Source organism: Leucobacter aridicollis (assembly GCF_013409595.1).
GTDB lineage: Bacteria > Actinomycetota > Actinomycetes > Actinomycetales > Microbacteriaceae > Leucobacter > Leucobacter aridicollis.
Map to the genome: position 1 here is coordinate 456,720 of NZ_JACCBD010000001.1, position 57,671 is coordinate 514,390.

The following is a 57,671-nucleotide window of genomic DNA, read 5'->3' on the forward strand; positions in this document are numbered from 1 at the left end:
ACCGGCCTGCACGTGAACCTCGCGGTCGGCTACGGCGGCCGCAGCGAGATCGCGGCCGCGGTGCGCAGCGTGATCGAGGCCCACCAGGAAGCGGGCGGCACGCTCGAGAACCTCGCCGAGACGCTCACCCCCGACAAGATCGGCGAGCATCTGTGGACGCGCGGGCAGGCCGATCCTGATCTCGTTATTCGCACGTCCGGCGAGCAGCGCATCTCGGATTTCATGATCTGGCAGTCCGCGCACTCGGAGTTCTACTTTGTTGAGGCGCTCTACCCCGACCTGCGCGAGGTCGACTTTCTCCGCGCGCTGCGCGACTATTCCGCGCGGCAGCGCCGGCTCGGCGGCTAGCCGACTGCCGCGAGTGCGCGGCTCCCGGTAGCCTTGGCGCATGACGACTGAGACAGTGCTCCGCGCCGACTCCATGCTCACGCCAGCTGGGCCGGTTGCCCCCGCCGAGCTCGCGTTCGACGAGACCGGGCGCATCAGCTACGCCGGGCCGCCCCGCGACGGGAGCGTCGTGACCCACGATCTTGCCGGGCACGCGCTCATGCCGGGGCTCACGAACGGCCACACCCACTCGGCGATGACCCTCCAACGCGGGGTCTCCGACGACGAGAGCTTCATGCAGTGGCTCGCGACGGTGCAGGGCATCGAGCAACGCCTCACCCACGACGACCTCGTGGCCGGGCTCGAGCTCGCACTGCTCGAGATGATCGAGACCGGCACTGTCGCGTTTGCCGACATGTATTACTGGGACGAGGCGCTCATCGAGCGGGTGCGCTCCGCGGGGATGCGCGTGTTCGCGGCGCTCGCGTGCAGCGCGACCGACCACGTCGCCTACCCGACGGTCTCGCCGATGACCGGCGGGGAGGTCCTCGACGAGGTCGAGCGACTCGCGGAACACTACCGCGACGACCCGCTCGTCCGGGTCGGCTTCGGGCCGCACGCGCCGTACACATGCACGCCCGAGTTCCTGCGCGAGGTGCGGGAGCGTGCGCTCGCCGGTGGCATCCCGATCCACACCCACGTCTCCGAATCGGCGGCCGAGGTCGCGCAGATCCGCGAACAGTATGGCAAGACGCCGGGTGAGCACCTCGCGTCGCTCGACTTCTTCGACGCCGACGTGCACGCGGCCCACTGCGTGCACCTCACCGCGAGCGAGATCTCGACGTTCGCCGAGACCGGCACGTCAATCAGCCACAACCCGGTCTCAAACCTCAAGCTCGGCAACGGCATCGCGCCGTTCCCCGAGATGATCGGCGCGGGCCTCGAGCTTGCGATCGGCACCGACTCGGTCGCGAGCAACAACTCGCTCGACCTGTTTGAGGAGCTCAAGCACGCCACGATCCTGCACCGCGGAGCCCGCCAGGATGCGGCCGCCGTGCTCGGGCCGCAGGTGCTCGACATCGCGACCCGGGGCGGTGCGGCGGCGATCGGGTTCCCGGAGTCCGGAGCGCTCGACGTTGGCCGGTTCGCAGACATCGTCGCGGTCGACCTGCGCGGCACCGCGGCCGCGCCCCTGCCCTCCGAATCCCTTGTCGCGCACCTCGTCTACGGTGCGACCGGGCGCGACGTGCGGCACGTCTTCATCGGCGGCAGGCACGTGTATGCGGACGGTGAGCACCTCACGCTCGACGCTGACGCCGTGCGTGAGCGGGCCCGGGAGGCGCGGGCCCGACTGGTCGCCTGAGGGCCGGCTGCCCGGCGGCTAGGCGATGACGCTGCGGTCGAACGCGTCGACGCTGATGCCCTGAGCGAGGACCTGCTTCGACCACTCCTTTGCGGAGTGCAGGCTGTGGTCGCGGTAGTTGCCGCAGCTCTCGGCGGTAGTGCCGGGGACATCGTCCCATTCGACTCGCTCCACGAGGTCGGTGAGCGAGGTCTTGATCGCCGCCGCGACCTCCGCGGAGCTCGGTTCGCCCCAGACAATCATGTGGAAGCCCGTGCGGCACCCGAAGGGCGAGATGTCGATGAGGCCATCAAACCGCGTGCGCAGTAGCGCCGCGATGGTGTGCTCGATCGTGTGGAGCCCAGCCGTCGGGATCTCGCCCGCGTTCGGCTGCACCAGACGGATGTCGAAGTTCGAGATTGCGTCGCCCTTCGGGCCGTGCTCGACGCCGATGAGTCTGACGTACGGCGCGAGCACCTTCGTGTGGTCTAGGGCGAAACTCTCGACTGCGGCAAGCTCTACGTCACTCATGCCGCAAGTGTAGCCGCGCGGCCTTGACGGGTCGCCGAATGTGACGCGCAGCTACGCCTGGTCGCGCAGGTCGTGACGAGCGGGGATCAGGCGAACGGGAGCAGCGGCAACAGACACAGAAGAGCCCCGCCGGCCCTGGTGGGCGACGGGGCTCAAGCGTGGCTCAGCCTGTGCGGCCGAGCGGCTCAACGCTACGCGGCGCGGCTCAGCGCGATACGGGCGTTCGGGCCGGCAGCCTCGACGGCGACATCCCAGCCAGCCTTGTCCAGGCGGACAAGGTCGCGGCGGGCATCGGCGAGCGTGTCGGTCTCGACAACGTAGAGGGTGCGGCCTGCGCTGCGGTAGACGGAGCGGTGCTGTGCCCACTCGGGAATCCGCATCGTTGCGCCTTCGCCGAGCGAGTGGTACGGAGTACGCGGTGCCGGGCGAATCGGGGTGATGTTTTGCGTATGCATATGGATAGGTCCTTTCGATGCCACGTCGTCGTCGTGACGTGCGGCGGTAACGAGCACGCTGTGCTGAGTGCAGACACATGCGCATGCTTGGCCTCGGATGAGGCGATGGATCCGTGCGGATCTTGGTGAGCTGCTGCGCACTTCGCTGGAATGAAGACTGGCCCTGCACTGGACGAAATCGCGGTCGCTTGCAAGCTCTGTTGAATATCTTAGAACAAGTCTTCGAAAAACGCCAGTGGAGTTTCGAAATATCTGCTGTGCCCGCGTGATTCCTCGCCTTCGCGGCGCGGTAGCCTTGGTTGCGGCCGACCGCGCACGCGCCGGTGATCATCACTCTGCGCTGCTGCGTTCAGCCGCCATGACCATGAGGAGAATCCATGACAGCCAATCGCACCCTGATCGTGTTTGCCCACGGCGACGAGGCGTCGGCGTTCGCTAATGTGCCGCATCTTGTCACGGGCGTCGGCAAGATCAACGCCGCGGTTTCGCTCGCGCAGGAATTGCGCGGCGGCGACGTGGAGCGGGTGGTGGTGCTTGGCACCGCGGGCGTCGTTGGCGAGGGCGCAGAACGGCTCTCGCTCGACACCGTGTATCAGGTGACCGGGCTCGTGCAGCACGACTTCTCGCTGCCGTCGCAGACGATCGTGCCCGCGGGCGACGTCCTGCTCGCCGAGACCGCCACGATGGCGACGGGGGACCAGTTCGTGAAGGATGACGCGCAGCGCGCCCACATCGCGAGCCTTGGTGCGCAGCTCGTTGACATGGAGGGCTATGCCTACGGGGCCCTCTGCGCCCGCTTCGATGTGCCGCTGCAGGTGTTCAAGGTGCCGTCGGACTTCGCGGACAGCTCGACGACCGACGCGGAGTGGGATGAGATCGTCTTCGCGAAGAGCCGCCAGCTGCGCGCGTTCTGGGAGGATCGCCTGCGCTAGCCGCGAATGCGGCGTCGGCCGCTCGGCCCCGATCGTCTGGGGAGTGAGTGCGGCTCAGCTCCGCGATACGCGGGGTGCGAGCGGGCGCAGTTCGACGCGCCGAGCGCCGCACCGCGCGCACCGCACGTAGCTCACGATGCCCTCGGACGTCGGGTGGCTCGACTCGGCGTGCCACGCGTGCTCGTGCACGCGGCGCGGTGGCGCGGGCGCTGGCGACGTGTGCGCGGTGTTCCCCGGGGCGCCGTCGTGGCCGGATGGGGCGGGGGCCGCCGTCGCGGGACCGGAGCCAATTCGCGCTGCGCGGGAGGGGAGTGAGGTCGGTGCTGTGGTACTCATGAGACAAGCGTGATGTAATGCCCTTATGCATCTCAACCCTTACGGCACCTACGCGGTGCTGCTCGCGGCCTCGCTCGCCAACGACTGGCCGGCGGACCGGGCCGGGATCGAGGAACGCACGCGCGAGTTTGGCATGACCATGCGGTTCGCCGTCGACGCTGGCGACCACGCCGGAGTGCGCACCGTCATCGACGAGTGGCTGAGAGTCGTCGACGCTGACGACCCGGAGCGCCGCGCCGAGATCCTGAACCGGCAGATGGCCGACGCCGCGGCATTCCCGCAGCTCGTCAATCACGACGGCGAGGGCTGGCACCTGCATTACCGCGACGACAGGCAATCCCTCCCCGGGGTGCTGCGCTCGGTGATCCCCGTCGGAACGGCCCTGCACCTGACCACTCGGGGCGTCACCCGGCTTGGGCGCTGTGGTGCCGATCCCTGCACGAACGTCGTCGTCGACGTGACGCGCAACGGCAGGCAGCGGTACTGCTCCGTGCGGTGCGCGAACCGGGCGGCGGTTCGGCGGCATCGCGCGCGGGGGTAGTCGCCGCGCGGGGCGCCAGCGAAGGATCGATGCGGCCGCTGCCCGGCAGCTGCACCGGTCAGCCGGCGCGCGGCCCCGCCGCCTCCGCCGTAACGTTATCGCCGGACAGCCATCGCAGCCAGCCCATTCCCGGATCGCGCTCGAGGATCAGGGCGCGCACCAGGAGCGTCAGGGGGATCGCGAGGATCGCGCCGAGCGGCCCGATGATGAATGTCCAGAACAGTACGGAGACGAAGCTGAGGGTGAGGCTCAGGCTCACCGCATCGCTCACGAACTTCGGCTGGATGAGCACCTGCAGGAGGACATTTGCGACCGCGTAGACCGCTACGACGGCGAGCATCAGCGGCCATCCACCGACGACGAGCGCCAGGATCGCGGGCGGCACGAGCCCGAGCACGAAGCCGATGTTCGGGACGAAGTTCGTGACGAACGAAAGGATCGCCCAGACGAGGGGAGCGGGAATGCCGAGCGCCCAGAGGGCGAGCCCGTCGACGACCGCGACGAGCAGACCGAACGCCGCGTTCACGACGTAGTAGCGCCGCACGTTGCCGTTGAACTGGGCGAAGCGCCGCACCCGGGGCGCCGCCGCCGGGCCGAACTCGCGTGTCGCCCGCGCGAACCGCCCGGCGTCCGCAGCCATGAAGATCGCGTAGGCGAAGATGAAGAACAGCGCGGTGAGGACGCCAAGAATGCTGCTGCCGAGTGACGTCGCGTACTGCACGATCGTTGACGGCGTGAGCACCGATGTGATCGCGTCGGTGAACTGGTCGCTGAGGCCGAGCGACGTGAAGAACTCGAACAGGTTGTCGGCCGTCGCCCGAAGATCCGCGCTATAGGCAATGACGAGCTGCGTAAACTCCGCGGTCGCAAATGCGAGCATGGCGGCGAGGACCAGCAGGATCGCCCACGAGAGCGCGACGACCACTGTGGTCGACACCCAGCTCGGCCAGCCGCGCCGGTCGAGCGGCCGACGGACGGGAGAGCAGATGATGACGATCACCGCGGCGAGTGCGAGCGGGCCGATGACCTCGCGCGCGAACGACACTCCGGCGAGCACAACGACGGCGGCGGCGAGGCCGAGCAGCACGGTGAGTGACGGGGCCATCGCGGCAGGCTGGGCTGTTGACGCAGGACGGTCACGGCTCTCTGGCTGCGGCGCTGAGGCGCCGGGGGAGTGCTGGTTCGCGGCGTCGTTCATGCACTTAGCGTAATGGAAGAGCCGTAGGCGGCGTCAGGTGCGGTGCGCGCGGCTACGACCACTTCGGCAGCGGCGGCTGCCACTCGCTGATTTTCGCGAAGAGTTCGGCGGGCTCCGTTGCGACGATCAGTGCGTCGCGGGCCTCGGGCTTCGAGAAGCCGGCGTCGACCATGGTGTCGATCGCGCGGACGAGCGGCTGCCAGTAGCCGTCGATGTCGTAGAGGGCGACCGGCTTCGTGTGGATCCCGAGCGTGACCCACGTCCAGACCTCGAAGATCTCCTCGAGCGTCCCTGGGCCCCCCGGAAGCGCCACGAATGCGTCGGTGAGTTCGGCCATCCGACGCTTGCGCTCGGGCATCGAGGCGACGACCTCGAGGCGGGTCAGTCCGGTGTGGCCGGTCTCGCCTGCGAGGAGTGCCTCCGTGATGACGCCGAACGCGCGGCCGCCGGCCTCGAGCACCGCGTCAGCGACAGTTCCCATGAGACCCACCTTGCCGCCGCCATACACGAGCTCGATGCCGGCTCGAGCCATCGCTTCGCCGAAGTCGCGGGCGCCAGCGGCAAACGCCGGGGAGTTGCCGAACGCGGACCCGGTGAACACTGCGAGCCGCTGCGGCGGTCGAGCGGTGCGCGCGAGTGCGGGGAACACCTGTTCGGTGTTGAGCGGCGCCATCGCGGCGTTTGCCTCGAGCGGATCGGCCCATTCGAGGTGCTCGATCTCGGCGAGCGGGCGGTCGACGGCAACGTACGGATGCTCGAACACCTGGGCGATGACGTCGCGCTCGGGCTCGTTGGCTGCGGGCGCGCGGAACTCGCCAAGGCCGCGGAGCCGGAGCGGGTCGAGCTCGACCCCCAGCTCCTCCCGGAACTCGCGAATGGCTGTGTCGCGGGGATCCTCACCTGCCTCGGGCTTACCGCCCGGGAGCATGAGTGAGTCGGTGCCACGTTTTCTCACGTTGAGGACCTTGCCCTCGGCGTCGCGTACAACAACCGCGCTGACCCTGATGGGTTCGGCTACGTGGTGGGCCAATCGACGATCTCCTCGTACTCGGGGTGCTTCTTCAGCCACGCCGACACGTAGGGGCAGTACGGGACAATGCGCATTCCCGCGGAGCGCGTGTCAGCCATGGCTTCGGTGACAAGCGTACCGGCCAGCCCGCGGCCGCCGAACTCGGGGTCGACTTCAGTGTGCACGAACGCGCGGGCGTTGCCGCGGGCCGGCACCCGGTACTCGGTGAAGCCGGCAAGGGTTTCGCCGAGATAGATCGCGTACCGCGAGGCGTCGGGTTCGTGCGCGACTCGGACTTGCTCTGCTGCGTCGGACATGGGTGCCTCCTCGGAAGACGGTTGCGGTTCTGAACGGGCAGTGGCGTCGGCTCCCCCCGCGGTCGCGAGGGTCGCGGTCGCCGGGGGCAGCGGGCCGAGCTTGCTCCGCGGCAGCAGCCGCGCGGTCGGAAGCTCAGGCGCTGGCAGCGGCGGCTCAGGCTCGTCGTCGGGAAGCCCGAAGCGATCGGCGTCGTCAAGTGCGTTGGCTTCGTCGGCGCTGATGGTGGCCTGCCACGCGTCGCGGGCGGCGGCGACCTCCTCGTGGGAGCCGCCGATGAAGTTCCACCACATCACGAGTTCGTCCTCGAACGGGGCGCCGCCAATGAGCAGAACATGCGCGCCGTCAGGGCCAGCGGTGAGGGTGAGCTCGGAGCAGCCGGCGGCGGCGAAGCCGAGATCTTCCGCGCGGAGCGATGCGCCCGTTGCGTCGCCGGGTGCGATCGCGACCGAGCCGGTATCCACGAGCACGCCGTGCTCGAAGGCGGGATCAACGTTGAGGGTGAGGCTGGCGCCCTCCGCGAGCGTGAGCTCGGCGCCGACAAGCGGCGTGTGCGTCTCAACGGGGGAGCGCTCGCCGAGCAGCGAGCCGAGGAACACCTGCGCCGTGTAGCCCTCGCCTGACACGAGGGGCGGCACGTAGTGGTCGAAACGCTTCACGATGCCGCGGGCGTGCGCGGGCAGCGCGATCCAGAGCTGGGCGCCGTGCAGCACCGTGGTATCGGGTGTGGACCGTTCCGAGTGGCTGATGCCGGAGCCCGCGGTCATGAGATTCAGCTCGCCCGGCCGCACCATCGCGTGGTTGCCCGCGCTGTCGCGGTGCTCGATGGTGCCCGAGAACAGCCAGCTGGCAGTCTGCAAACCTGTGTGCGGGTGGGCGCGCACCTGCATACCACCGGTCTCGGCGACGTCGTCGGGCCCGTAGTGGTCGAGGAAACACCAGGCGCCGATGAGACTACGACTGCGCTGCGGGAGTGTGCGGCGCACCGGCATCCCGCGGAGCCCGCCGAGCGGCACCTCGCGTGGTTCGAGCACCTCCACCTCGCCTGCCCTGCCCGGGCCGGCAGCGCAGAGAGTTTCTTCGGGCCGTGACTCAAGATTGCTCATTGTGATGCTCCTTTCGGAGATCCTAACCCTTGGGCACGGGGGGACCCAACCACAGGAGCACCAGGAACACGATCACGACGAGGATCGCGATGAGCCCGATCGAGAGGATCGGTCTGCGCAGGATCCAGGCCTGGACATGCTCGACGAAACCGCGTGGCTCATCCCCACCGGGCGCGAGTCGCCACGGGCCTGCGAGGAGCCCGCGCCTATCAACGGCACGCTCGAACGGGTAGGTCGCAAACGGGACGACCGCGAGGAGGAGCCCGGTGATGCCGAGACCCGGCTTCCAGCGTTGGTTGATCCAGACGAACACCGTCGAGACGCAGTACGCGAGGAACACGAAGCCGTGGATGCCACCGGCGATGGAGACGGCGCTGGCCGTCACGCCCGTTGCTCTCAGGATGAGCGCGGTGATGAGGCCGGCCCAGGTGATGACCTCAGCGGTCGCGAACAGGCGGAACAGGTTTCTGGGGCTCATAGTGCCTCTCATCTTGCCCGATCGCGGGTGGGAACTTCCTTGACCCGTAGGTCATAACGATCTTGACACGCCGACCACTTGCGGAGAAACTTCAAAGGCGAGTTCTGCTGGGCGGAACGCATGAACGCCACGTCAATGTTCTGCCGTGCGGAACACGTGTCTGATTCTTGTAAATCCCAGTTCAAAGCAAGGTTCGCCGACTTTCTTGCGGGACGTTGGCCGGGTTAGTTCAACACGTGTTGACGCTGATGTTCGGTGACTGTTTCGCCTGAAGTGCGAATCATCAGACTTGCTTTTGTGAATCTTGACGCTTATCTTCAACGAGTACGCTATGGGTTCCCTGGGGCCCAACGATCAGAGCAGCATCATTGGGGATGGGGATTCGCATGTCACGACGGGGTCAGCAGTTTCGATTGGCGGGAGCGTCTGCCAGAGCACGGAGACGTAGCCTCGGCCGTCTGGTCGCGATGATGCTCGCTGGCGCCGTGATCTACACGGGGTTGCCCACGGCGGCCTACGCGCTCACCTCCCCGCAGGGAGACGAGGCAACGGTTGAGCCGACGGCGCCGGCACCGACCGAGGCGCCAGAGGCTCCCACGGACACGGAGGAATCTGCTTCTCCCGCGACCGAGCCGCAGGCTCCAGTCGGCGACGACGGCGCGCAGGATCCGGCACCGGAGGCTCCGGAAGACGACGCTGTCGTCGGCGACGAGCCCGCACCTGCCGCGCCCGAGGCCGCGTCGCTCGACGCGCCGGCGGCTGCTGACGTTGCCCCCGCCGCGGTCCCGACACTCAACGGCGGGCCCGGTGTTGGAACCTCGCCCGGCGCACAAGAATGGCTGATCCAGATCGCCGCGACCGGTGACCGCAACGGCGTGAGCAGCCGGGCAAACCTTGCCGGCGTTGCGTTCAGCGCGTTCCAGGCCACCAGTCTCACCAACGTCACGAGCCAGACAGCGGTCGCGACGTGTACGACCGACGCGACGGGCCAGTGCTGGATGAAGGTGCCGACGCGTGGCTCGAACTCGGGCGCGCCTGGCTACGTCGTGCGCTCCGTCGAGGCGCCTGCCGGCTGGTCGATCCTCTCGACGATGAACACCTCGTCGAACGGCCTCTCGGTGGGCACCGCGGAGCCGTACAGCTTCTACACCGGCGCCGCCCGCAGCGGGGTCTCCGCAGCCGAGCGCACCTTCAGGCCGCCGACGGGGACGAACCTCCGTGCGAGCTCGGGGACGTGGTCGAGCGTGCGGAACAACCCGTCGATCCCAGCAGAGTGCGGCATCGACGTCGCCCTGCTCGTCGACCTCTCGACCTCGGTCTCTCAGACCAGCGGTGCGCTCCAGCAGATTCGGAACGCCTCGTCCGCCGTCGTTACCGCCCTCACTGGCACGCCGTCGCGCATAGCCCTCCACACGTTCGGCACGGTGGCGCCTTCCCCCGGCGCGAACAACAGCTTCCTTGGCCTGACGAGTGTCGCGACTGCCGCGCAGGCGCAAACGGTGAAGGACAAGGCGAACGGCCTCACCATCGCGGGCTCGACCCAGTACACGAACTGGGACGCTGGCCTGTGGTCGCTGAACACCATGGCGCCGCAGCTGGACGCTGTCATCATGATCACTGACGGCCTCCCCACTGTCTACGGCCAGAACGGCGACGGCGCGCGGGCCACCCGTTTCTTCGAGATGGAGAACGCGATCGCTTCGGCGAATGCGATCAAGGCCCAGAGCGTGAAGATCATGGCCGTCGGCGTCGGCCTCGGCGTCTCCGGGGACTCGCACAACCTCCAGGCCATCTCGGGCCCGACGGCCAACTCCGACTACTACCAGGTGACCAACTGGAACAACCTCGAAGCGCAGCTTAAGGCGCTCGCCTCCGCAAACTGCGACGGCACGGTGAACGTCGTCAAGCAGGTGATTCCTGTCGGCGGAACTGTCGCGGACGCGCAGCCGAAGAACAACTGGGGCTTCATGGCAAACACCGGCGCCGCCGCGGTACGCGTCGACGAGGTCGGAACGACCTTCGCGACGTCGGCGTCCGGCGCGACCGGCGCGACGGGCGTGCTCGGCTTCCGCTCCAACTTCGACGGCACGACGCAGGCGAACAGGCGCATGAGCGTCACCGAGACCCTGGGTCTCGAACACACGCTCGCGCCGCAGAACGGCAAGAACGCCGTCTGCACCCGAACCGATACTGGCGCGAGCGTCCCCGTCACCAACATCGACAGCGCGACCGCGCCAGGATTCGCGGTCGACCCGATCCAGAACGCCACGATCACCTGCACCGTCTACAACCAGGCGCAGGATCGCTCGGCGCAGCTCCGCGTCGACAAGGTGTGGAAGTTCGACTCCGACGGCGACGGCACCTTCGAAGAGGTGACCGACCCGAACGTTGCGCCGACGGCGATCCCGGGCCTGAGCGCTGGGCTGCAGCTCAGCGACAACACTCGCCTGCCGGGCGGCACCGTGAACTTCGGGCAGACAGTCTCGAACCTCGCGCTCGACTCGACGGTCGCCATCGCGGAGACCGTGAACGGGCTGCCGCCGCTGTGTACGAACACTGCGACCTTCGCTCCCGAGCTTCCAGACGGCAAGATCAAGCTCATCCTCGCGAGCGACCAGGGCGTCAACACGGTGACGATCACGAACACGGTCACCTGTGAGACGAAGCTCACCCTCGAGAAGTCAGTCTCGGACGGGAAGACCCCGGCCACCGACTGGACCCTCGACGCGATCGCGCAGGGCGACGCGGCCGATGGCCCGTCGGGGACGTCGGGCTCGAACTCGGCGACCTCGGCGGTGACACCCGGCGTGGTCTACCCGCTCGCGGAGGAAGCCCTCACGCCGGCGGCGAAGAACTACACGCAGCAGTGGCGCCCGACGCTCCAGAACCAGTGGGGTGCGAACCACGGCGCGGGCGCGACGGGTTCCTGGGTGTGCGTCGCGGCGACCTCCGTCGTCGACGGGGAACCGGTGTGGGCGTCGAACCAGAGCGACGGCCGTAACGGCGGCGTGACGGTGCAGCCCGGCGGTTGGATGAAGTGCACCGCCGTCAACGACCCGAAGCCGACGCTGCAGCTCGTGAAGCAGGTGCAGATCGACGACGAGGTCGAGACGGTGCCCGTCGGTGACGATCGCTGGACGCTTGGCGCGAGCTGGACGGCGCCGGTCGCCGTCGGCAACGACGACGCGGCGATCACCCCGTACCCGGGTACCCAGGAGGCGCTCTCGGGGCCAGGTGGCGTCGCAGCGACCGAGGTACTGCCCGGCGAGTACTCGCTGACTGAGTCGGCGGCGAAAGCTGGCTTCGAGAATGGCACCGCCTTCTCGTGCGTCGTGAACGACGAGGAGCCGAAGCTCATCGCGGTCGACTCCGACGAGACGCTGCACCTCGGTGCGGGCGACAACGCTGTGTGCACGATCGTGAACACCGCGCTCCCCTCGCCCCTTACCATCGAGAAGAGCGACGGAGCCGTCGCCCAGCTCGCCGACGGCACGTGGCAGATCGACTACACGATCGCCGTGAAGAACAGCGGCCAGGTCGGCAGTACGTACACGCTCACGGATACCCCGGCGCTCGGCGCAGGGTTCGCCGTCGAGGGCGGATCGTGGCGCGACGCCGCGGATCCCGATACCGAGATTCCCGCACCCGCCGTAGACACCGCGATTGCCGCGGGCGCCGAGCACACCTACATCTACAGGGTCATCGCGAGCTTCGATGACACCGTTGAGAACCCGTCTCTCACCTGTGACCCGGAATCGGGCGGAGCGTTCTTCAACTCCGCCACCGTCGAGTTCCCCGGCGGGAGCGCGACCGACACCGGCTGTGGCGAGCCCGCGAGCCCGACAGTGGTGAAGACCGCGGTCGCCCCGACACAGAACGCTGACGGAACGTGGGGCATCAGCTACGAGCTGAAGGTCACGAACCCATCGAACATCCCGCTCGCATTTACGCTCTCCGATACCCCGAAGGCAGCGCCAGCAGGCACGTCGATCGCCTGGACGTCGATCACGCCGAGCACTGGCACCGTGTCCGGCGATTGGGTGACCGACGGCCAGGGCGTCGTCGCCACGGGGGTGCTCGCCCCGAGCGAGACCCGCACGTACACGATCTCGGGCGTGCTCACCGTAACGGCGACCGCGGACCCGGCGACGCTCATCTGCGACACCGGCGGCGAGGACGGCCTATGGAACACGGCCGTCGTGACCAACGGCGTCGGCACCGACCAGTCGAGCGCGTGCGCCGAGATCCCGTCGGCGACCGCCAAGGTGACGAAGTCGGTGACGAGTAAGACTCAGCTCGCCGACGGCACCTGGCAGATCGTCTACGCGGTGACCGCGACGAACCCGCTCGGCCCGATCGCCGCGATCTACTCGCTCACCGACACGCTGAACTTCGGCGGAGACATCGAGGTCACCTCGGCGCAGTGGACCGGCCCGGCGGCGACGACCGGGACGTTCACCGACGGTACGGCGACCCTTGCGACGAACCGCACCCTTGCGGCGGGCGCCACCGATAACTTCACCGTGACCGCGGTCGCAACGATCGACCCAGCGGCGTGGACCGCCGAGCAGTCAACGCTCGAGTGCGAGGCCGAGGGCGGCGCCGGCGGGTTCCTGAACACGGCGACGATCGCCGTCGCCGGAGCGACCTCCGACGCGAGCGCGTGCGCCGAGCCCGACCTGCCGACGATCACGAAGACCGCGGTCGGCGCGGAACAGGACGCGACGGACCCCGAGTTGTGGCACGTGAGCTACACGCTGACGGTCACCCCGGGCACATCTGACTCGTTCTACTCGCTCACCGATACGCCGGCGTTCGCCGGTGGAGTCACCCTCGGTGATGGAACCGCGCAGCGGACCGACACTGATCCGGTAGGGGCCGAGATCGCGATCACGAGTGGCGCGAAGTTCACCTCAGACCCCGTCGCGATCGGCGACGCCGACGAGCCCCACACCTGGCTCGTGAGCTGGGAGGCGCGCCTCGGCGACGTCGCCGCGGATGACGCGGCGTGTGGCGAACCAGGATCGGGGTTCTTCAACGCGGCGGCCCTCGTGCAGGGCGACGACGTCGTCGGCGAGAGCGACGCCTGCATCCCCGTTCCCCAGCCGGCGCAGCCGACGATCACGAAGACCGTCACCGGCGCGAGCCAGCAGCCCAATGGGGACTGGAACGTGGCCTACGACCTCACGGTGACGCTCCCCGCCAAGGGCGAGCGCAACCCAGACGGCCTCTCGGCGAAGTACGACCTCAGCGACACGCTCGCCTACGGCGCGGGGATCGCCGTGCAGTCGGCGTCGTGGACCGGCCCGGCCGGCGCCTCAGGCGACTTCGACGAGGCGACATGGTCGGCAGACCTCGCCACCGGCGCGACGATCGCCGCGGGCGACACGCTCACCTACCAGGTGACCGCGGTCGCACGGGTGACGGGCGAGGCGATTGAGAACGGCACGACCGAGTGCGCCCCCGAGGGCGAGGCCGGCGGCTTCCTCAACACCGCGAAGCTCGTCTCCGGCGGACAGACCACCCCGGTCGAAGCGTGCGCCGAGCCCGAACTGCCGACGATCACCAAGACCGCGGTCGGGGCGGTGCAGGACGAGGCCGATCCTGATCTCTGGCGCGTGAGCTACCTGCTCACCGTGACCCCGAGCGGCTTTGACACCTCGTACACGCTCACCGATACGCCGGACTTCGCGCAGGGCATTCAGCTCGGCGACGGCACGGCGCAGCGCACCGACACCGATCCGGCGCAGGAAGCGTTCGCGATCTCGTCGGGCCAGCCGTTCACCGGCGGACCCACGGAGATCGGCGCCGACGACCCACCCCACACGTGGCTCGTCACGTGGGAGGCACGCGTCGGAACCGACGTCTCCGGCGAGCTCACCGAGTGCGAAGGCCCCGGCACCGGGTTCTTCAACACCGCGGAGCTGAAGCAGGGCGACACCGTCGTCGGCGACGACAGCGCGTGCGCGCCCGTCGAGGATCGGGTCTACCCGCAGGTCACCAAGACCGTGGCGCAGACCGCGCAGCGGCCCGACGGCAGCTGGACGATCGACTACGACCTCGTCGTGACGCTCGCCGAACAGGGCGAGGCGAACCCACAGGGACTGTCGGCGAAGTACGACCTCGCCGATGCGCTCGCGTTCGGCGGCGGCATCACCGTGCAGTCGGCCTCGTGGACGGGGCCCGCCGGCGCAGAGGGTGACTTCGATTCCACCGGATGGAGCGCGAACATCGCGGCCGGCCAGGGCATCAAGGCCGGCAGCACGCACACCTACAAGGTAAGCGTCACCGCTGAGGTGCCCGTCGGAGCCCTGGACGAGGGCGCGGGCGAGTGCCTCACCGGCGGCGACGCCGGCGGCTTCCTGAATACCGCGGAGCTCGTCTCTGGCGGGGTGACCACCCCGGTCGAAGCGTGCGCCGAGCCAGACCTGCCGACGATCACGAAGACCGCGGTCGGGGCGGAGCAGGACGCGACCGATCCCGAACTGTGGCGCGTGAGCTACACACTCACCGTGACCCCGAGCAGCTACGACTCGTCGTACACGCTGAGCGACACCCCGGAGTTCTCCGGTGGCGTGACGCTCGGTGACGGCACCGCGCAGCGCACCGACACCGACCCCGCCGGGGCCGAGCTCGGTATCGAGGCTGGCACGGCGTTCAGCGAGGAGCCGGTCCAGATCAAGGCCGGGGACACCGCCCACACCTGGCTGGTCACCTGGGAAGCCCGCGTCGGGGAGCCCACCGCGGCTGCCTGCGAGGGCCCCGGATCCGGGTTCTTCAACACCGCCGAGCTCACCCAGGGCGACACCGTTATCGGTGACGACACCGCGTGCCTGCCCGTGCCGGCAGGGGTGAACCCGCTGGTCTCGAAGACCGTGGCCAAGGCGATCCAGAACGCCGACGGCACCTGGAAGATCGACTACGACCTTGTCGTTGCGCTCGCCGCACGGGGCGAGGCCAACCCCGACGGGCTGACCTCGAAGTACGACCTCAGTGACGCGCTCGCGTTCGGCGACGGGATCGACGTGAAGTCGGCCTCGTGGACGGGCCCGGCGGGCGCGACGGGCGACTTCGCCGAGGCGACGTGGAGCGCGGACATCGTGAAGGGCGCCGCTATCGCAGCGGGGGCGACGCACGAGTACCGTGTCTCGGTGATCGCCGACGTGACTGCCTCGGCAGTCGAGGACGGCTCGACGGCCTGCGCGACCGAGGGCGAGGGCGGCGGGTTCTTGAACACCGCTGAGCTCACCTCCGGCGGAGACATCATTCCGGTCGCAGCCTGCGCGGAACCGATCTTCCCGACAATCGAGAAGACCGGTGCCTCCTCCGTCGACAACGGCGACGGGACCTTTGACGTGGCCTACACCGTGTCGGTGAAGTACCCGACCGTCGACGCGGGCTACCCCGTTGGCGTGAGCTTCTCGCTCTTCGACGAGCCGCAGCTTCCCACAGGTGTCGAGACCGTTGGCGGCTGGTCCGCCGAGGCCGCGAACAGCCAAACCCCGGCTCCGCAGCACCCGCGCCGGCCGGCTTCGGGCGAGTGGAAGATCGTTGACGGCGCCCAGTTTGTCAAGGAGAACGGCGAGTCCCAGATTCCCGACTTCGAGTACCTCGTGAAGGCGACCGTGAAGGTCGACCCGACCAAGGCGCCGAAGCCCGCGCTCTGCGAGGACACCGACGCGACGGGAATCGTCGTGCCGAACCTCGGCACCGTCACCTCGGGCGGCTTCGCTGCCGAGGACGGCGGCTGCGTCACCGTGAACTTCGGCGACGTGGGAATCGAGAAGACGGCGGTGCTCGCCGAAGGTGAGACCTCGGTGCAGCCCGGCGACACATTCGAGTACGTGCTCACCGTGACGAACCACGGCACCGGACCCGCGAAGGACGTGAAGGTGACTGACGCCGACATCAACGAGCGGCTGAAGATCACCGGCCTGACGGTCGACCCAGACGTCGCCTGGACCGAGGCCCCCGGCTACGTGGGCAACGAGGTCGAACTGACGATCGGTGAGATCGGCGTCGGCGAATCCGTCGACGTGCGGATCGGCGTGGAGTTCCTCCCCGCCCAGAACCTGCAGGCCGAGCCGATCCTCTCGGGATCCCCGACGCCAGCGGCCCCAGTCGCGCTCGACGAACTCACCAACACGGCGTGCGTCGAGATGGCTGGCGACTCGAACGCCGACAACAACTGCGACGAAGCCGAGGTGCCGGTGCGCGACCTCACGGCAACCGTCTACACGCTCTGCGTGGCGGACGCGCCGATGCTCGGGTGGTCGGTGTCGAAGTCGGCGCTGCTCAAGGACAAGCCGGTGAGCTTCCTGTGGACTCCCGACGAGGGGACCGCGGACACCGTGCCTGCCGAGGTGACGCTCACTGAGCCGGGTGGCTCGACCGCCTGGACGGCAACGCAGACCTGGCCAGGATCGGCGTTCACGCCGTCGGGCATCAGCATCGACTACCCGGGGTGGCGTGCGATCGAGGCGGCCGACATGGCCGCGGGCGGGGGCTACCTGCTCCCGGGCACCTCGACGGTCATGACGCCAGCGCAACAGGCCGAGTTCGTGTTCAACGGGCTCATCCTCGACCCGAGCGAGCTCGACTTCTCGTGGCGCGGCAACACGACGATCCAGTTCTCGGTCAACCCCGAGCTGACGTTCAACGCGAGCTACCCGCCGGCAACCGCTGGCTGTGGCGTCGCACGCCACTCGCAGGTCGAGATCGAGAAGGACGCGAGCGTCACCCGCACGCAGCCAGGCAAGTCGTTCGACTACACCCTCTCGGTGAAGAACCTGAGCGACGACAGCGCCGCAGAGGGCGTCGTCGTCACCGACCAGATCCCCGCCGACCTCAAGGTCGACTCGGTGGCCTGGGCAGGTCAGGGCGACGCGAACACGTTCCCGAACTGGAGCGAGTGCGATGTCACGGGCAAGGACTCGCGTGGGTACGGCGGCACGCTCCGCTGCGAGCTCTTCGGGCCGCTGCAGCCGAAGGGATCGACCGAGGGCGCCTCCGAGGCACCCGAGATCACGCTCGGGGTGACGGTGAGCGCCGGCTCGACCCGGACCGACGTCACGAACACCGCGACCGTCGACTACCACACCTTCGGTGACCCGGACGATTCGGGCCGGGACTCCGACAGCGCCACGGTGCTGCTGTGGGGCCTGCCGGTGACCGGCGCACAGCTCGGCAGCATCGGCGGGGTCGCGGGCGGACTCCTCCTCCTCGGCGGCGCGCTGCTCCTCTGGCGGAAGAAGCGCAACGTGACGACCTAGCCACCCGACCCGCAGCGCGGACGTCGAGGCTTCCCCCAAGAATCCGCTCGACGAATGCCCCATGTATCCCGCTGCGACGCAAGAAGGGCCGGACAGCAGCAGAAGCTGTGTCCGGCCCTTCGGCCTGCCGATCCTGAGCGATCGTGTGCGTGCCCGCTGGTGCTAGCGAATGCCACCCATGAGGCGCAGCACCGGCTTGCGGAGCAGGAACAGGATCGCGCCGACCGCGATCGACGCGCCGCCGAGCGCGAGGAAGTACGGCACCTCGTTCTCGGGGGTGTAGAACCGCGACAGCGAGCCGGAGGCGGCCGAGCCGAGCGAGATCGACAGGAAGAAGAGTGCAACCATCTGCGAGTGGAACGCGCGGGGAGCGAGCTTCGTCGCGAGCGACTGCCCGACGGGCGAGATACTCAGCTCAGCGAGCGTGAGCAGCAGAATGATCACGACGTACGCGAGGAACGGAACGGTGCCGTTCGCGCCGCCAGCAAACGGGATGAAGCACAGGAACGCGACGCCCATGAGCGCGGTGCCGATCGCGAACTTCACCGGCGTGCTCGGCTGCTTGTCGCCAAGCTTCACCCACATGGCCGCGAAGACGCCGGCGAGGATGATGATGAAGATCGGGTTGATCGACTGCACCATGCTCGGGGGCATCTCCCACCCGAGAATGTTGCGGTTGAGTCGCTGGTCGGCGTAGATCGCAAGCACCGTGAACTGCTGCTGCGACAGCGACCAGAACACCGCCGAGGCGAGGAACAGCGGGATGAACGAGAACACCTGGCGGCGCTCCGGCGCCGAGACCTGGTGGCTCGTGAGGATCACGGTGAACAGCACGACGACGGCGATCACGATGAGCACCACGACGACGGTCGACAGGTTCTCGGCGGTGATGATCCCGAACGAGAGCGCGAGCGCGATGAGCGCGATCGCGGCGAGGAACACGACCGACCAGATGCGCTTCTGATTCGTCGATAGCGGGTTCGCGGGCTTGCGGCTCGACTCGCTGACAGTGTGCTTGCGCATCGCGATGTACTGCACCAGGCCGACCGCCATGCCGATCGCGGCGAGGCCGAAGCCCCAGTGGAAGCCCTTCCAGCCCCACAGCGCGCTCGTGAGCAGCGGGCCGGCGAAGCCGCCGATGTTCACGCCCATGTAGTAGATCGAGAACGCGGCGTCGCGGCGCTGATCGCCCTTGTCATAGAGGTCGCCGAGTACCGTCGACGTCGTGGTCTTCAGCGAGCCCGACCCGAGCGCGACCCCGACGAGGCCGATCGCGAGCCCGAGCATTCCCGGTACCAGCGCCAGCGCGAGGTGGCCGGCCATGATGAGGCATGCGGCGGTCAGCAGCGTGCGCTCGGCGCCGAGCACGCGGTCGGCGACCCAGCCGCCGAGCACGGCCGAGAGGTACACGAGGCCGCCGTAGGCGCCGACGATCGACGTCGCGGCCGCCTGCGACATTCCGAGGCCGCCATCGGTGACCGAGTAGTAGATGTAAAAGGCGAGGAGCGCCTGCATGCCGTAGAAGCTGAAGCGCTCCCACATTTCGACGCCCGCGAGGTTCGCGAGCCCCCACGGATGGCCGAAGAAGCCACCCTTGCGTGACTGTGGCTGACTCGCCGGCGCCGTATTATCGGGCTGCGTAGTGGGTGATGACACGGGTTCTCCCCTGGGGTATACCGCGTGCAGTGTTCCCTCGCAGCGCTGGCGAGGGCGCACCGCTGCGGGAAATCAAAAACAACACAAAAGACCCCGCCGGTGCGCTCCGTACGCCGGCTGCCAGTGCCGTCCGTACCGCGCCCCAACGTGCAGGGCCACAGAAAACCGTATCACTGTCTGAGTTTTCGGGCGCGTCGCGGCTGCGGAATGCGGTGGAGAAAGCTGGACCGTTGCGTGTTGGAGATCGTCGCGACCTACGCTACGGAGCGACTCGGTAACCACTTCTGATCGCAACTCGGTTCCATGCGCCCATGACGAGCGCGAGCCAGCTGACCGCGGAAATCTGTTCCGGGGTGAGGGCCCCGGTGTCCCACTCGGTGCGCTGCGGGACCGACAACCGGGTGACCTCCTCGGCAAGGCCGAGCGCCGCCGCCTCGATGGCTGAGAAGTACTGGGACTCCCACCACGCGGGGAGCACCGCGAGGCGGTCGCTGGTCTCACCCAGCTTGACAGCGTCGCGGCTGTGCAGTCGCGTGCAGAAGGCGCAGCCGTTGAGCTGGGAGACGCGGATCTTGATGAGCTCGACGAGTTTCGCGTCGACCCCCGCATCGGCGGCCGCTTCCTCGGCTGCCGCGCTGAACGCCGACAGTTGCTCGTAGACGGCTGGGTGCTGCTTCGTGAGATTCGAGAGTGGCATGCGTTCCTCCTGTGTGGTGTGATGCCGATCGTGGTAGATGACGGGTGCGGGGCCGGCCAGGCCAACCTGGGGCCTACGGACCGTTACTCTCGGGCCCAGCGGCATTGCGGCAGTCGATCCTGCGATTGTGGATTGAGAAACCGAGGATTGCGGCAAGGGCACCAACAAAGAGGAGCACGAAGTTCCACGGACCGACGTCGCGAGAAATGAGGAGCCCACTCGACACCGTGAGGACGAGACCGACGGTGTAGGTCCACTCTGCGTGAGGCGGCATCGGATCGGGCCGCCCGGCGAGCGGGATGTGCTCGTTGGGGCGCGAGCGCAGCACGATCCTCATGGAGACGAAGAACAAGGCCAGTCCTGCAATCGTGACAGCCCATCCGAGGAGAACCATGTCCCTAGTCCACAGCAGGTGCGCGGCGGCGTCAACCAATGCGAGTAGTCGCGTCCGAGTGCGACGTGCGACGTGTGCACGCCGGGTCAGCCGGCGATGAGGTCCTCGAGGTGCGCGGCGCCATACTGTTCCGGGGCGATACGCTGCATGCCCGCGAGCGCGACGCCGAGGAGCACCGTGCGCTCAGCGGCGAGTTCAGAAACCGCAGGGGCTGCGCGGCGGAGGGCCGCGGTCAGCTGGCCGAGCGTCTCGGCGTAGACGGGTCCGAACTCGGGGGAGCGGAGCGCGTAGGCCCAGGCGCTCACCCACAGGCCGACCTCTGCCGCGCGCTCGGGATCGACATGGTTGCCGAAGAACTCGCGGATGGGGTCCTCCCCGTCGGCGACGACAGCCTGGTCATACTCGACGAGACTGTCGGCGACGAACTTCTGCCAGGCGCTCGCGATGAGCTCGGGGACGCTCGCAAAGTGCTGATGAATGAGGCCTGGCGATCCTTCGACTGCCGTCGCGACGGATCGCGCAGAGACGCCCTCGAGACCGTCCGCGAGCATGACGCGGACGGTCGCCTCGATGATCGCCGCGCGGCGCTCTTCCCGGGGCAGATAAGCCATCGATCCTCATTTCTCGCGAACTCCGTGTAGTCTATCCGCGTAATCTGTACGCCTGTACAAATTGAGTGAGATTGCAATTCACGAAGGAGAAATCATGCGCCCCCACGCGCTCACAACCCTGCGCAACGCACTGGGCAATGTCGACGCGTCGACCAGGAAGACCGCCAGAATGCCGCGGGACGGCTTCACCCCTGCAGTTGAGGATCGCGACTACCTCGGCTGGCGCGACCCAAGCGCCCCACAACGCGGCTACCTCTTCATCGAGGGCGAGCACGGCCTGCGGGGTGTGATGCTCACGACCACCCGCACCCGGAACTCGGTGCGGCGGGCCGTGATGTGTGAGTTCTGTCGCATCCCGCGACGGTTCGATCAGGTGGTGCTGTTCACCGCGCCCACGTCGCCCAAGCACAAGGACAGCTCGACGTTCGGGACCTACCTGTGCATCGACCTCGACTGCAATGCGAGGGTGAATGCGCTCAGGCCGATGGGGCCGCTCGACCCGCCGGCCGACGTAATGGTGGCCGCGCATCGGGCCCAGCTCCTGGAGCGCGTGACGGCCTTTGTGGCAGAGGTGTTGGAGCGCGCGGAGCTTCCGGCTACGCGACGGACAGGCTCTGCATCACGGTGATCGCGGTCTGAGCCTCGGGGCCCTCGACCCAGGCTTGCCCCTGCTGCCGGGGGTTCGCCCGGGAGCCGGCACCCTCTGTGGGCCGCCGGATGGCCCGTTTCCTGCAAGAGAGCACCTCTCCCACAGTTTGTAGGGGGCTGTTCTGCCGGGAAGGGGCTGTCTCGTGAGGGGTGTGTCGCGCGAGGGGCGTGAAGGCCCGGGCCCAGACGCAGAAAACCCCCGCGACCAGAATGTTTCCATTCGGTCTAGCGGGGGTTTTCGTTGTGGCGGTGACGGCGGGATTTGAACCCGCGGTAGGGGTTGCCTACACAACATTTCGAGTGTTGCACCTTCGGCCGCTCGGACACGTCACCGCGGAAAAGCTTACGGGAAAGTGTCTGCAGAACCTAATCCGGGTGAAACCGGTGGGCGCGCCGGAGTGTCGGAGGCCGGCGCTAGTCTCGACACATGGCGAAAACGAGTAGCGCATATGCCTGCACCGAGTGCGGTTGGCAGGCCGCGAAGTGGGTGGGCCGCTGCGGCGAATGCCAGCAGTGGGGCACGGTTGAGCTGCGCGGCGCGGCGAAGGCCTCGCTCGCGCGCACTACGAAGGCCACGGCGCCCGAGGCCGGCCGCGAGGCCAGGCCGATCACCGAACTCTCGGGCGCCTCGGTGAAACACAGGCAGACGGGCATCACCGAGCTCGATCGTGTGCTCGGCGGCGGCATCGTGCCGGGCGCCGCGATCCTCTTCTCTGGCGAACCGGGCGTCGGCAAGTCGACGCTGCTGCTCGACGTCGCGTCGCGCATCGCCAGGCACGGCGCCCGCGTGCTCTATGTGAGCGGTGAGGAATCGACGGGCCAAATTCGCATGCGGGCCGAACGAACGGACGCGCTCGTTGACACCCTCTACCTCGCGGCAGAGACCGACCTGAGCTCGGTGCTCGGACACATCGAGATGGTCGATCCCGGGCTCATCATCATCGACTCGGTGCAGACCCTTGCAAGCGACCAGGTTGAGGGCATCGCGGGCGGCCCGTCGCAGGTGCGCGAGGTCGCGGCGGCTCTCATCAGGGTCGCGAAGGATCGCGGGACGCCCGTGATCCTCGTGGGCCACGTCACGAAAGACGGGTCTGTGGCCGGGCCCCGGCTGCTTGAGCACCTCGTCGACGTTGTCTGCCACTTCGAGGGTGACCGCAACACGGCGCTGAGGTTTCTGCGCACGCTGAAGAACCGCTTCGGCCCGACCGACGAGGTTGGCTGCTTCGAGATGACCGGCGGCGGTATCGCCGAGGTGAGCGACCCGAGCGGGCTGTTTCTGAGCCGGGGCACCGTGCCGGTGAGCGGCACGTGCGCGACCATCGCGATGGAAGGGCGGCGGGCGCTTCCCGTCGAGATCCAGGCGCTCGTGGCATCGAGCGCGACGCCGAACCCGCGACGCGTGACGAGCGGCGTCGATCCCTCTCGGGTGGCGATGATTCTCGCGGTGCTTGAGCGTCGCGCGCGCGTGCGGCTGCACGACCAAGACGTCTACGTGTCGACGGTCGGCGGTGTGAAGCTCACGGAACCGGCGGCCGACCTCGCGATCGCCCTAGCCGTGATCTCTGCGGTCGCGGATACACCGCTCGCACTCGAATTCGCGGCCTTCGGTGAAATTTCACTGGCGGGTGAGATCCGCGCGGTTACCTCCGGGCCGCAACGGCTCGCGGAGGCAGAACGCCTCGGATACACGCGAATCGTCGACTCTCGCGCGGAAACCCTCGCCGAGGCGAGGCGCGTGGCGATCGAGTAAACCGGGTTCCCTGAACACGCTTCGACCCGAGCGCCCCGGTAACCGAGGTACACTACAAGATCGTGAGCACAAACACGGTAGATGTCGTACTAATCGGCGGCGGCGTGATGAGCGCAACGCTCGGAACGCTGATCAAGCAGGTTCGCCCGGACTGGACCATTGAGGTCTTCGAGTCCCGCAGCGAAGTCGCCACCGAAAGCAGCAACGGGTGGAACAACGCGGGCACCGGCCACGCCGCGCTCTGCGAGCTGAACTACATGCCCGAGGGCAAGGACGGCAGCCTGTCCGCCGACAAGGCCATCAACATCAACGAGCAGTTCCAGCTCTCGCGCGAGTGGTGGTCCACCCTCGTCGAGCGCGGCATCCTCGCTGAGCCGACGAGCTTCATCAACCCGACGCCACACATGACGTTTGTGCGCGGCGAGGAGAACGTCGACTACCTCCGCCGTCGCTACGAACTGCTGAAGACCGAGCCGCTGTTCTCCGACATGGAATTCAGCGACGATCCCGAGAAGATCGCCGAGTGGGTGCCCCTCGTCATCGACCGCCGCGCAAAGAGCGACGTTGTCGCCGCCACACGCTCGGAGGCGGGCACTGACGTCGACTTCGGCGCGCTCACCCGCCAGCTCTTCAGCTACCTCGAGCGCGAGGGCGCACAGATGCACCTCGAGACCGAGGTGCAGAAGCTCAAGCGCAAGGCAGACGGGACGTGGGACGTGCACGTGCGGAGCCGCAACGGCTACGGCACCTCGATCACGAATGCCAAGTTCGTCTTCGTCGGCGCGGGCGGCGGGGCGCTCCCGCTACTGCAGTCGTCCGGCATTCCCGAGATCAAGGGCTTCGGCGGCTTCCCGATCAGCGGCAAGTTCCTGAAGACCTCGAACCCGGAGATCGTCGAGCAGCACAACGCGAAGGTCTACGGCAAGGCCGCTGTTGGCGCGCCCCCGATGTCGGTCCCGCACCTCGATACGCGCATCATCGACGGCAAGAAGAGCATCCTCTTCGGGCCGTACGCGGGCTTCAGCCCGAACTTCCTGAAGAAGGGCTCGTGGTGGGACCTCCCCGGCTCCATCCGCACCCACAACCTTGGTCCGATGGTCAAGGTTGGCCTCACCGAGTTCTCGCTCGAGAAGTACCTCGTCTCGGAGCTCCTCGCGAGCCGCGAGAAGCAGATGGAAACGCTCCGCCAGTACCTGCCGAGCGCACGCACCGAGGACTGGGAGATGGTCACCGCTGGCCAGCGCGTCCAGGTCATGAAGAAGGACCCGAAGCTCGGCGGCATCCTCCAGTTCGGCACCGAAGTCATTACGGGGGCAGAGGGATCGATCGCAGGCCTGCTCGGAGCTTCGCCCGGCGCCTCGACCGCGGTCCACGCGATGCTCGGTGTGCTGAAGACCTGCTTCCCTGACGAGTACACGTCGGAGTGGGAGAACGTCTTCAAGGAGCAGGTTCCCGCGCTCGGTCAGGGGCTCAACGGTCGCCCTGAAGCCGCGAAGGCCTCGCTCGAGCGCACCACCCGCGTGCTGCAGCTCGGTGTCGAAGCTCCCGCCGAGACCGCGGCGGTCGAAGCCTAGCTTCTCCAGGATTCGAGCCCACACACGCCTGTGGCCCCACCGACCGGTGGGGCCACAGGCGTGTGTGGGCTCTGGGGCGGCGTTCTCCTCTGGGCCGATCGACGGCACAGCAGTTATCCCCGGGATCGGCCGATGATATGCCAAGACCCCGCAGATTCGTGATAGTTACTGCAGATTCCAGACGATAGCGCTGGTGAGTGGGGCTGGCTGGCGTGTGGGCTGGCTGGCTGGTGTGTGGGGACTAGCGGGCTGGCTGGTGGGCTGGCTGGCTGGCCGCGTCGTGGCGCCCGAGCCCCTACGCCTCGAGCAGCTCCTCAATGAAGCGTGCTGTGTCTTCCCACCCAGCGACTGCGTGGCATTTCACACCCATGGCTTTGACCGGGTAGTCGTTGCCGTCGGGATCCAGTCGGTCGCCGACGAAGAGCATGTCGTCGAGCGGGATCCCGGTGTGCTCCTCAAGCTTGCGCATTCCGTACGCCTTGTCGATCCCTCGCCTGGTGATGTCGACAGAGGTCGACCCGCCGCTGCGCACCTCGAGGTCGGGGAGGCGCGCGGCGACTGCCGCGCGAAGGGAGTTCTTCTTCTCGCCGGTCGGGTCCCACGAGTGCTTTGCATCGACGGGGGCGCGCTGGCCGAGGGCTGAGAACGTGACCTGCGACCCGCGATCCTCGAGGATCTCTCCCCACGGCTCGGCCTCCCAGAGCCCGAGGCGCTCGGCCTCCTCGCGAAGCGCGGTGAGCGCCCCGTCACGTTCCGCCTCTGACAGATGCTCGCGGTAGACGGTATGCCACGCGCCGGCCTCGCGCCGCTCGTATCGCGTGCCGCACGTTGGTAGCAGGTGCAGTCGCTCGAGCGCGGCCTCGGACACCGACTCCCGGCCGTCGAGCTGCGAGACGAGCTGCGATTCGAACTGCTCGAAATTGCCGCCGGAGATGACCGCGACAGTGGTCTGATCGAGCAGGCGAGCGAAGACGTCGAGCATGCGCTGCGGAACCGGGGACTTCGATGGGGCGAGCGTATCGTCGAGATCGAATGCGACAAGGCGGGGGACAGACATGGCCCCGATTCTCCCACAGGCCAGCGTGGCGCTGCCGCAGGCGCTCAAGCGGCCGTTCTGCGGCGTGGTGACGGGCGAGTAAGCTGGGCGGGTGACTAGGCATTTCCTGAGAGACGACGACCTGAGCCCATCCGAGCAGCGCGAGGTGCTCGACCTCGCCGCGCGAATGAAGCAGGACCGATTCTCGGAGCGATCCCTCGAGGGCCCGCAGTCTGCCGCGATCTTCTTCGACAAGACCTCGACGCGCACCCGGTTTAGCTTTGCCGCGGGCGTCGCCGACCTCGGTGGCAACCCGATCATTGTGAACCCCGGCGAGGCCCAGCTGGGCTCGAAAGAGTCGATCTCTGACACCGCGAAGGTCCTCTCCCGGATGGTGTCGCTCATCGTGTGGCGCACGCACGCGCACGCCGGGCTTGAGGAGATGGCCGAGAACGCGACGGTCCCCGTCATTAACTCGTTGTCTGACGACTTCCACCCGTGTCAGATCCTGGCTGACCTGCAGACGATCCGCGAGCAGAAGGGCGAGCTGCGGGGCCTCACGGCGACCTACCTCGGTGACGCCGCGAACAACATGGGGCACTCGTACCTGCTCGGCTTCGCGACCGCTGGAATGCACATTCGGGTTGCTGGGCCCGCGGGCTTCCACCCCCGTGCCGACATCATCGCGGACGCCGAGAGGATCGCGGCGGAGACCGGCGGCAGCGTCACCGTGCTGACCGATCCCGCAGCGGCCGTGGCCGGCGCCGACGCTGTGATCACGGATACCTGGGTCTCGATGGGACAGGAAGCCGAGAAGGCCGAGCGCATCGCAACCTTCGGGGCCTACCGAGTGACTCCCGAGCTCATGGCCGAGGCGAAGGACGACGCGATCTTCCTGCACTGCCTCCCCGCATACCGTGAGTACGAGGTCGCGCCCGAGGTCATCGATGGCCCGCAGAGCGTCGTCTGGGACGAGGCGGAAAACAGATTGCACGCGCAGAAGGCGCTGATGGCATGGCTGCTGAAGGAGAGCAAGTGACTGAGGAAACGCGCAACGGCGCCGAAAACAGCAACCGCGCGGCGGAAGACGGCGCCCTCTGGGGCGGACGGTTCGCGAGCGGACCCTCGCCCGAGCTCCTGAAGCTCAGCAAGTCGACCCAGTTCGACTGGGTGCTCGCGCAGTACGACATCCGGGGGTCGAAGGCGCACGCGAGCGCGCTCGCCGCAGCCGGCTATCTGTCGGAGACGGAGCTCGCCGACATGCGTGCCGCCCTCGACGAGCTCTCGGCCCGCGTCGCGGACGGCCGCTTCGTCGCCGCCGAGGCAGACGAGGACGTGCACTCAGCGCTTGAGCGCGGTCTCATCGAGATCACGGGCGTGCAGCTCGGCGGCAAGCTTCGCGCGGGCCGCAGCCGCAACGACCAGATCGCGACCCTGGTGCGCATGTATCTGCTCGACCACGCCACCGTTATCGGCGAGATGCTCGTCGAGCTGGCGGGCGCCATTCACGCGCAGGCCGCGGCGCACGAGGGCGCGATCCTGCCCGGCCGCACGCACCTGCAGCACGCGCAGCCGGTGCTGCTCGCGCACCAGCTCGCCGCGCACGCGTGGCCGATCGTGCGCGATCTCGAGCGGCTGCGCGACTGGGCGCGGCGCGCGAGCGCATCGCCCTACGGTGGCGGAGCACTCGCGGGCTCCTCGCTCGGTCTGGATCCGCGCCTCGTCGCCACCGAACTCGGCCTCGGCGACCCGCTCGAGAACTCGATCGATGGCACCGCCGCGCGCGACGTCGTCGCCGAGTTCGCGTTCATCACGGCGCAGATCGGGATCGATCTGTCGCGGCTCAGCGAAGAGATTATCCTTTGGAACACCAAGGAGTTCGGGTTCGTTCGCTTGCATGACGGCTACTCGACCGGGTCGAGCATCATGCCGCAGAAGAAGAACCCCGACATCGCCGAGCTCGCGCGCGGCAAGTCTGGCCGACTCATCGGAAACCTCACCGGTCTGCTCGCGACGCTGAAGGCGATGCCACTCGCCTACAACCGCGACCTGCAGGAGGATAAGGAGCCCGTCTTCGACTCGGTCGAGCAGCTCGAGGTGCTGCTGCCGGCCTTCACCGGCATGGTCGCGACGATGCGTTTCGACACCGACCGCATGGCGGAGCTGGCGCCGCAGGGCTTCTCGCTCGCGACTGACGTCGCCGAGTGGCTCGTGAAGCAGGGCGTGATCTTCCGCGACGCGCACGAGATCTCAGGTGAACTCGTTCGGTACTGCGAGGAGCGGGGACTCGAGCTGCACGAGCCGAGCGACGAGGAGCTGCTGAGCGTGTCCGAGCACCTGTTGCCGGGCGTGCGCGACGTTCTCACTATCGAAGGGTCCGTGAACTCGCGCGTCGGCGTTGGCGGGACCGCGCAGGTGCGCGTGACCGAGCAGCTCGCAAAACTTGCCGAGCGACTGCGGGAGTTCGGCGCCGAGCCGACGGCGTAGTCCCCCAGCGGGAACGTGAAGGCCGGCCTGTGCAGCTTCGCTCACAGGCCGGCCTTCACGTTCTCGGGGAGCGGTTGTCCACAGTTTTCCCCGTTTTCCTCAACTTCGGTGCATGTCGACGTAGCGTGGAGGCACTTGCGCAACGACTGATGCCTACCGGGGAGGTGGTGTATGGGACTCATTGAGCTCCTCGTGGTGCTCGCAAGTGTCGCAGCAATTATCTCCGTTGGGCTGTGGAGCACACGGGACGTGAAGGTGACGCTCGGCCGACGAATGGACGGTATGGATCGTCGGTTCGACCGGATGGATGAGCGGTTCGACCGCGCAGACGCCCGGTTCGAAGCGGCCCAAATTCGCATTGATGACCGCTTCGACAAGGTGGACGCTCGGTTCGACAAGGTGGACGCTCGGTTCGATAAGGTGGATGCTCGGTTCGCGCTGATGCAATCGAGTATCGATGCCAGGTTCGACGGGATCGATCGCCGGTTCGACGGCGTGGACGCCCGGTTTGATCGGATGGAGCGCCGATCTGACAGTGTTGACGCCCGGTTTGATGGTGTGAACTCTCGTATCGATGGTGTGGACTCACGTATCGACGGCGTGGACTCTCGGAGTGAAGACCGGTTCGACAGCTCGACCATGCTCATCGGCGAGCTGCAGCACAGCCTCGATCGGTTACGTGGCGAAGCCCTCACCCGACCCGATGAGCGCAACAACTCGAGCGACCAGGGTTAGCGTGTCTGGCGGTGAACGCCGGAGCAGGGGCAGTTCAGTCGGCGCGAGGCTCGCGCGTCTCACGGGGTGAGACGCGCGAGCCGAGCTCAGGCGTTGCGGCCTGCGTGAGCGTTCCTGTCGCTAACGCCGTTCCCGCATGGGCGACCGAGGGCCCGAACGCGTCAGCCTGACACAGTCTCGACGCGCGAGGCCTCTCGCAGTAGCGGCCTCGTACCGAAGAGCGTCCCGAGCACAATGAGGTAGCCAAAGACGATCATCGACAGCATGGTGATGAGCGACAGTGGCGCGAAGATCAGCGCAGCCCCCAAAATCGGAAACAGGAGCACGGCGGCGATCGCCGCAGACCCCACCGACGCGACGGCGAGCGGCAGGGTTGCCGCCTTGCGGCGGGCGCCGTCTTGCACCGACAGTGGGGTGCCCATGATGGCGAGGGAACGATGCACGTCACGTCGGTCGAGGATCTGCGCTGCCTGGTTCACGCCCACCGAGCACGCGACCATGATGAACGTGCCGATCACGACAATCGCGAGCCCCGTGCGCATGTCGCCCATGAGGAACTGCTCTGGCCCGGTGAGCTCGGCCTCAGCGCCCGAGGCTTCGCCGAGCAGTGCGATCCCGGAGCCGGCGAAGACCGCCATGAAGCTCGACATCGCGACGCCAGACACCTGGCGCCACGCCGCCCGCGGCGACTCGAGCACGAGCCGGGCCGAGATGAGGCCCACAGGGGTCTGTGCGCGACGCAGCCGCGCCTTTCCGAAGAGCGAGAGCACCCAGGCGCCGATGAGGTCGATCGCGAGGAGAGCGACGACGAATGCGATGAGGAACCCGACCATGACGACTGCGACACCCGCGTCACCGCCCGCCTGAACGAGCACCGACACCGCGAGGATCGCGACGAGGATCGCGGCACCCGCGATAAGCCCCTGGACCCACGGCATCTTCGGCGCTGTCTGTTTCGTGGCAACGCCGAGGGGCGAAATGATCACCTTGCGCAGCCCGACCATCGCGCTGAGCGCAGCGATGGCGACGACAGCCAGAATGAGCAGCGCCGCCCAGCCGAGGGGGAGTGCGGCCTGTGCCGTGCCGATCGGCGCGCCGCGGAAGTGGATGAGTCCGATGAGCGGTGAGAGCGCGTAGGCGAGCAGGACCCCGACGACCGCGCCCGCGAATGCGACAGCGGCGGACTCGAAGACCGCGAGGCCCGCGGTACTGCGCCCCGTCGCCCCGAGCAACCGGAGCACGGCGAGGCGGTCGTCGCGCCGCCGCGCGGAGAGCCGCGCCGCTGCCGAGCCGAGCGAGATGAGCGGCGGCACCATGAGCGCGAGCGCGAGACCTGCGAGGAAGCCGTAGAGCATTGCCATGTCGTCGTCGTACCCCCAGAACGACTGCGCGCCACCGATCACGATGGCGAGCAGCGCGGTGACGCTCGCGAATGCGATACCCGGCAGCAGCAGGCCCGCGGCGCCCTGGCGGCTCGGTCGCGAGAGCAGGGGGAGGACGCGGAGGATCATGACTGCGCTCCGTTCGACCCTGCCGCGTGCGCGGTGTCGGCGACGATCCGGCCGTCGGAGAGCGTGACGACTCGCTGGCAGCGAGCCGCGACGTTCGGGTCGTGCGTCACGACGACGAGCGTGCGGCCGTTGCCCGAGGTGCTCGAGAGTAGCGCATTCATCACGTCCTGCGAGGTGTTCGAATCGAGCGCCCCGGTCGGCTCGTCCGCGAAGATGACCCTGGCGCCAGTCACCTGAGCGCGCGCGATCGCGACGCGTTGCGCCTGACCGCCGGAGAGCTGGCCGATCCGGCGATCCTCCATTCCCGCAAGGCCGAGCGCCTGCAGCCACTGCGCCGCCGGCCCGATCGCGTCACTCTTCTTCGCGCCGTTGAGCATGGGGGCGAGCGCGACGTTCTCGACCGCGGTGAGCTCTGGGATGAGCAGTCCCTGCTGGAAGACGAAACCGAACTGCTCGCGTCGGAGCCTGCTGCGTTCGGAGTCGGGGAGACCACTGATCGCCTGGCCGGCGAACGTGACCGTGCCCGATCCTGGGGTGAGGATCCCCGCGAGCATGTGCAGCAGCGTCGTCTTGCCGGAGCCAGACGCGCCCATGATCGCGGTCGATGTTCCCTCGACGATCCCGAGCGAGAGGGCATCGAGAGCGCGAGTGCTGCCGTAGTGCTGTGTCAGGCGGTCCGCCTGCAGGATCACGTGTGTCATAGTTCCCATGCTCGCGCGGCGCCCGCGCCGTGTGATCGGCCCGGGGTGCCGATCGCTGGTACTGCGGTACCCGCCTGCCTGGTACCGCAGGGCCACAGCGGTGCCCGGCCCGCACCGCAAACGGGGTAAACTGCGAGGCGTGTCTGAAATGAACGAACGCACTGAGCTCATGGCCAACCAGCGCATTGACGACAGCTTCCCCACCCTGTGGGCCGAGCTGGAGTGGCGCGGGTTGATCCACGTATCGACTGACGCTGACGCGCTGTCTGAACTGCTTGAGGGCGAACCGTTCGCGTACTATTGCGGCTTCGACCCGACGGCGTCAAGCCTGCACCTCGGCCACCTCGTGCAGTTGCTGCTCATGCGCCGACTCCAGTTGAAGGGGCACCGCCCGCTCGGGCTCGTCGGCGGCTCGACCGGCCTTATTGGGGACCCGCGCCCCACCAGCGAGCGCACCCTGAACTCGCGCGAGACCGTCGCGCAGTGGGTGGATTCGCTGGGCGAGCAGGTCTCGAAGTACCTGAGTTTCGAGGGCGACAACGCCGCGCGCCTGGTGAACAACCTCGACTGGACCGCGCCGCTGTCGGCAATCGACTTCCTGCGCGAGATTGGCAAGTACTTCCGCGTCGGCACGATGATCAAGAAGGACATCGTCGCGAAGCGTCTCGATTCCGACGAGGGCATCAGCTACACGGAGTTCAGCTACCAGATCCTGCAGGGGCTCGACTACCTCGAGCTCTACCGGCAGTACGACTGCAAGCTGCAGTCGGGTGGCTCGGATCAGTGGGGCAACCTCACGAGCGGTACCGAGCTTATCCGTAAGGCGGAGGGCGCGAGCGTGCACGCGATTGGTACGCCGCTCATCACGAACGCCGACGGCACGAAGTTCGGCAAGAGCGAGGGCAACGCCATCTGGCTGAACCCCGAGATGTGCTCGCCCTACGCCTTCTACCAGTTCTGGCTGAATCAGGCTGACGCTGACGTCGTGGACCGCCTGAAGGTGTTCACGTTCCTCACCCGCGCCGAGATCGAGGACTACGCGACGCAGGTCGCTGAAGAACCGTTCAAGCGCGCCGCGCAGAAGCGTCTCGCGCTGGAGGTGACGACCCTGGTGCACGGCGCGAAGGCGACGCAGGGCGCCATCGACGCATCGGCGGCGCTGTTCGGCCAGGGCGAGCTCTCCGAGCTTGACGAAGCATCGCTCGCGGGCGCCGTATCTGAGCTGCCCGTGGCCGCGGGCGCGGCTGGTGCCAGCATCGCCCAGCTGCTCGTCGACGCCGGGCTCGTGAAGAGCCTCGGTGAGGCTCGCCGTGCGATCGCGCAGGGCGGCGTCTACGTGAACAACGCGAAGGTCGAGTCCGAGGACGCCGAGCTCGCGGCAGCGGACCTGCTGCACGGCAAGTTCGCGGTGCTGCGCCGCGGCAAGAAGACGCTCGCCGCGGTGCGCGCGTAGCGCAAGGCACGGTTCTCAGGGGCCGGGGAGGATCGCCAGAACCGGTGATCCTCCCCGGCTCTTGTTTGTGAGGATTGCGCAAAGCGTTCGGGACGCCGTGTATGGCGCTGCTACGTTTTCGCTATGACAACTCGACACCGTCGTCGCTGGGCTCGGCGAACCATCATCGGAACCGTCCTCGTGCTCGCGCTCGCCGCAACCGCGTTCTTCGCGCTCGCCCCGGGGATCGCTGAGCGGAGCATGAACGAGGTCACGGGCGACCCGATCCCCGACGTTTCGGCCGAGGCCGCCGCGCTGCACGCCAAGCTCGCGGTCGCAGACCTTCACTCGGACACGCTGATGTGGGACCGCTCGCTGAACACCCGCGCTGACCGTGGCCACGTCGACGTCCCGAGGTTGGAAGAGGGCAACGTAGCGCTGCAGGTGTTCTCGTCGGTGTCGAAGTCGCCAAAGGGCCAGAACTACGAGTCGAACACGGGCGACACTGACAACATCACCCTGCTGTCGTTCGCGCAGCTGCAACCGCCAAAGACCTGGTTCTCGCTGCTCGAGCGGTCGAGGTATCACGCCGCGAAACTCGCCCGTGACGCCGAGGCCTCGGGTGGCGCGCTGCGCGTGATCACCACCCGCGCCGAGCTCGAGCAGCTCCTCGTCGACAGGTCGGAGGGCGACCCCGTGATCGGGGCGCTGTTCTCGGTCGAGGGGCTGCAGAACCTCGAGGGTGACCTTGAGAACCTCGACGTGCTGTTCGAGGACGGGATGCGGATGGCCGGCCTCACGCACTTCTTCGACAACGAGCTCGCAGATTCGATGCACGGCGTCGGGAAGGGCGGTCTGACTGACATGGGCCGCGAGGCGATCGCGAAAATGGAAAGCCTTGGAATCGTCGTCGACATCGCCCATGCCAGCCACCAGACGATCTCAGAGGTGCTCGAGATGGCCGAGAAGCCCGTCGTCGCGAGTCACGGCGGCGTCCAAGCAACCTGCGATGTGAACCGCAACCTCACGGACGAGGAGATTCGCGGCGTCGCCAAGACCGGCGGCGTGATCGGGATCGGGTACTGGGATGCGGCGGTCTGTGAGCTCACGCCCCAGGCGGTCGTCGACGCGATTGATCACGTCGTGCAGATCGGCGGAATCGAGACGGCGGCGCTTGGCAGCGACTACGACGGGTCAACCGAGGTTGCCTGGGATACGAGCCACCTCGCGATCATCACGCAGGAGCTCATGAACCGCGGCTACGGTGAGGATGACATTCACGCGATCATGGGTGGCAACACGATTCGGGTGCTCGCGGAGACCCTGCCAGCGGAGTAGTCAGCTGGCGTGGCCGGTGTGCTCTGGCGGAATCAGGGTTCTCCAAACGCCGCGCTCAGGCGATCTCCTTCGCCGTACTGTTCCTTGTGCATCCGCAGGTTGGCCCAGGTGTCAACCCGTGCGATCTCGGGGCGGGAACGGAGGCTGTCGGCGAGCCCGAGGATCTCGTCGTTGGAGGACCCCGAGAGCGTCGCGATAAGGTCGTATCCGCCAGAGGCGACGGCGAGGAACTCTGGACGCAACTCCTTTACACACTTGAGGGCGGCCTCAAGCGGGCCCCGGACCTGAATCCCGGCCCCGACGGTGATCGCCGCAGAGTGACTGCCTCGAACCGGGATCCCGACGACCTTCACGGCGCCGTGGCGGGTCAGCCGAGTGAATCGAAGGCGAGCCCCGCTCGCGGAGATCCCGGCTGCTGCCGCGAGTTCCCGAAACGTTGCGCGGCCGTCGTGCTGCAGGTGGCGAATGATTGCGCGGTCGGCGTCGTCGAGGACGAAACCAGTTCCGCCCGTGCGGATGGGCGAGTACAGGTTCATCTCGATGCTGTCATAGTGATGTACCCGGAGCTCACGGACGTGTGGGAGCTGCCGGATCCGGTCGATGGTATCCCGAAGGTGTGGATCGGCTCCGGTGCGGATTTCGGCATCGAGTCCGTAGCTTCCAGTGATCTCGGCGACGAACGTGGTTTCTGGCATCGCGACGACCGCTTCGCGTGCGGCAGCGATGGGACCGTCGAGGGCTATCTGAACGTACGCGAAGCGTTCGAGGTTCAGGAGGTCGGGACTGATCGACACGGTGATGCGTAATTCGTCGTGTTCGAGTGCCGATTGAACGATGTGCGTCACGAGCCGCCTCGTGCTTCCGTATTTGGCCGCGATCTGGGCGTAGCTGGCCCGACCATTCTCGCGAAGTTCGTCCAGCACCTTCGCCCGGAGGTCGTCTGCAACCTGGTTCACTTCCACGGTCGATCTCCAAACCCACTCGGTCGGGTGCGAAGTTTTCGCACCACTCAGCATGCTAGTTGAAGATGCCGACGCGGTTGTGCACCAAAATCGTGCATTTGCGCATAATCATCCGGCGTAAGGTGCGAATGCGTTTGCATGCGGTTCGATGTCGGACTTAGGCTTTCTCCGACTTACGAAGGTGTACGACCGGGACTCACAAGGAGGTCAGACCCAGATGTCTGAATTTATTGAACTAGATGCGGAAGTTGAGCGTCGCCTTGCGCTCCTCGAAACAGAGGAGGCCGCGGATTCGGTGCACGCCGCAATGAGCGGAACCAGCTTGTCCATCTTTCTCGCCGTCGCCGCCGGGATCGTCGCTGTCTCGATTGTGACGGTCCTGCTGTGAGCGCGCGGCGCGAGCGGGCGAGCGTTGACGCCGATATCGCGAAGGAGGCGGTTTACGGATCTCTCCCGCTGCTGAAGCACGAACGCACCTGGAGCGGCGGGGATTTCAGCTGGGTGACGCTGAGCCTCGCCATCGCTACCTGGGCATTCCTCACGGGCGGCTCGACAGTGCTCCTCGTCGGGTTCACCGACGGCATCGCAGCAATGCTGATCGGGAACAGCATCGGCCTCGCGATCATGGTGCTCGGGAGCGTGTTGTTTAGTCAACGGCTGGGCATTGAGCAGTACAAGGTGCTGAAGTCGGTCTTCGGAGCGATCGGAGTTGGCATCGTTGTCTTCGTTGTCGTGCTGCTGACTGAAATGGGCTGGACCTCGCTTCTCGGGGTGATGTTTGGTCGCGCCTTCTCGGAGATCTCGAACCAGGCATTTGGCACCGACTTTGCGCAGTTCGGTCCCCTCGTCACCGTGTTCGCGCTGCTTGCGATCTTTATCGGGTGGATCATTCTGTCCCGCGGGCCCGTCACGATTAGTAAGCTCAACCGCTTCGTTGCGCCCGGTCTGCTCGTCGTGGTGGCGCTCATGATGGTGCTCTTGATGACCCACTACAGTTGGGGTGAGCTACTGGCGGCAGAACCCATCGCGCCGTTCGCCGACGAACAGCTGAACTTCATGATGGCGGTTGAGTTTAACCTCGGTGCGGGCCTGTCGTGGTGGCCTGTCATGGGCACCCTGGCGCGGCTGACACGCGGCCCGCGTGCGGCGGTGTGGCCCGCATATGGCGGCATCTTCATCGGTACCGTCGTCGCGCAGCTCGTCGGCATGGCTGCGGGACTGCTGTTCGGGCAGGCGGACCCGACCTCGTGGATGGTGCCGCTCGGAGGGCCCGTCCTGGGCGTTCTGACGCTCCTCTTCGTCGGGTTTGCGAACGTCACGAGTATGGCCTCTATCGCGTACTCGACAGTCCTCGCGGTAAAGCAATCGAGTGGTAGGGCGCTCTCGCGCCTGCGCTGGCCGGTGCTCGCGGGGGGCTTCCTCGCCTTGCCCGCCGTGCTGAGCTTCTTCCCGGGGTTCATGTACGAGCAGTTCATGACCTTCGTCGTGGTGAGCGGCGCATTCATTGCGGCAATCTGCGGCGTGATCATCGCTGACTACTTCATCCTGCGCCGCCAGGTCGTCCCGCTTCGGGCGCTGTACGCGAGTGGCCTACAAGATCCGCTGCGCTTCAGCCGCGGCGTCAACGTCGCTGCGATCGCGGCGGTGATCATCGCGTCCGCGTTCTACCTGTGGGTCTATAACCCGATCACGCTCGAAACGCAGCCGCTCTTCCGGTTCGCGACGGCGACGGTCCCTGCCGTGCTGATCGCTATGGGGAGCTACCTCGTGTTGAACCTGCTCTTGTATGTGCGCTGCGGCCGCGGTGCGTATGGGGAAAGCGATACCTTTGCGGCCGCTGGAAGGAAGTAGTTAGTCATGGCTGAATCACTCACCGTTCGCTCCGCTGTGTATCACGCAGACAGTGGCGACAGGCTTGCCGTCGAGACACTCACGCTGGACCCCCCTGGGCATGGCGAAGTGCGTATCGCGGTGCGCGCGGCGGGCGTGTGCGGCTCGGACCGTCACGTCATCGACGGCGAGTGGAACGTGCCGCTGCCAGCGGTCATGGGGCATGAGGCGGCCGGCGTGGTCGAAGCGATCGGTCAGGGCGTGCGTGAACTCGCTGTGGGGGACCACGTCATCATCGCCTGGCACCAGGCGTGCCAGCGATGCGCCGAGTGCACCGGCGGGAAGCCGTGGGCGTGCATGCGCGTCAAATCGAATGACTCTCAGCTGCCCGACGGCACGACGCGCTGGCGGACGCTCGACGGGGCAGCGGCCTGGCCCTACCTCGCCGTCGGGGCGATGAGCGATCACGTCGTGGTGCCTGACTTCGCGGCGATCAAGGTTGACGAGCGGGTGCCGTTCGATATCGCAAGCCTCATCGGGTGCTCGGTGGGGACCGGATACGGTGCGGTCGTCAACAACGCCAAGGTTGTGGCGGGCGAGGCCGCTGTAGTGGTTGGGGCTGGCGGGGTCGGACTCTCGATCATCTCGGCCCTCCGGCTTGCGGGAGCGCACCCGATCATTGCGGTGGACGTCACCCCCGAAAAGCTAACCGAAGCCGCTCGCGTTGGGGCCACGCACGGCCTCATCGGTGGGCCGAACCTCGCCTCGGAGGTTGCGGCGCTCACCGCGGGTGGCGCCGACGTGGCGTTCGAAGCGATCGGCCGCATCCAGACAATGGCGCAGCTTCCTGCACTCATCCGCCCTGGAGGGCGAGCCGTGTTCGTTGGGTTGCCGCCCGAAGGGCAGACGCTTGAGCTTGATGCGTTGCAGCTGGCCTACGACGGGAAGATAATCATCGGGTCGAACTACGGGGGGCTCGTGCCTGCTCGAGACTTTCCGCGGGTGGCCGCCGCCTATCTCGCGGGTGAGCTGCCGCTCGACGAGCTGATTAGCTCGAGGGTCTCGTTGGACGAGGTCAATGACGCGTTTGACGCGATGCGCCGCGGCGAGCGCACGCGAAGCGTGATCGTGTTCCCGGCAGACCCGAGCGCAGACTAGCGCGAGCCGCTCCAGGCGGCGGGCACGAGGATCCACACGATCTCGGCGCCCGCCCCGCCCGCCCGCCAGGTGTGCGGTGTGCGGCCGGGGAAGGTGAGGGTGTCGCCGGGGGCGAGGGTGACCTCGCGGTCGGCGAACCGAACCCCGACCTCGCCGGAGACGACGTGCAGCGATTCGACGTCGCAGCTGACGGTGTAGAGCTCGTCCCCGCCCGACCCTCCCGGCTCAACGCTCGAGCGGAGCACTTGCATCCGCTCTTCTGCCCGTGGGGTGACGAGGCGCTCGTCGGCGCCGATGCCGCCCATGTTGATTCGCGGGGCGCCGTCGAGCGCGACGAGTTGCACGTCCGGCTCCTCGAAGAGCGACCCGATCGGCAGCGACAGGGCCTGGCAGAGCTGCACGAGCGTCGGCACGCTCGGCATCGTCTCGTCGCGCTCGATGCGGCTAATGAATCCCTTGGTGAGGTCTGAGGCCGCGGCGAGCTGTTCGAGTGTGAGCCCCTGGGCCTGGCGCGAGCTGCGGAGCTTCGCCCCGATCTGCACCTGAGTCTCGGCCGCGGTGGGGTGGATCGGTCGCACGACGTGGCCTCTTTCGTCAGGGAATTGTGAGCGCGTTGACGCTCCAGCGCTCTCAGTCTATGCTGGTCTCAAGTTCACTAATAGTATTCAAGAGTTTACTATTAGGCAACACGTTAGGAGAGAGAACCTGTGACTGAACACACCCCACAGGGCCCGGTCGACGCGAGTCTGACCCCCCGCTACGCCGGGATCGCCACGTTCGCCAAGCTGCCCCGTATCGAGGACGTGCCCGCGGCAGATATCGCCGTCGTCGGCGTCCCGTTCGACACCGGCGTGAGCTTCCGCCCGGGCGCTCGTTTCGGTCCGTCGCACGTGCGCGAGGCATCGCGCCTCCTGCGCCCCTACAACCCCGCGCAGGACGTCTCGCCGTTCTACGTGAAGCAGGTTGTCGACGCCGGCGACATTGTGGCGAACCCGTTCAACCTCGACGAGGCCGTCGACCAGGTCGAAGCCGCCGCAACCGAGCTCGGCGAGAAGGTCGACAAGATTGTCACCATCGGTGGCGATCACACGATCGCGCTCCCGCTCCTCCGCGCCATCAACAAGAAGCACGGCCCGGTCGCCGTGCTCCACTTCGATGCGCACCTCGATACGTGGGACACGTACTTCGGCGCCCCCACGACGCACGGCACCCCGTTCCGCCGCGCATCCGAGGAGGGGCTCATCGACATGACGGCGTCGATGCACGGCGGCACCCGCGGCCCGCTCTACGGTAAGCAGGACCTCGAGGATGACGCGATGCTGGGCTTCCAGATCGTGACGAGCGAGTTCATCGAGGAGAACGGCGTGCCCGCCGCCCTCGAGAAGATCCGGAAGCGTGTCGGCGACAAGCCGCTCTACATCTCGATCGACATCGACGTGCTTGACCCGGCGCACGCGCCCGGCACCGGCACCCCCGAGGCGGGTGGCCTGACGAGCCGCGAGATGCTGCGGCTGATCCGCGGCCTCGCCGACCTGCACATCGTGGGCGCCGACGTCGTCGAGGTCGCTCCCGCGTATGACCACGCGCAGATCACTGCGGTCGCGGCGAGCCACGTCGTGTACGAGCTCGTGAGCGCCATGGCTGCGCGCGACTAACCCTCGCCCCGTCTGACGCAGGGCCCCCGGGTGATCCCGGGGGCCCTGCGCTGTGTTGTCGCCGAGTCGACGGGTCTACTGTTGAGGTGGACGGGGTGGGGAGCCGCCCGACTCCGCGGACCCGGGAGGCGTGCATGACGAACTACGTGGATCTCAGCCACCCGCTGCGGACCGGGATGCCCGGGTACCCGGGGGACCCGACGGTGGAGTTCGCGAGCGCCCTCACGATCGCGAGTGATGGCGTTGCCGTTGAGCGTCTCAGCCTGGGGTCGCACGCTGGGACTCACCTCGACGCTCCAGCGCACGCGGTGCGAGGCGGGCGGACGGTCGACGCGATCCCGCTCGATCGCCTCATCGGCGACGCGCTGGTGCTGCGCGCAGTCGCGGCAGCGGACCAACGGATCGGGCCCGCCGATCTGGCGATTCCCGCGACATTGCCTGGGATCGTGTGTATCGCAACGGGGTGGGACGCTCACTTCGGCACCGCGCAGGCGCTGCGGCATCCGGTCGTCACGCTGGAGCTTGCGGAAACGCTCTGGGCCCGCGGTGCCCGCGTGCTGGCGCTTGACACGCTGAGTCCCGACCCGACCGCACAGCCCGACCAGGGAATGCCGGTGCACGAGTACTGGCTCGGGCTCGACGGCGTCATCGTGGAGAACCTCCGCGCGCTCGCGCAGATCCCCGACGCCGTCGAGCTCTCGCTGGTCCCGCTTCGCCTCGCGGGCGTCGACGGCTCGCCGATCCGTGCCGTCGCGCGGGTCGGTTAGCTCGGACCGCCGCCCCGCGCCGCGGCGGTGTGCTCGGCGCTGTCGCTCGCGCGATCGTCGCCGAGCGCCGTGAGCGCGAGCAGCACGCGCGCCCGCTCGAGCGGGTCGTCGAGGTCGCGCCCGAGGCGCAGCTGGGCCTCTCCTACGAGCCGCCGCACGGTGTTGCGGTGGAGGCCGAGCTCGCGGGCGCTGCGATCCCACGAGCCGTGCTGGTGCAGCCAGACCGTGAGCGCCGCGCGCTGCTCGGTTGACTCCGCGGTGAGGATCGGCGCAAGCCAGTGCGCCGCAGCGGCGCGGGCAACCGCCGGGTCGGCGGCCGCCCCGATCGGCCAGCTCGCCTCCGCAGGCGGGGCGGTGCCGTCGATGTGTGCGCCGATGTGTAGTGCGGCGCGCGCGAGCACCTCCGCCTCCTGCATCGCGCTCGGGAGTTCGAGCAGCGGGTGAGGCCTGCTGACGGCGAGGAGCCAGCCGAGTTGTCTGGCGTGCTGAAATTCGCCCTGGGTTGGCACGCTTGCCACGAACGCTCTGAGTTGCTTCGAGCGGTGCTCGACGAGCGGGGTGTGGAGGAGCTGGCGCAGCCAGTTCGTGTCGGACGCGACGGTCTCGCCGACCGGGACGGGATCCCCGCTGGTCGCCGCGTTTGGATCCCGCATCGCGATGACGGCGTGCGCCGTCCGGGCGCCGCCGCCGAGCGAGTTTGCAAGCAGCCGCGCGAACCTGTCACGCTCGGCGCCAAGCAGCTGAGAGCCGTGCCGCTCCATGAGCAGTTGCATGAGCAGCTGGTCGACAGCCATCGACTGCGCGGCCGGAAGCTGCAGCAGGAGGCCGACGAGATTCGCGGCGAGCTGCAGTGCCGTGAGGTCGATCCGTGTGAGGCGCGGCGCGCGGGCGACGGTCAGGATCGCGTTGCCGTCGACACTCCGGTTGCGCGACGTGCGTGGCGTCGCCTCGTGAGCGGCGACCTCGTACTCGGCGCCGCCCGCGCGCACGGTCGTGAACACCGTTGAGGCGCCGCCCTTCGCGCCGCGTGGGCGGCGGAGGCGCTCGTCGAACTCCGCGAACACCTCGGCGAGCGCGACCTCGTCAGGGACGTCACCGCCGAGGTACAGCTCGTCCCCGATGCGGAGCGCCGCCCAGCTCCCGGGTTCCGCCGCGAGGCGTTCGACGAGTCGCTGCGCGGGCCGGTGCTGCAGTACCGCCTCGGTGAGGTGTCTCGCGAGAGTGTTCATCTGCTCGAGCGCGCGAGTGCGCTCGGTCTCGAGGGCGCGGTTGACGATACTCGTGACCGCCGCGAAGTAGATCGGCGGAGGCAGCACGATGAGCGGGAAGTTTGCCTCGCGGCAGGCGGCGAGGAGGGTCGGCGGGACCGCCGCGTGCACAGGCTCGAGCCCGAACACGAGCGCGGAAACCCCACTCGCGCGCAGCCTCGCGACGTAGTCGCGGTCGTGTTCGGCGTCGTCAGAGAACGCGAGACCGGTCACCATGAGCAGGTCGCCGGGCAGCATGTACTGGCCAGGGTCGTCGAGCTCGATCACGATGGCCGCCGCGACCGGGGTGCTGCGGATGCGGGCGGCAAGTGCGCGGTCGGAGCGGAGCACGCCGGGCGCCGGCGAGGCGAGCTCCGCCTGCAGCGTGGGCTCGTCGAGCAGCGTCGCCAGCGGCACCGTCGCGCGGTCGAGATAGTCGGGTCCGTCGTGCACGCGGCCTCCGCTCAAAAGATGATGTATCCCAGCTGGGATAGAACATAGGATAAATCGTCGTCGAGTTCCGCGCGAATCCTGAGTACCTTCCCTAGAAGTAACACGCAGTCGGCGTCGACACCACGGATCGGTGTCGATCCACACCACCGGATCAAGGAGGACACTGTGGTCCTGGACTACATCATCATCGCCGCGTATCTCGTCGGCATCCTCGGCGTCGGCTATTGGGGCATGAAGCGCTCCAAGTCGAAGAGCGACTACCTCGTCGCCGGCCGCAGGCTCGGCGGCTTCATGTACTCGGGCGCGATGAGCGCCATCGTGCTCGGCGGCGCGTCGACGGTCGGCGGCATCGGCCTCGGCTGGGAGTACGGTATTTCGGGAGCCTGGCTCGTGACCTGCATCGGGCTCGGTATCCTCGTGCTCAGCGCGTTCCTCGCGAAACGCATCGTGAAGCTCAAGGTCACCACCGTCACCGAGATGCTCGACCTGCGTTACGGCGGGTCGAACGGGCTCATCTCGGGCATCGTGATGTTCCTGTACACGCTCATGCTCACCGTGACCTCGACGCTCGCCTACGCGACGATCTTCCACGTGCTGTTCGGCATCTCAAACGTCTGGGGCGTCGTCATCGGCGGCTCCATCGTGGCGATCTACTCGATCATGGGCGGCATGTGGTCGATCACCATGACCGACGTCGTGCAGTTCGTCATTAAGACGGTCGGCATGTTCCTGCTGCTGCTCCCGATCGCGCTCATGACGGCCTCGGACGAGGCGGGCGGCTGGGCCGGCATCAGAGAGCGCCTCGGCGACTCCTTCTTCTCGCCCTGGTCGATCGGTGGCATGACCATCGTCACCTACGTCATCGTCTACACCCTGGGACTGCTCATCGGGCAGGACATCTGGCAGCGCGTCGTCACCGCCCGCACCCCGCGCGTCGCGAAGTGGGGCGGCATCGCCTCCGGCGTCTACTGCCTGCTCTACGCATTCGCCGGCGCTCTCATCGGCATGGCCGCGCGCGTGCTGTTCCCCGACATGCCGAACCGCGACGACGCGTTCGCGTTCATGGCGCAGGAGATGCTGCCGCCCGGCGTCCGCGGCATTGTGCTCGCCGCGGCCCTGTCCGCGATGATGTCGACCGCGAGCGGCGCGCTCATCGCCTCGGCGACCGTCTTTACCTCCGACCTCATGCCGGCGATCCGCCGCGTGTTCGGGATGAAGCCGAAGCGGGCAAAGATCGAGGACGGCCACGTTGCCGGCGACAGTCTCGTCAGCTACCGCGTCACGATCTTCGTGCTCGCAGGTATCACGATGTTCATCTCGACCCTCGTCACCGACGTCGTCGCGGCGCTCACCATCGCGTACGACATCTTGGTCGGCGGCCTGCTCGTCGCGATCGTTGGCGGACTGTTCTGGAAGCGCGGTACCCGTGCCGGGGCTCTCGCGAGCATGCTCGTCGGCACCGTCACCGTCGTCGTCTCGATGTTCATCTGGGGCATCCTCGCCAACGAGCCGATCTACTTCAGCCTGCTCGCGAGCCTCATCACCTACGTCATCGTGAGCCTGTGCACGAAGCCCGTCGCGCCGCAGGTGCTCGACGAGTGGACGCACCGACTGAGCCTCGACGACCGCACCGCAGTGAACGACGTCGTCTACACGGACGTCGAACGCTAGGGGCCGATAGTCACCTCACCGGTCCCGCGGAGGGCACGCCCGCGGGACCGGATCCTTCCCCTGAGTGCCTGCTCAACACAGTTCTTATGGAGGAACCAATGCCCACTCAGACACCCGACACCGGACAGCGCATCGGCGGCGACGTCGTGCTCGAGACACTGCTCGCGCTCGGCGCGCGCGGTGTCGTCGGACTCCCCGGCCAGCATGCGCTTGGCCTGTTCGACGCGCTCCGTCGCTCAGACCTCGCCTACCTCAGCGCACGCGTCGAGAACAACGCCGGGTTCATGGCCGACGGCCTCGCCCGCGTGACGGGCGACGTCGCGCCGCTGCTGCTCTCGACGGGGCCCGGCGCGCTCACCTCGCTCGCCGCGCTGCAGGAGGCCGCGGCCTCCTCGATCCCCGTCCTCGCGATCAGCGCGCAGATCCCCGTCGCGGGGCTCGGCGGGGGCCGCCACGGCTACCTGCACGAGTTGCCCGATCAGTCTGCCTCGTTCCGCGGGGTCGTGAAGCACGTCGTGACCGTACGCACGATGGCGCAGATCCCGACGGCGATGGCCGAGGCCTGGCGGGTGGCAGCGGCCGCGCCGCAGGGTCCCGTGCTCGTCGAGGTGCCGCAGGACATCCTGCTCGCCTCCGCGCACGATGTTCCCGTGCTCTCGGGCGCGACCCTCGCGAAGACGCCAGCGCCGCTCACGCCAGTCGCGGAGACCGTCGCACACGCCGCGGCCGCCCTCGCCGCCGCCGAGCGCCCGGTAATCTTCGCTGGCGGTGGCGTCGTGCGCGCCGGAGCGGAGCGCGAGCTCGTCGCGCTCGCGGAGCGCCTCGACGCGCCAGTCGTCACGACGTTCAGCGGTAAGACCGCACTACCCTGGGGACACCCGCTCTCCGCGCAGGGGTGGATCGAGGACATCGCGACGACCGAGTTCCTCGAGAACGCCGACGTGCTCGTCATCGTCGGCAGCGGCGTCGGGGAGCTCTCCAGTAATTACCACACGTTCCGTCCGCACGGTCGCGTGATCCAGATCGAGGCCGATCTCGGCAAGCTCGGTTCGAACCACCCAGGCATCGGGATCCACGCCGACGCGAAACTCGCGCTCGCTGATCTCGAGGCCGCGGTCTCCGCGGCCGGTCGCGAGTCGACACCCGAGCGCCGCGCGGCGGCGACGGCGAGCATCAACACCCTGCTCGACACCGTCCTCGCCCGCGTCGAGGGCCAGGGCCGCGAAGCCGAGATCGCGCTCGTCCGCGGGCTGCGGGAGGCGATCGCTGACGACACGAAGGTGTACTGGGACATGACGATCCTCGCTTACTGGGCGTGGTCGGCCTGGGACGCCCGCGGCGCCGAGTTCGCGTCGGCGCAGGGCGCCGGCGGTCTCGGGTATGGCTTCCCCGCGGCGCTGGGCGCGGCGTTCGGCCGCAGGATCCTGGGGGAGACCGGGTCCGTCCTCGCCGTCTCCGGCGACGGTGGCGCGCTCTATGGCATCGCCGAGCTCGCGGTCGCGGCCCAGCACGACCTGCCGGTCGTGTGGCTCATCGTTGACGACGGCGGGTACGGCGTGCTTCGCGAGTACATGGAGGGCGCGTTCGGCGCGGCCACGGCGACCGAGCTCACCCGCCCGAACTACGTCGCGCTCGCCGAGTCGTTCGGCATTCCGGCCGAGCAGACGACGCTCGCGGACGCCCCCGCAACCGTCGCGCGTGCGCTGGCCGCTGGCGGCCCCCGGGTCGTGGTGCTGCCCGCAGTGCTTGAGCTCTTCGCGCCGACGCACCTCGACCGACTCACCGGCGCGGACGGAGCGACAGCATGACCCGGCCGCTCGTCCTCTTCACCGACGAAACCGACCTCGATCCAGCCCCCGGCCGCGCGCTGCTCGAAGCCGCGGGCTGCGACACGGTCCTCGCTGAACTCCCGTCGCGCGCGGGTGAGCCGCAGACGCTCCCCGCCGGGGCTGAGCGGGCCGTCGCGCTCGTCGTGGGCTACGCCAGGATCGACGAGGCTCTGCTTGAACGGCTGCCGAACGTCGGGTTCATCGCGACAATGAGCGCGGGCTTCGACATGATCGACCGCGCGGCGGCCGAGGCGCGCGGCATCTGGGTCGTGAATCTCACGGACGCCGCGACCGAGGAGGTCGCCGCGCACGCGCTGACGCTCATGCTCGCCCTCGAACGCGACCTGCGCGGCAGCGTCGCGGTGACGGCGGCCGGCGGCTGGACCGACGACGTGACCGCGGTGCCGCGCCGGCTCAGCGGGCTCACCCTTGGCCTGTTCGGGTTCGGGCGGATCGCGCAGCGGCTCGCCCAGGTCGCGGGCCCAAGCTTTGCCCGGGTGATCGCCCACGACCCGTTCGTGACTGCGCCCGTGCACGGCGTCGAACTCGTGGAGCGTGACGCGCTCATCGCGGAGTCGGACGTGCTGTCCCTCCACCTGCCACTCACCGCCGACACTCACGGCGCGATCGACGGGGCCGCGTTCGCGGCGATGCGGCCGGGGGTAAGCCTCGTGAACGTGTCGCGCGGCGAGCTCGTCGACCCGGAGGCGCTCACCGCTGCGCTCGACTCGGGGAAGCTGCGCGGCGCCGCGGTCGACGTGCTGCACGGCGAGCCCCCGGCTGCCGACCACCCGCTCAGAAACGACCCGCGCGTGATCGTCACGCCGCACGTCGCGTTCCTGTCAGACGGCTCGCTCGAGCACTACACGCTCGACCCCGCACGGAATGTGCTCGACTGGCTGCGCACCGGAACCGCTCCGCGGGCGGCGGTGCGGGGTCGCGACGCTGAGCCGCTGCTCCCGGCGGGGGAGTAGCTCTACGCCCCTGCCGGAGTTGGCAGTTGTTGTCGCCACTGGACCACGTTTAGCGACAACAACCGCCAACTCGACGCGACCCGTAGCTACCCGGTGCCGAAGCGCCTCGCGACGAGGCTCCAGGTCTGCCTGACTTCCGCATTCCGCAGGAGCAGCAGGGCCCCGGCGTAGACGGCGGTCATCAGCGCGGCGACCGCGACGCAGGTGAGGACCGCCGCGCCAAGCCCGCTCAGTGCCCAGCTCTCGGTGGTGATCCCGCCGAGGGCATGCAGCGCCCACGCGCCGGCCACGGCCGAACCGGCGCCGGCGATGGCGCTCTGCCACCAGGCACGCCCAATGGCTCTGCCACCGACGCCGCCGAGCCTGCGCCGCAGCACGAAGAAGGTCACGGCGAGCTGCACCCAGAACAACAGGTTGGTCGCGAGCGTGATGAATGCCGTCGCCGCACTGGACGGCACGGCGAAACTCGCGGCGATCGCGGCGAGCGAGCACACCGCGATCGCCGACTGGATGACGAACGGGGATCGGGTGTCGCTGTAGGCGTAGAACCCGCGGTTCAACACGAACAGCACGCTGAAGGCCACCGCCCCGGTGACGTGGCAGAGCAGCACCGCCATCACCGGGTACAGTTGCTCGACGCTCGCCTTCGCCATCAGGATCCTGGTGATCGGCCCCGCGAGCACCGCAATCACGACCGCGATGAGCGTGATCGACACGACGGTGAGGCGCGAGACGAGCGACAGGTCGCTTCTGATCGCCCCCGTGTCGCCCCGTTCGGCGGCCACGCTCATGCGGGTAAAGCGGGAGGCCACGAGTGACATCACGATGATCGAATGCGGCAGCACGGTGACGAGGGACACGAGCTGCCAGGCCGCGATGCCCGCCTCGTTGCCCGCGGCCCGGTTCATTGCCTGGTTGAGCGCCAGCGCCACGACCTGCGATACGAGCACGCCGAGAAACGTCCAGCCGCCGAGCTTGGCAGTCGCCCCGAGGCCCGTGCCGCGGAAGCGAAAGTCGGGGCGGTAGGAGACGCCGGCTCGGCGAAGGAACACGAAGAGGGCCAGCGCCTGCAGCGCGACCCCGAGCGTCGCCGTGCCCGCGAGCAGTGCCGTGCCACCGACGGGCCATTCGCCTGAGGCGCGCTGTCCGTCAGCGTCCGCCCCCAGGAACCAGATGAATCCCGCAAGGCCAGCGATCGAGACGACGTTGTTGAGCACGGGCGTCCACGCGTACGGGCCGAAGTGGCTGCGAGAGTTCAGCACCTCTCCGAGCACCGTGTACAGCGTGAAGAACACGATCTGCGGGAGCAGCCAGAACGCGAAGCCGGTCGCGAGCGCGAGCTGGCCGGGGTCCTGCCAGCTCGCCCCGAGCACTCCCATGAGGGCTGGGAGCAGCGCCGCGACGACGGCGCACACCGCGAGCGACCCGCAGAGGGCGAGCGTGATCAGCTTGTTGACGTAGTCGGCGCCGCCGTCCTCGCGCAGTCGCGCGCGGGTGAGCTGCGGCACAAGCACCGACGTGAGCACTCCCGTCGCGACGAGCGTGTACACCACGTTCGTGACCTGGCTGGCGGTGCTGAACGCGTTCGCGGCAACCCCGGTCGCACCGATTGCGGCGACGAGCACCATGCTGCGGGCGAGGCCGAGCACCCGCGACAGCAGTGTGCCCGATGCGATCCACACACTCGCGCGCGCTGCGCTGTCGGTTGCCATCGCACCAATATACCCACGGCGGGATGGCGCGGGACTGTGGAGACACGAGCGGGGCGCGCACGGTATACGTGCGCGCCCCGCTCAGCGACGTTTCCGGGTCTCGGCTAGCGGTGCCAGGTGCCGAAGACTTCCTGGCTGCGGGCGATCGCGCGCTCCTCAGCCGAGGTGTCCCGGCGGAGCGAGAACAGGTAGTACGAGACTCCAGACACGACGAGTCCGATCGCGAACGAGAAGTCGGCGCCGTCGAGTGCCTTCGCGACCGGGCCCGTGTAGAACGAGAGCGAGAAGAACGGGATCATCGCGACGAATCCGAGCGCGTACGCCGCGACCCCGCGCCAGGCCCACTTGCCGTAGACGCCGCCGCGCGGGTCGACGATGTCGGTCAGTGCGTAGCGCCCCTTCCGCACGAGGTAGAAGTCGACGAGGTTGACCGCCGACCACGGCACGAGGAAGTAGAGCATGAGGCCGACGAAGCTGTTGAAGCTATCGACGTAGTTGTCTGGGATCGCGAGGGCGATGACCAGGGTGATGATGCCCACGATGGTGAGCGCGACCACGCGCATCTTCACGGTGGGCTTGACCGGCGTGAACCCGTCGATCGCGCTTGCGCCGGTGAGCATCGCGCCGTATGCGTTCACGCCCATGATCGAGACGAGCGCGAGCACCGAGACGAGCACGGCAACCGTGCCGAAGCCGGGAACGATCATGTCGCCGACCTCGCGGAGGGTGCCGATGGGATCCGCGCCCGGAATGTAGCTCGCGAGCACCGCCCCGAGCGACATGAGCCAGATCGCCGAGAGGCCCGCGCCAGCGTAGACAGAGGAGATGAGCTTCGGCGCCGAGGCGTTCACGGGCAGGTAGCGGGTGTAGTCGGAGACGTACACGGAGTAGCTGATGTTGTAGCCGGCGGAGAGCGAGAACTGGATGAGGAACGCTGAGGTGCTCCAACCAGCGGTCGCGACGGCGGCCGCAGGATCGATGGGTGCCTGCGTGAAGTGCACGATCGCGAAGACGGTAATGATGGCAAACACGGCGACGAGGGCGTAAGTGAGCCAGCGCTGGATGAAGTGCAGCAGGTCGTGGCCGACGACCGCGATGACGATCGAGACGGCAATGATGATCGGATACCAGAACCACGTCGCTTCGGAGTAGACACCGATGCCCTGCGTGACGAGGATCGTGTCGAAGACGAGGAACCCGATGTAGACGAACACCGTTGCGATGAACGGCACGACGGCGCCGCGGCTGCCGAACTGAGCGCGCGACTGGATCATCTGGGCGAGCCCCATCGTCGGCCCCTGGTTCGCGTGGAAGGCCATGAAGAACGTGCCAAACCCGGCTCCAAGCACCACCGCGAGCACGGTCCACCACACGCTCAGCCCCAGGCTCGGCCCGGTGAATCCGACGACCATCGTCGTGAGGACGAAGTTTCCGGTGAACCAGAACGGCCCCTGGTGCCACACCTTGCCGTGGCGTTCCTCAAGAGGCACGACGTCAATCGAGCGGGTCTCGATCACGCCCGTGCGTGGTGTTGAAGTGTCTGAAGACATCATTATCCTTAGCTTTCAGTTTCCCGCGGTCGTTGCGGGAAGTGCGATCCGCCCCGGCCTGTCGACGCACGGGGCGAGGGGAGTCAGCGCGAGTAGCGCTCGTAGAGATCGGTGCGACGATCCGCGATCACGTCGCTGTACGCCGCAATCCGCTTCGTGCGGCTCGCCGCAAGGTCGATCTCGGCGAAGATCGTCGTCGCTGGATCGATGCGGTCGGGCAGCGTCGAGCCGTCGGCCGCGGTGGTGGGCTGGGGAGCGGGGCGACGGCGATCTCCCGCTCGCTCGGTGAGGGCGAGCGGCCAGCCGTCGGCGTCAACGATCACCGAGGCTCCGGACCACTCCACGCCACGCTCATTGCCGCCGCGGTCGCAGGCCGCAATCGCGACACGGTTCATTGATGCCTCGGCCTGCACGCGAACCACCTCGCCGGGGCGCTCCCCGTTGGGACGCTGCACCGTCGGCCAGTTCACCGGAGCGCAGATGAGCTCCGCGCCCGCGAGCGCGGCGATCCGCACCCACTCGGGGAACTCCAGGTCATAGCAGACCATCACGCCAATGCGCCCGACGAACGTATCGACGACCGGTGGGAGGTCGTCGCCCGGCGTGAAAATGAGCCGTTCGCGATCCCACAGATGGGCCTTGCGGTAGATCACCGGGTCCGCGCCCGGCATGACCAGCGCCGCGCTGTTGTAGGGCGCGCCATCCGGGTTGGTCTCTGCAAAGCCAGCGACAATGACGATGCCGAGTTCGGCCGCGGCGTTGTGCCAGCGGGTGACGCTCTCGCCAGTGGCGGGCTCGCTGGCCGCCGCGGCTTCCGCGGTGTCCGCGAAGGCATAGCCGGAGCTCGCGAGCTCGGGAAGCACGACCACCTGCGCTCCGCGTCCGGCGGCCTCACGGATCAGCTCGAGCGAGCGATCGACGTTCTCGCGCACCGCCCCGAGTACCGGGGTGAATTGGCTACATGCCACCAATGCCATGACGAGTCCCTTCGTTGGATGCCGCAAGCGCGGGCGACTTCGTAGCCTACGTCGCCGGCGAGGCTCGCGCGAGCGGAACGGTAGCAAGAATGAAGTGAGTTTGATGAACTGTGCGCTAGAGCGCGCAAAATGATTCGAAATTGAGGATTCGGAGTAGAATGGCTAAGAAATTGTTGGATCGTAACCTATGGGATTGGGGCCGCCAGCGTGGCAGGTGCAACGGGCGAGACGCCGCTGGCTGTGCGCACGGCGATCCTGCGCGAGCTCCAAGAGGATGGCCGCGCGAGCTATTCGCGTATCGCCGCTGACCTCGGCGTGACCCGTCGGCTCGTGACCCAGGTCGTGCAGCAGGCCGTCGAGTCAAACGAGCTACGCCTCACAGTCTCAATCAGTCCCGACCTACTCGGGCTCGAGCGGTTTGCCTACCTACAGGTCGCCGTCGAGGGCGCGGTTGAGCCAGTTCGTCAGGCGCTGGTGTCGCTCCCGGAGTCGAGCTTCGTTGCCGACGTCGCGGGGGCGTTCCCCATCGACGTCGAAATCAGGGTCGGCGCCGACCCGCACCTGAGCGAGGTGCTCGCGACGATCCACGACATTCCTGGAGTGCGCAGTGTGCGGACGCACCTATACGAGAGCATCGAGGTCAACCGCTACTCGCCACTGCGAACGGGCCACACCGACTTCAAGGTGGACGGTCAGGATCGCGCGGTGATCGCCCACCTCCAGCGTGACGGGCGGGCGAGCTATCGCGAACTGGGGGAGGCCGCGGGGCTGTCCGCGGGAGGAGCGCGCCTGAGATTCGAGCGCCTGAAGCGCGCGGGCGTCGTGAAGGTCGTGGCCATGCCCGTCCGAGATCACCAGCGCGAGACGCCGTCGATCGGGATGGGGATCAGGACGAGGCTCGCAACGGTGCAGGTGCTCGAGCTGCTGCGCGATCTCGAGCCAGAGTTTCTTGCAGCGACCATTGGGAGCTACAACTTCGTCGCGACGTTCTCGCGGGAGTCGGCCGCGGAGCTCATCGCGGTGACGGACGCGCTGCGCGCGGAACCCAGCATCACCGCGGTTGAGAGCTGGGCGAACCTCCGGGTGCTCAAGGAACAGTACGGCGAGGGAGACAGGCTGATCGTGGCCAGTCGCGAGGCGGCGGGCGGCGACGAGCGGCGAGACACGCCCGGCGGTCTGGGTGGATCGTTGCGGTGATTGGGATCCCCGCTTCGGGTCCCGTGTCGATTTGTGTGGTGTGGTGTTTCCGCGTAATGTATTCATCTGTTGGCCGGCGCGGAAAACGCGACTGGCAGCGAGAATCTCTCACACAACACCCCCACTTGAACCGCAGTTTGGTTTGTAAAGCGGGTAGGGAAAATGGGATTCATCTTCACCCCAGCGGTGCATGGTTCTTCGGGACTGTGTGGGTCTGGTCCGGGTGGTGGCAGGAATGCTGCAAGCCTGGAGTTGCGCGGAAGCGTGAGGGTGGTCTAAGATAGAAAAGTTGCTCTTCGGAAAGCCTCAGGGTGAGTACGGTGGGTGTCTGGATCTTGAGAACTCAATAGTGTGCACTTAAATTGTCAAATGCCAATTTATTATCCCCGGCATTGAACCTGTTGGTTTGGTGTTGGAGATTCCTTTTTTATGGATAACGAAATCGTCAGATGATGGTTTCTGTCCAGGTTGAACTCGCAGTCTGGCCTACCTTATTCCGGTGGCTGGCTGCTATTCGTTTTTTACGGAGAGTTTGATCCTGGCTCAGGACGAACGCTGGCGGCGTGCTTAACACATGCAAGTCGAACGATGAAGCCCAGCTTGCTGGGTGGAAGAGTGGCGAACGGGTGAGTAACACGTGAGTAACCTGCCCTGAACTCTGGGATAAGCACTGGAAACGGTGTCTAATACTGGATACGACCTATCACCGCATGGTGTGTGGGTGGAAAGATTTATCGGTTTTGGATGGACTCGCGGCCTATCAGCTAGATGGTGAGGTAATGGCTCACCATGGCGACGACGGGTAGCCGGCCTGAGAGGGTGACCGGCCACACTGGGACTGAGACACGGCCCAGACTCCTACGGGAGGCAGCAGTGGGGAATATTGCACAATGGGCGCAAGCCTGATGCAGCAACGCCGCGTGAGGGATGACGGCCTTCGGGTTGTAAACCTCTTTTAGTAGGGAAGAAGCGAAAGTGACGGTACCTGCAGAAAAAGCACCGGCTAACTACGTGCCAGCAGCCGCGGTAATACGTAGGGTGCAAGCGTTGTCCGGAATTATTGGGCGTAAAGAGCTCGTAGGCGGCTTGTCGCGTCTGCTGTGAAATCCCGGGGCTCAACCCCGGGCCTGCAGTGGGTACGGGCAAGCTAGAGTGCGGTAGGGGAGATTGGAATTCCTGGTGTAGCGGTGGAATGCGCAGATATCAGGAGGAACACCGATGGCGAAGGCAGATCTCTGGGCCGCTACTGACGCTGAGGAGCGAAAGCATGGGGAGCGAACAGGATTAGATACCCTGGTAGTCCATGCCGTAAACGTTGGGAACTAGATGTAGGGCCTGTTCCACGGGTTCTGTGTCGTAGCTAACGCATTAAGTTCCCCGCCTGGGGAGTACGGCCGCAAGGCTAAAACTCAAAGGAATTGACGGGGGCCCGCACAAGCGGCGGAGCATGCGGATTAATTCGATGCAACGCGAAGAACCTTACCAAGGCTTGACATAGCCGAGAACGCTGTAGAGATACAGAACTCTTTGGACACTCGGTTACAGGTGGTGCATGGTTGTCGTCAGCTCGTGTCGTGAGATGTTCGGTTAAGTCCGGCAACGAGCGCAACCCTCGTCCTATGTTGCCAGCACGTTATGGTGGGAACTCATGGGATACTGCCGTGGTCAACACGGAGGAAGGTGGGGATGACGTCAAATCATCATGCCCCTTATGTCTTGGGCTTCACGCATGCTACAATGGCCGATACAAAGGGCTGCGATACCGCGAGGTGGAGCGAATCCCAAAAAGTCGGTCTCAGTTCGGATTGGGGTCTGCAACTCGACCCCATGAAGTCGGAGTCGCTAGTAATCGCAGATCAGCAACGCTGCGGTGAATACGTTCCCGGGCCTTGTACACACCGCCCGTCAAGTCATGAAAGTCGGTAACACCCGAAGCCGGTGGCCTAACCCTTGTGGAGGGAGCCGTCGAAGGTGGGACTGGTGATTAGGACTAAGTCGTAACAAGGTAGCCGTACCGGAAGGTGCGGCTGGATCACCTCCTTTCTAAGGAGCACTCACCAAACTTTGTTTGGTGCAGATTGGGGCGTTCATCACCGATCGTGTGATGCGTACCCGCTCATGGGTGGAACATTTGACAACGTGGATCAGGGTGCTGTTGTTTGGGGTGAGTACGCCGGCTTTGGCTGGTTGGAAAGTCTTGGATGGTGGTGTTCTGGTTTTTTTGAGTGCATACTGTTGGGTCCTGGAGACCCAGACCACGGTTGCTTCCTGTATGGGGGGTGATGGTGTCTTGGTTTCTTCAGCCCTGGTGTCTAGAACGTGTTGTCTAGCTGTCCAGGGATTGACCGTACGTTGAGAACTACACAGTGGACGCGAGCATCTTCGATACACGCACGATCACCTTTCGGGGTGTGGAGGCGTGTCTCATTGGTCACGCATGAGTCTTCGGGCTTGTGTGTGTTTCTAAATAATTTACTTATGTGATTTCAAGTTTCGAAGAGCAAACGGTGGATGCCTTGGCATCTGGAGCCGAAGAAGGACGTAGTAATCTGCGATAAGCCTCGGGGAGCCGATAAACGGGCTTTGATCCGAGGATTTCCGAATGGGGAAACCCCGCCAGCGCGCATGCGTAGCTGGTGACTCCCGCCTGAATATATAGGGCGGGTAGAGGGAACGTGGGGAAGTGAAACATCTCAGTACCCACAGGAAGAGAAAACAACATGTGATTCCGGTAGTAGTGGCGAGCGAACCCGGAAGAGGCTAAACCGGTGGTGTGTGATACCTGGCAGGGGTTGCATCATCGGGGTTGTGGGACGCTGCTGAAGGCGCTGCTGAGCCTTCGACGTGAATGTTCAGGTTATAGGGGAACCGCTTGGAACGGCGGACCGGAGTGGGTGAGAGTCCCGTACCCGAAATGACCTGGCTGCGTGTGGCGTATCCCAAGTAGCACGGGGCCCGAGAAATCCCGTGTGAATCTGTCAGGACCACCTGATAAGCCTAAATACTCCCAGATGACCGATAGCGGACTAGTACCGTGAGGGAAAGGTGAAAAGTACCCCGGGAGGGGAGTGAAATAGTACCTGAAACCGTTTGCTTACAATCCGTTGGAGCAGCCTTGTTGCTGTGACAGCGTGCCTTTTGAAGAATGAGCCTGCGAGTTAGCGATATGTGGCGAGGTTAACCCGTGTGGGGAAGCCGTAGCGAAAGCGAGTCTGAATAGGGCGATTCAGTCGCATGTCCTAGACCCGAAGCGAAGTGATCTATCCATGGCCAGGCTGAAGCGCGTGTAAGAGCGCGTGGAGGGCCGAACCCACTTAGGTTGAAAACTGAGGGGATGAGCTGTGGATAGGGGTGAAAGGCCAATCAAACTTCGTGATAGCTGGTTCTCTCCGAAATGCATTTAGGTGCAGCGTTGCGTGTTTCTTGCCGGAGGTAGAGCTACTGGATGGCCGATGGGCCCTACAAGGTTACTGACGTCAGCTAAACTCCGAATGCCGGTAAGTGAGAGCGCAGCAGTGAGACTGTGGGGGATAAGCTTCATAGTCGAGAGGGAAACAACCCAGATCACCATCTAAGGTCCCAAAGCGCGTGCTAAGTGGAAAAGGATGTGGAGTTGCTGTGACAACCAGGAGGTTGGCTTAGAAGCAGCCACCCTTGAAAGAGTGCGTAATAGCTCACTGGTCAAGTGATTCCGCGCCGACAATGTAACGGGGCTCAAGCACGCCACCGAAGTTGTGGCATTCATATAACAGGTAGGCCTTCGTGGTCCAGCCGTATGGATGGGTAGGAGAGCGTCGTGTGGCGAGTGAAGCGGCGGTGTGAACCAGTCGTGGATGCCACACGAGTGAGAATGCAGGCATGAGTAGCGAAAGACGGGTGAGAAACCCGTCCTCCGGAAGACCAAGGGTTCCAGGGTCAAGCTAATCTTCCCTGGGTAAGTCGGGACCTAAGGCGAGGCCGACAGGCGTAGTCGATGGACAACGGGTTGATATTCCCGTACCGGCTGGTAACCGTTCAAGACCTAACCAGTAGTGCTAAGCAAACCAAAGCTTCATGGATCCTTCGGGTGATGTGGGGTGGCGGCTGCGAACCCGAACTGGGGTGGTGAGCGTGAGGTGTGACGCAGGAAGGTAGGTGATCCCGGGCGATGGTTGTCCCGGGCTAAGCATGTAGTCTGCGGGATAGGCAAATCCGTCCCGCGTGAAGGGTGAGATGCGATGGGGACCCGTATGGGGAAGTCATTGATCCTATGCTGCCGAGAAAAGCATCGACGTGAGGTTGCTAGTTGCCCGTACCCCAAACCGACACAGGTGGTCAGGTAGAGAATACTAAGGAGCTCGAGATAATTATGGTGAAGGAACTCGGCAAAATGCCCCCGTAACTTCGGGAGAAGGGGGGCCATCCGCCTATTAGGATTTACTCCGAAAGGGTGTGGTGGCCGCAGAGACCAGTGGGGAACGACTGTTTACTAAAAACACAGGTCCGTGCTAACACGCAAGTGGACGTATACGGACTGACGCCTGCCCGGTGCTGGAAGGTTAAGAGGAGCGGTTAGCGGTTTTCGGACTGCGAAGCTGTGAATTTAAGCCCCAGTAAACGGCGGTGGTAACTATAACCATCCTAAGGTAGCGAAATTCCTTGTCGGGTAAGTTCCGACCTGCACGAATGGCGTAACGATTCCCCAGCTGTCTCCACCGTAAACTCGGCGAAATTGCAGTACGAGTAAAGATGCTCGTTACGCGCAGAAGGACGGAAAGACCCCGTGACCTTTACTACAGCTTGGTATTGGTGTTCGGTGTGGCTTGTGTAGGATAGGTGGGAGACTGTGAAGCGGGCACGCTAGTGTTCGTGGAGTCATTGTTGAAATACCACTCTGGTCATATTGGATATCTAACGACGAACCCTGATCGGGTTTTCGGACAGTGCCTGGTGGGTAGTTTAACTGGGGCGGTTGCCTCCCAAAAAGTAACGGAGGCGCCCAAAGGTTCCCTCAACCTGGTTGGCAATCAGGTGGCGAGTGTAAGTGCACAAGGGAGCTTGACTGTGAGACTGACAGGTCGAGCAGGGACGAAAGTCGGGACTAGTGATCCGGCAGTGGCTTGTGGAAGCGCTGTCGCTCAACGGATAAAAGGTACCTCGGGGATAACAGGCTGATCTTGCCCAAGAGTCCATATCGACGGCATGGTTTGGCACCTCGATGTCGGCTCGTCGCATCCTGGGGCTGGAGTCGGTCCCAAGGGTTGGGCTGTTCGCCCATTAAAGCGGTACGCGAGCTGG

42 protein-coding genes, 1 tRNA gene and 2 rRNA genes (2 of these 45 cut by a window edge) are annotated in these 57,671 nt (G+C 66.6%); 24 read left to right on the forward strand and 21 right to left on the reverse strand.

All coding sequences use genetic code 11. The features are described 5' to 3' along the window. Nucleotides 1-348: the final stretch of an isoprenyl transferase gene (locus BJ960_RS02015; protein WP_185986043.1), read on the forward strand. 438 nt of this gene lie to the left of the window's left edge; the window shows 348 of its 786 coding nt (coding positions 439-786); the start codon falls outside the window, past its left edge; the stop codon is at nucleotides 346-348. A 40-nt stretch (nucleotides 349-388) separates the two neighbouring features. Next, a complete protein-coding gene (locus BJ960_RS02020) occupies nucleotides 389-1,690 on the forward strand; it encodes an amidohydrolase family protein (RefSeq protein WP_185986044.1) in 1,302 nt (433 codons plus the stop codon). Between the two features lie 18 nt (nucleotides 1,691-1,708). Here the strand turns inward: BJ960_RS02020 and BJ960_RS02025 are convergent, their stop codons facing one another. Together BJ960_RS02025 and BJ960_RS02030 are read right to left on the reverse strand one after the other, a co-directional pair. Beyond that, a complete protein-coding gene (locus tag BJ960_RS02025) occupies nucleotides 1,709-2,200 on the reverse strand; it encodes an S-ribosylhomocysteine lyase (RefSeq protein ID WP_185986045.1) in 492 nt (163 codons plus the stop codon). 191 nt (nucleotides 2,201-2,391) lie between these two features. Next, a complete protein-coding gene (locus BJ960_RS02030; protein ID WP_185986046.1) occupies nucleotides 2,392-2,655 on the reverse strand; it encodes a hypothetical protein in 264 nt (87 codons plus the stop codon). 377 nt (nucleotides 2,656-3,032) lie between these two features. On the opposite strand from BJ960_RS02030, the gene BJ960_RS02035 reads away from it, so the two are divergent. Further along, nucleotides 3,033-3,587, forward strand: coding sequence for a phosphorylase family protein (locus BJ960_RS02035; protein ID WP_185986047.1), 555 nt, complete (start codon nucleotides 3,033-3,035; stop codon nucleotides 3,585-3,587). A gap of 54 nt (nucleotides 3,588-3,641) precedes the next feature. Here BJ960_RS02035 and BJ960_RS02040 read toward each other — a convergent pair whose 3' ends face one another. Further along, a complete protein-coding gene (locus BJ960_RS02040) occupies nucleotides 3,642-3,923 on the reverse strand; it encodes a hypothetical protein (RefSeq protein WP_185988351.1) in 282 nt (93 codons plus the stop codon). Between the two features lie 25 nt (nucleotides 3,924-3,948). On the opposite strand from BJ960_RS02040, the gene BJ960_RS02045 reads away from it, so the two are divergent. Further along, on the forward strand, nucleotides 3,949-4,464 hold the full coding sequence (locus BJ960_RS02045) for a CGNR zinc finger domain-containing protein (RefSeq protein WP_185986048.1): 516 nt from the start codon (nucleotides 3,949-3,951) through the stop codon (nucleotides 4,462-4,464). 58 nt (nucleotides 4,465-4,522) lie between these two features. Here the strand turns inward: BJ960_RS02045 and BJ960_RS02050 are convergent, their stop codons facing one another. Genes BJ960_RS02050 through BJ960_RS02065 form a run of 4 tightly spaced genes read right to left on the reverse strand, consistent with a single transcriptional unit; the run spans nucleotide 4,523 to nucleotide 8,570 of the window. Beyond that, a complete protein-coding gene (locus tag BJ960_RS02050) occupies nucleotides 4,523-5,662 on the reverse strand; it encodes an AI-2E family transporter (protein ID WP_237463736.1) in 1,140 nt (379 codons plus the stop codon). Between the two features lie 52 nt (nucleotides 5,663-5,714). After that, nucleotides 5,715-6,692: a TIGR00730 family Rossman fold protein gene (locus BJ960_RS16570; protein ID WP_237463737.1), complete on the reverse strand. Its 978-nt coding sequence runs from the start codon at nucleotides 6,690-6,692 to the stop codon at nucleotides 5,715-5,717. After that, nucleotides 6,677-8,092, reverse strand: a complete 1,416-nt coding sequence (locus BJ960_RS02060) for a bifunctional pirin family protein/GNAT family N-acetyltransferase (protein WP_185986049.1) — start codon at nucleotides 8,090-8,092, stop codon at nucleotides 6,677-6,679. The genes BJ960_RS16570 and BJ960_RS02060 overlap by 16 nt, the downstream gene beginning before the upstream one ends. Before the next feature lie 22 nt (nucleotides 8,093-8,114). After that, nucleotides 8,115-8,570 (reverse strand): DUF3817 domain-containing protein, encoded by a 456-nt coding sequence (locus tag BJ960_RS02065; protein WP_185986050.1) that lies wholly within the window; start codon nucleotides 8,568-8,570, stop codon nucleotides 8,115-8,117. Nucleotides 8,571-9,037: 467 nt separating this feature from the next. Between BJ960_RS02065 and BJ960_RS02070 the strand changes: the two genes are divergently transcribed. After that, nucleotides 9,038-17,842, forward strand: a complete 8,805-nt coding sequence (locus BJ960_RS02070) for a VWA domain-containing protein (RefSeq protein WP_185986051.1) — start codon at nucleotides 9,038-9,040, stop codon at nucleotides 17,840-17,842. A 162-nt stretch (nucleotides 17,843-18,004) separates the two neighbouring features. Here the strand turns inward: BJ960_RS02070 and BJ960_RS02075 are convergent, their stop codons facing one another. From BJ960_RS02075 to BJ960_RS02090, 4 genes are all read right to left on the reverse strand, one after another. Beyond that, the gene (locus BJ960_RS02075) at nucleotides 18,005-19,498 is read right to left on the reverse strand and encodes a peptide MFS transporter (RefSeq protein WP_185986052.1); all 1,494 of its coding nucleotides are present in this window, start codon (nucleotides 19,496-19,498) and stop codon (nucleotides 18,005-18,007) included. A 259-nt stretch (nucleotides 19,499-19,757) separates the two neighbouring features. Beyond that, the gene (locus BJ960_RS02080) at nucleotides 19,758-20,195 is read right to left on the reverse strand and encodes a carboxymuconolactone decarboxylase family protein (RefSeq protein WP_185986053.1); all 438 of its coding nucleotides are present in this window, start codon (nucleotides 20,193-20,195) and stop codon (nucleotides 19,758-19,760) included. A gap of 73 nt (nucleotides 20,196-20,268) precedes the next feature. Continuing rightward, nucleotides 20,269-20,589, reverse strand: coding sequence for a hypothetical protein (locus tag BJ960_RS02085; protein ID WP_185986054.1), 321 nt, complete (start codon nucleotides 20,587-20,589; stop codon nucleotides 20,269-20,271). 86 nt (nucleotides 20,590-20,675) lie between these two features. After that, nucleotides 20,676-21,200, reverse strand: a complete 525-nt coding sequence (locus BJ960_RS02090; RefSeq protein ID WP_185986055.1) for a TetR/AcrR family transcriptional regulator — start codon at nucleotides 21,198-21,200, stop codon at nucleotides 20,676-20,678. A gap of 94 nt (nucleotides 21,201-21,294) precedes the next feature. Here BJ960_RS02090 and BJ960_RS02095 point away from each other — a divergent pair, with 94 nt between their 5' ends. After that, on the forward strand, nucleotides 21,295-21,828 hold the full coding sequence (locus BJ960_RS02095; protein WP_185986056.1) for an FBP domain-containing protein: 534 nt from the start codon (nucleotides 21,295-21,297) through the stop codon (nucleotides 21,826-21,828). A gap of 264 nt (nucleotides 21,829-22,092) precedes the next feature. Here the strand turns inward: BJ960_RS02095 and BJ960_RS02100 are convergent. Continuing rightward, nucleotides 22,093-22,181 (reverse strand) — tRNA-Ser (locus tag BJ960_RS02100). A gap of 94 nt (nucleotides 22,182-22,275) precedes the next feature. Here BJ960_RS02100 and radA point away from each other — a divergent pair. Further along, nucleotides 22,276-23,598, forward strand: a complete 1,323-nt coding sequence (gene radA / locus BJ960_RS02105; protein ID WP_185986057.1) for a DNA repair protein RadA — start codon at nucleotides 22,276-22,278, stop codon at nucleotides 23,596-23,598. A 62-nt stretch (nucleotides 23,599-23,660) separates the two neighbouring features. Next, nucleotides 23,661-25,172, forward strand: coding sequence for a malate:quinone oxidoreductase (locus tag BJ960_RS02110; RefSeq protein ID WP_185986058.1), 1,512 nt, complete (start codon nucleotides 23,661-23,663; stop codon nucleotides 25,170-25,172). A 295-nt stretch (nucleotides 25,173-25,467) separates the two neighbouring features. Here the strand turns inward: BJ960_RS02110 and BJ960_RS02115 are convergent, their stop codons facing one another. Next, nucleotides 25,468-26,229: an HAD-IIB family hydrolase gene (locus BJ960_RS02115; protein ID WP_185986059.1), complete on the reverse strand. Its 762-nt coding sequence runs from the start codon at nucleotides 26,227-26,229 to the stop codon at nucleotides 25,468-25,470. A gap of 91 nt (nucleotides 26,230-26,320) precedes the next feature. Here BJ960_RS02115 and argF point away from each other — a divergent pair, with 91 nt between their 5' ends. The 3 genes from argF (at nucleotide 26,321) to BJ960_RS02130 (ending at nucleotide 29,430) form a co-directional block, all read left to right on the forward strand. Further along, nucleotides 26,321-27,247 (forward strand): ornithine carbamoyltransferase, encoded by a 927-nt coding sequence (gene argF, locus BJ960_RS02120; protein ID WP_185986060.1) that lies wholly within the window; start codon nucleotides 26,321-26,323, stop codon nucleotides 27,245-27,247. Next, nucleotides 27,223-28,695 carry an argininosuccinate lyase gene (gene argH / locus BJ960_RS02125; protein WP_185986061.1) on the forward strand — a complete coding sequence of 491 codons (1,473 nt, stop codon included), beginning with the start codon at nucleotides 27,223-27,225 and terminating at the stop codon, nucleotides 28,693-28,695. Before argF ends, argH begins: the two co-directional genes overlap by 25 nt. Before the next feature lie 171 nt (nucleotides 28,696-28,866). After that, nucleotides 28,867-29,430, forward strand: coding sequence for a hypothetical protein (locus BJ960_RS02130; RefSeq protein ID WP_185986062.1), 564 nt, complete (start codon nucleotides 28,867-28,869; stop codon nucleotides 29,428-29,430). A gap of 161 nt (nucleotides 29,431-29,591) precedes the next feature. Here the strand turns inward: BJ960_RS02130 and BJ960_RS02135 are convergent, their stop codons facing one another. Continuing rightward, nucleotides 29,592-30,941 (reverse strand): FtsX-like permease family protein, encoded by a 1,350-nt coding sequence (locus tag BJ960_RS02135; protein WP_185986063.1) that lies wholly within the window; start codon nucleotides 30,939-30,941, stop codon nucleotides 29,592-29,594. Further along, complete coding sequence (locus BJ960_RS02140) at nucleotides 30,938-31,642, reverse strand: ABC transporter ATP-binding protein (RefSeq protein ID WP_121073641.1); 705 nt, start codon at nucleotides 31,640-31,642, stop codon at nucleotides 30,938-30,940. Before BJ960_RS02140 ends, BJ960_RS02135 begins: the two co-directional genes overlap by 4 nt. Before the next feature lie 148 nt (nucleotides 31,643-31,790). Between BJ960_RS02140 and tyrS the strand changes: the two genes are divergently transcribed. Both tyrS and BJ960_RS02150 read left to right on the forward strand, forming a co-directional pair. Beyond that, nucleotides 31,791-33,095 carry a tyrosine--tRNA ligase gene (gene tyrS, locus BJ960_RS02145; protein WP_272928823.1) on the forward strand — a complete coding sequence of 435 codons (1,305 nt, stop codon included), beginning with the start codon at nucleotides 31,791-31,793 and terminating at the stop codon, nucleotides 33,093-33,095. A gap of 123 nt (nucleotides 33,096-33,218) precedes the next feature. Then, complete coding sequence (locus BJ960_RS02150; protein ID WP_185986064.1) at nucleotides 33,219-34,412, forward strand: dipeptidase; 1,194 nt, start codon at nucleotides 33,219-33,221, stop codon at nucleotides 34,410-34,412. A gap of 32 nt (nucleotides 34,413-34,444) precedes the next feature. Here the strand turns inward: BJ960_RS02150 and BJ960_RS17130 are convergent, their stop codons facing one another. Continuing rightward, nucleotides 34,445-35,374 carry an Lrp/AsnC family transcriptional regulator gene (locus tag BJ960_RS17130; protein ID WP_185986065.1) on the reverse strand — a complete coding sequence of 310 codons (930 nt, stop codon included), beginning with the start codon at nucleotides 35,372-35,374 and terminating at the stop codon, nucleotides 34,445-34,447. Nucleotides 35,375-35,591: 217 nt separating this feature from the next. Here BJ960_RS17130 and BJ960_RS02160 point away from each other — a divergent pair, with 217 nt between their 5' ends. From BJ960_RS02160 to BJ960_RS02170, 3 genes are read left to right on the forward strand one after another with little or no spacing between them, the layout of a single operon-like run. Beyond that, nucleotides 35,592-35,762, forward strand: a complete 171-nt coding sequence (locus tag BJ960_RS02160; RefSeq protein ID WP_185986066.1) for a hypothetical protein — start codon at nucleotides 35,592-35,594, stop codon at nucleotides 35,760-35,762. Beyond that, on the forward strand, nucleotides 35,759-37,225 hold the full coding sequence (locus BJ960_RS02165; RefSeq protein WP_185986067.1) for a purine-cytosine permease family protein: 1,467 nt from the start codon (nucleotides 35,759-35,761) through the stop codon (nucleotides 37,223-37,225). The genes BJ960_RS02160 and BJ960_RS02165 overlap by 4 nt, the downstream gene beginning before the upstream one ends. Nucleotides 37,226-37,231: 6 nt before the next feature. Then, entirely contained in the window at nucleotides 37,232-38,362 is a 1,131-nt protein-coding gene (locus tag BJ960_RS02170) for an alcohol dehydrogenase catalytic domain-containing protein (protein WP_185986068.1), read from the forward strand. Here the strand turns inward: BJ960_RS02170 and BJ960_RS02175 are convergent. After that, nucleotides 38,359-38,940 (reverse strand): helix-turn-helix domain-containing protein, encoded by a 582-nt coding sequence (locus BJ960_RS02175; RefSeq protein WP_185986069.1) that lies wholly within the window; start codon nucleotides 38,938-38,940, stop codon nucleotides 38,359-38,361. The two genes, BJ960_RS02170 and BJ960_RS02175, sit on opposite strands and share 4 nt — an antisense overlap. Before the next feature lie 129 nt (nucleotides 38,941-39,069). Here BJ960_RS02175 and speB point away from each other — a divergent pair, with 129 nt between their 5' ends. Both speB and BJ960_RS02185 read left to right on the forward strand, forming a co-directional pair. Beyond that, a complete protein-coding gene (gene speB / locus BJ960_RS02180; protein ID WP_121073632.1) occupies nucleotides 39,070-40,017 on the forward strand; it encodes an agmatinase in 948 nt (315 codons plus the stop codon). A gap of 134 nt (nucleotides 40,018-40,151) precedes the next feature. Next, nucleotides 40,152-40,784, forward strand: a complete 633-nt coding sequence (locus tag BJ960_RS02185) for a cyclase family protein (protein ID WP_185986070.1) — start codon at nucleotides 40,152-40,154, stop codon at nucleotides 40,782-40,784. Here the strand turns inward: BJ960_RS02185 and BJ960_RS02190 are convergent. Further along, nucleotides 40,781-42,484, reverse strand: coding sequence for a PucR family transcriptional regulator (locus BJ960_RS02190; RefSeq protein WP_185986071.1), 1,704 nt, complete (start codon nucleotides 42,482-42,484; stop codon nucleotides 40,781-40,783). The genes BJ960_RS02185 and BJ960_RS02190 overlap by 4 nt on opposite strands. Before the next feature lie 165 nt (nucleotides 42,485-42,649). On the opposite strand from BJ960_RS02190, the gene BJ960_RS02195 reads away from it, so the two are divergent. From BJ960_RS02195 to BJ960_RS02205, 3 genes are all read left to right on the forward strand, one after another. Further along, nucleotides 42,650-44,155 carry a sodium:solute symporter family protein gene (locus BJ960_RS02195; protein ID WP_185986072.1) on the forward strand — a complete coding sequence of 502 codons (1,506 nt, stop codon included), beginning with the start codon at nucleotides 42,650-42,652 and terminating at the stop codon, nucleotides 44,153-44,155. A gap of 98 nt (nucleotides 44,156-44,253) precedes the next feature. Further along, nucleotides 44,254-45,963, forward strand: a complete 1,710-nt coding sequence (locus BJ960_RS02200) for a thiamine pyrophosphate-binding protein (RefSeq protein WP_237463738.1) — start codon at nucleotides 44,254-44,256, stop codon at nucleotides 45,961-45,963. After that, complete coding sequence (locus BJ960_RS02205; RefSeq protein WP_185986074.1) at nucleotides 45,960-46,958, forward strand: C-terminal binding protein; 999 nt, start codon at nucleotides 45,960-45,962, stop codon at nucleotides 46,956-46,958. Before BJ960_RS02200 ends, BJ960_RS02205 begins: the two co-directional genes overlap by 4 nt. A gap of 86 nt (nucleotides 46,959-47,044) precedes the next feature. Here the strand turns inward: BJ960_RS02205 and murJ are convergent, their stop codons facing one another. The 3 genes from murJ to BJ960_RS02220 form a co-directional block, all read right to left on the reverse strand. Beyond that, the gene (gene murJ, locus BJ960_RS02210; protein WP_185986075.1) at nucleotides 47,045-48,670 is read right to left on the reverse strand and encodes a murein biosynthesis integral membrane protein MurJ; all 1,626 of its coding nucleotides are present in this window, start codon (nucleotides 48,668-48,670) and stop codon (nucleotides 47,045-47,047) included. Nucleotides 48,671-48,774: 104 nt separating this feature from the next. After that, nucleotides 48,775-50,220: a purine-cytosine permease family protein gene (locus BJ960_RS02215; protein ID WP_221936260.1), complete on the reverse strand. Its 1,446-nt coding sequence runs from the start codon at nucleotides 50,218-50,220 to the stop codon at nucleotides 48,775-48,777. An 83-nt stretch (nucleotides 50,221-50,303) separates the two neighbouring features. After that, entirely contained in the window at nucleotides 50,304-51,197 is an 894-nt protein-coding gene (locus BJ960_RS02220; RefSeq protein WP_185986077.1) for a nitrilase-related carbon-nitrogen hydrolase, read from the reverse strand. 207 nt (nucleotides 51,198-51,404) lie between these two features. On the opposite strand from BJ960_RS02220, the gene BJ960_RS02225 reads away from it, so the two are divergent. The 3 genes from BJ960_RS02225 to BJ960_RS02235 form a co-directional block, all read left to right on the forward strand. Further along, nucleotides 51,405-52,394 carry an Lrp/AsnC family transcriptional regulator gene (locus BJ960_RS02225; protein ID WP_185986078.1) on the forward strand — a complete coding sequence of 330 codons (990 nt, stop codon included), beginning with the start codon at nucleotides 51,405-51,407 and terminating at the stop codon, nucleotides 52,392-52,394. Between the two features lie 520 nt (nucleotides 52,395-52,914). After that, nucleotides 52,915-54,437 (forward strand): 16S ribosomal RNA (locus BJ960_RS02230). A 441-nt stretch (nucleotides 54,438-54,878) separates the two neighbouring features. Then, nucleotides 54,879-57,671, forward strand: a 23S ribosomal RNA gene (locus BJ960_RS02235) (it continues 319 nt past the right edge of the window). Together the 16S and 23S rRNA genes form the textbook arrangement of a ribosomal RNA operon.

What these genes read in the sequence shown, in the direction of transcription:
- BJ960_RS02020 (WP_185986044.1), top strand. Translation starts at nt 389, where the DNA reads ATGACGACTGAGACAGTGCTCCGCGCCGACTCCATGCTCACGCCAGCT.
- BJ960_RS02025 (WP_185986045.1), bottom strand. Translation starts at nt 2,200, where the DNA reads ATGAGTGACGTAGAGCTTGCCGCAGTCGAGAGTTTCGCCCTAGACCAC.
- BJ960_RS02030 (WP_185986046.1), bottom strand. Translation starts at nt 2,655, where the DNA reads ATGCATACGCAAAACATCACCCCGATTCGCCCGGCACCGCGTACTCCG.
- BJ960_RS02035 (WP_185986047.1), top strand. Translation starts at nt 3,033, where the DNA reads ATGACAGCCAATCGCACCCTGATCGTGTTTGCCCACGGCGACGAGGCG.
- BJ960_RS02040 (WP_185988351.1), bottom strand. Translation starts at nt 3,923, where the DNA reads ATGAGTACCACAGCACCGACCTCACTCCCCTCCCGCGCAGCGCGAATT.
- BJ960_RS02045 (WP_185986048.1), top strand. Translation starts at nt 3,949, where the DNA reads ATGCATCTCAACCCTTACGGCACCTACGCGGTGCTGCTCGCGGCCTCG.
- BJ960_RS02050 (WP_237463736.1), bottom strand. Translation starts at nt 5,662, where the DNA reads ATGAACGACGCCGCGAACCAGCACTCCCCCGGCGCCTCAGCGCCGCAG.
- BJ960_RS02060 (WP_185986049.1), bottom strand. Translation starts at nt 8,092, where the DNA reads ATGAGCAATCTTGAGTCACGGCCCGAAGAAACTCTCTGCGCTGCCGGC.
- BJ960_RS02065 (WP_185986050.1), bottom strand. Translation starts at nt 8,570, where the DNA reads ATGAGCCCCAGAAACCTGTTCCGCCTGTTCGCGACCGCTGAGGTCATC.
- BJ960_RS02070 (WP_185986051.1), top strand. Translation starts at nt 9,038, where the DNA reads ATGATGCTCGCTGGCGCCGTGATCTACACGGGGTTGCCCACGGCGGCC.
- BJ960_RS02080 (WP_185986053.1), bottom strand. Translation starts at nt 20,195, where the DNA reads ATGCCACTCTCGAATCTCACGAAGCAGCACCCAGCCGTCTACGAGCAA.
- BJ960_RS02085 (WP_185986054.1), bottom strand. Translation starts at nt 20,589, where the DNA reads ATGGTTCTCCTCGGATGGGCTGTCACGATTGCAGGACTGGCCTTGTTC.
- BJ960_RS02090 (WP_185986055.1), bottom strand. Translation starts at nt 21,200, where the DNA reads ATGGCTTATCTGCCCCGGGAAGAGCGCCGCGCGGCGATCATCGAGGCG.
- BJ960_RS02095 (WP_185986056.1), top strand. Translation starts at nt 21,295, where the DNA reads ATGCGCCCCCACGCGCTCACAACCCTGCGCAACGCACTGGGCAATGTC.
- radA (WP_185986057.1), top strand. Translation starts at nt 22,276, where the DNA reads ATGGCGAAAACGAGTAGCGCATATGCCTGCACCGAGTGCGGTTGGCAG.
- BJ960_RS02115 (WP_185986059.1), bottom strand. Translation starts at nt 26,229, where the DNA reads ATGTCTGTCCCCCGCCTTGTCGCATTCGATCTCGACGATACGCTCGCC.
- argH (WP_185986061.1), top strand. Translation starts at nt 27,223, where the DNA reads ATGGCTGCTGAAGGAGAGCAAGTGACTGAGGAAACGCGCAACGGCGCC.
- BJ960_RS02130 (WP_185986062.1), top strand. Translation starts at nt 28,867, where the DNA reads ATGGGACTCATTGAGCTCCTCGTGGTGCTCGCAAGTGTCGCAGCAATT.
- BJ960_RS02135 (WP_185986063.1), bottom strand. Translation starts at nt 30,941, where the DNA reads ATGATCCTCCGCGTCCTCCCCCTGCTCTCGCGACCGAGCCGCCAGGGC.
- BJ960_RS02140 (WP_121073641.1), bottom strand. Translation starts at nt 31,642, where the DNA reads ATGACACACGTGATCCTGCAGGCGGACCGCCTGACACAGCACTACGGC.
- tyrS (WP_272928823.1), top strand. Translation starts at nt 31,791, where the DNA reads ATGAACGAACGCACTGAGCTCATGGCCAACCAGCGCATTGACGACAGC.
- BJ960_RS02150 (WP_185986064.1), top strand. Translation starts at nt 33,219, where the DNA reads ATGACAACTCGACACCGTCGTCGCTGGGCTCGGCGAACCATCATCGGA.
- BJ960_RS02160 (WP_185986066.1), top strand. Translation starts at nt 35,592, where the DNA reads ATGTCTGAATTTATTGAACTAGATGCGGAAGTTGAGCGTCGCCTTGCG.
- BJ960_RS02170 (WP_185986068.1), top strand. Translation starts at nt 37,232, where the DNA reads ATGGCTGAATCACTCACCGTTCGCTCCGCTGTGTATCACGCAGACAGT.
- BJ960_RS02185 (WP_185986070.1), top strand. Translation starts at nt 40,152, where the DNA reads ATGACGAACTACGTGGATCTCAGCCACCCGCTGCGGACCGGGATGCCC.
- BJ960_RS02200 (WP_237463738.1), top strand. Translation starts at nt 44,254, where the DNA reads ATGCCCACTCAGACACCCGACACCGGACAGCGCATCGGCGGCGACGTC.
- BJ960_RS02205 (WP_185986074.1), top strand. Translation starts at nt 45,960, where the DNA reads ATGACCCGGCCGCTCGTCCTCTTCACCGACGAAACCGACCTCGATCCA.
- murJ (WP_185986075.1), bottom strand. Translation starts at nt 48,670, where the DNA reads ATGGCAACCGACAGCGCAGCGCGCGCGAGTGTGTGGATCGCATCGGGC.
- BJ960_RS02215 (WP_221936260.1), bottom strand. Translation starts at nt 50,220, where the DNA reads ATGTCTTCAGACACTTCAACACCACGCACGGGCGTGATCGAGACCCGC.
- BJ960_RS02220 (WP_185986077.1), bottom strand. Translation starts at nt 51,197, where the DNA reads ATGGCATTGGTGGCATGTAGCCAATTCACCCCGGTACTCGGGGCGGTG.